Annotated in this window: 57 protein-coding genes and 4 tRNA genes (1 of these 61 cut by a window edge); 23 read left to right on the forward strand and 38 right to left on the reverse strand. The window is 33.1% G+C overall.

Going from position 1 to position 57671, the window contains the following annotated elements:
• On the reverse strand, positions 1–130 hold the 5' end (the start) of the coding sequence (locus H7355_RS12495) for a contractile injection system protein, VgrG/Pvc8 family (protein ID WP_186648044.1). It extends 2162 nt beyond the left edge of the window; the window shows 130 of its 2292 coding nt (coding positions 1–130); the start codon lies at positions 128–130; its stop codon lies beyond the left edge, outside the window.
• A 523-nt stretch (positions 131–653) separates the two neighbouring features.
• Between H7355_RS12495 and H7355_RS12500 the strand changes: the two genes are divergently transcribed.
• Positions 654–1457, forward strand: coding sequence for a sulfite exporter TauE/SafE family protein (locus H7355_RS12500; RefSeq protein WP_186648046.1), 804 nt, complete (start codon positions 654–656; stop codon positions 1455–1457).
• Positions 1458–1463: 6 nt separating this feature from the next.
• Here H7355_RS12500 and H7355_RS12505 read toward each other — a convergent pair whose 3' ends face one another.
• Positions 1464–2558 (reverse strand): FAD-dependent oxidoreductase, encoded by a 1095-nt coding sequence (locus tag H7355_RS12505; protein ID WP_186648047.1) that lies wholly within the window; start codon positions 2556–2558, stop codon positions 1464–1466.
• Between the two features lie 255 nt (positions 2559–2813).
• Between H7355_RS12505 and H7355_RS12510 the strand changes: the two genes are divergently transcribed.
• Positions 2814–4037, forward strand: coding sequence for an MFS transporter (locus tag H7355_RS12510; protein ID WP_186648048.1), 1224 nt, complete (start codon positions 2814–2816; stop codon positions 4035–4037).
• A 1-nt stretch (position 4038) separates the two neighbouring features.
• Here H7355_RS12510 and H7355_RS12515 read toward each other — a convergent pair whose 3' ends face one another.
• Positions 4039–5466 (reverse strand): S41 family peptidase, encoded by a 1428-nt coding sequence (locus H7355_RS12515; RefSeq protein WP_186648049.1) that lies wholly within the window; start codon positions 5464–5466, stop codon positions 4039–4041.
• A 1090-nt stretch (positions 5467–6556) separates the two neighbouring features.
• Here H7355_RS12515 and H7355_RS12520 point away from each other — a divergent pair.
• Positions 6557–7045, forward strand: a complete 489-nt coding sequence (locus H7355_RS12520) for an RICIN domain-containing protein (protein ID WP_186648050.1) — start codon at positions 6557–6559, stop codon at positions 7043–7045.
• A 147-nt stretch (positions 7046–7192) separates the two neighbouring features.
• Positions 7193–7912, forward strand: a complete 720-nt coding sequence (locus tag H7355_RS12525; RefSeq protein WP_186648051.1) for a hypothetical protein — start codon at positions 7193–7195, stop codon at positions 7910–7912.
• Between the two features lie 130 nt (positions 7913–8042).
• Here the strand turns inward: H7355_RS12525 and H7355_RS12530 are convergent, their stop codons facing one another.
• From H7355_RS12530 to H7355_RS12540, 3 genes are read right to left on the reverse strand one after another with little or no spacing between them, the layout of a single operon-like run.
• Positions 8043–8864 carry a succinate dehydrogenase/fumarate reductase iron-sulfur subunit gene (locus H7355_RS12530; protein ID WP_222435715.1) on the reverse strand — a complete coding sequence of 274 codons (822 nt, stop codon included), beginning with the start codon at positions 8862–8864 and terminating at the stop codon, positions 8043–8045.
• A 19-nt stretch (positions 8865–8883) separates the two neighbouring features.
• Positions 8884–10803: a fumarate reductase/succinate dehydrogenase flavoprotein subunit gene (locus H7355_RS12535; protein ID WP_186648053.1), complete on the reverse strand. Its 1920-nt coding sequence runs from the start codon at positions 10801–10803 to the stop codon at positions 8884–8886.
• A 6-nt stretch (positions 10804–10809) separates the two neighbouring features.
• A complete protein-coding gene (locus tag H7355_RS12540; protein WP_186648061.1) occupies positions 10810–11475 on the reverse strand; it encodes a succinate dehydrogenase cytochrome b subunit in 666 nt (221 codons plus the stop codon).
• Between the two features lie 488 nt (positions 11476–11963).
• Between H7355_RS12540 and H7355_RS12545 the strand changes: the two genes are divergently transcribed.
• Positions 11964–12290 carry a hypothetical protein gene (locus H7355_RS12545; protein ID WP_186648063.1) on the forward strand — a complete coding sequence of 109 codons (327 nt, stop codon included), beginning with the start codon at positions 11964–11966 and terminating at the stop codon, positions 12288–12290.
• Here the strand turns inward: H7355_RS12545 and H7355_RS12550 are convergent.
• From H7355_RS12550 to rsmA, 7 genes are all read right to left on the reverse strand, one after another.
• Positions 12287–12910 carry a LysE family translocator gene (locus H7355_RS12550; RefSeq protein WP_186648065.1) on the reverse strand — a complete coding sequence of 208 codons (624 nt, stop codon included), beginning with the start codon at positions 12908–12910 and terminating at the stop codon, positions 12287–12289. The genes H7355_RS12545 and H7355_RS12550 overlap by 4 nt on opposite strands.
• Positions 12911–12921: 11 nt before the next feature.
• Positions 12922–13689 (reverse strand): hypothetical protein, encoded by a 768-nt coding sequence (locus tag H7355_RS12555; protein WP_186648067.1) that lies wholly within the window; start codon positions 13687–13689, stop codon positions 12922–12924.
• Positions 13686–14771, reverse strand: a complete 1086-nt coding sequence (locus H7355_RS12560; protein ID WP_186648069.1) for an aminotransferase class V-fold PLP-dependent enzyme — start codon at positions 14769–14771, stop codon at positions 13686–13688. Before H7355_RS12560 ends, H7355_RS12555 begins: the two co-directional genes overlap by 4 nt.
• 14 nt (positions 14772–14785) lie before the next feature.
• Positions 14786–15712, reverse strand: a complete 927-nt coding sequence (locus tag H7355_RS12565; RefSeq protein ID WP_186648070.1) for a PLP-dependent lyase/thiolase — start codon at positions 15710–15712, stop codon at positions 14786–14788.
• A 20-nt stretch (positions 15713–15732) separates the two neighbouring features.
• The gene (locus H7355_RS12570; protein WP_186648073.1) at positions 15733–16356 is read right to left on the reverse strand and encodes a hypothetical protein; all 624 of its coding nucleotides are present in this window, start codon (positions 16354–16356) and stop codon (positions 15733–15735) included.
• 8 nt (positions 16357–16364) lie between these two features.
• Positions 16365–17237 (reverse strand): GHMP family kinase ATP-binding protein, encoded by an 873-nt coding sequence (locus H7355_RS12575; protein WP_186648075.1) that lies wholly within the window; start codon positions 17235–17237, stop codon positions 16365–16367.
• A 500-nt stretch (positions 17238–17737) separates the two neighbouring features.
• A complete protein-coding gene (gene rsmA / locus H7355_RS12580; protein WP_186648085.1) occupies positions 17738–18715 on the reverse strand; it encodes a 16S rRNA (adenine(1518)-N(6)/adenine(1519)-N(6))-dimethyltransferase RsmA in 978 nt (325 codons plus the stop codon).
• Here rsmA and H7355_RS12585 point away from each other — a divergent pair.
• From H7355_RS12585 to msrA, 3 genes are read left to right on the forward strand one after another with little or no spacing between them, the layout of a single operon-like run.
• A complete protein-coding gene (locus tag H7355_RS12585; RefSeq protein ID WP_186648087.1) occupies positions 18709–19347 on the forward strand; it encodes a glutathione S-transferase family protein in 639 nt (212 codons plus the stop codon). The two genes, rsmA and H7355_RS12585, sit on opposite strands and share 7 nt — an antisense overlap.
• 24 nt (positions 19348–19371) lie before the next feature.
• Positions 19372–19935 carry a methylated-DNA--[protein]-cysteine S-methyltransferase gene (locus H7355_RS12590; RefSeq protein WP_186648089.1) on the forward strand — a complete coding sequence of 188 codons (564 nt, stop codon included), beginning with the start codon at positions 19372–19374 and terminating at the stop codon, positions 19933–19935.
• Positions 19936–19971: 36 nt separating this feature from the next.
• Positions 19972–20442: a peptide-methionine (S)-S-oxide reductase MsrA gene (msrA, locus tag H7355_RS12595; RefSeq protein WP_186648091.1), complete on the forward strand. Its 471-nt coding sequence runs from the start codon at positions 19972–19974 to the stop codon at positions 20440–20442.
• Positions 20443–20463: 21 nt separating this feature from the next.
• Here msrA and H7355_RS16065 read toward each other — a convergent pair whose 3' ends face one another.
• Together H7355_RS16065 and hflX are read right to left on the reverse strand one after the other, a co-directional pair.
• Entirely contained in the window at positions 20464–20598 is a 135-nt protein-coding gene (locus H7355_RS16065) for a hypothetical protein (RefSeq protein WP_286190844.1), read from the reverse strand.
• 625 nt (positions 20599–21223) lie between these two features.
• Positions 21224–22645: a GTPase HflX gene (hflX, locus tag H7355_RS12600; protein WP_186648099.1), complete on the reverse strand. Its 1422-nt coding sequence runs from the start codon at positions 22643–22645 to the stop codon at positions 21224–21226.
• 516 nt (positions 22646–23161) lie between these two features.
• Here hflX and H7355_RS12605 point away from each other — a divergent pair.
• The gene (locus H7355_RS12605) at positions 23162–24508 is read left to right on the forward strand and encodes an anaerobic C4-dicarboxylate transporter (RefSeq protein ID WP_186648101.1); all 1347 of its coding nucleotides are present in this window, start codon (positions 23162–23164) and stop codon (positions 24506–24508) included.
• Between the two features lie 10 nt (positions 24509–24518).
• Here the strand turns inward: H7355_RS12605 and H7355_RS12610 are convergent.
• The 4 genes from H7355_RS12610 to H7355_RS12625 all read right to left on the reverse strand — a co-directional run bounded on the left by H7355_RS12610 (position 24519) and on the right by H7355_RS12625 (position 24952).
• A tRNA-Thr gene (locus H7355_RS12610) sits at positions 24519–24593 on the reverse strand.
• Between the two features lie 92 nt (positions 24594–24685).
• Positions 24686–24762: transfer RNA gene (locus tag H7355_RS12615), tRNA-Gly, on the reverse strand.
• Between the two features lie 20 nt (positions 24763–24782).
• Positions 24783–24868 (reverse strand) — tRNA-Tyr (locus H7355_RS12620).
• Between the two features lie 8 nt (positions 24869–24876).
• A tRNA-Thr gene (locus H7355_RS12625) sits at positions 24877–24952 on the reverse strand.
• Between the two features lie 355 nt (positions 24953–25307).
• On the opposite strand from H7355_RS12625, the gene H7355_RS12630 reads away from it, so the two are divergent.
• Both H7355_RS12630 and serC read left to right on the forward strand, forming a co-directional pair.
• Entirely contained in the window at positions 25308–25739 is a 432-nt protein-coding gene (locus H7355_RS12630; RefSeq protein ID WP_222435716.1) for a hypothetical protein, read from the forward strand.
• A gap of 104 nt (positions 25740–25843) precedes the next feature.
• Entirely contained in the window at positions 25844–26938 is a 1095-nt protein-coding gene (gene serC, locus H7355_RS12635; protein ID WP_186648105.1) for a 3-phosphoserine/phosphohydroxythreonine transaminase, read from the forward strand.
• Between the two features lie 129 nt (positions 26939–27067).
• Here the strand turns inward: serC and H7355_RS12640 are convergent, their stop codons facing one another.
• The 5 genes from H7355_RS12640 to H7355_RS12660 all read right to left on the reverse strand — a co-directional run bounded on the left by H7355_RS12640 (position 27068) and on the right by H7355_RS12660 (position 29853).
• Positions 27068–27502 (reverse strand): RrF2 family transcriptional regulator, encoded by a 435-nt coding sequence (locus tag H7355_RS12640; protein WP_186648107.1) that lies wholly within the window; start codon positions 27500–27502, stop codon positions 27068–27070.
• Positions 27503–27564: 62 nt separating this feature from the next.
• A complete protein-coding gene (locus H7355_RS12645; protein ID WP_186648110.1) occupies positions 27565–28536 on the reverse strand; it encodes an FAD-binding oxidoreductase in 972 nt (323 codons plus the stop codon).
• A gap of 15 nt (positions 28537–28551) precedes the next feature.
• On the reverse strand, positions 28552–28917 hold the full coding sequence (locus tag H7355_RS12650) for a group I truncated hemoglobin (protein WP_222435717.1): 366 nt from the start codon (positions 28915–28917) through the stop codon (positions 28552–28554).
• 141 nt (positions 28918–29058) lie between these two features.
• Positions 29059–29451, reverse strand: coding sequence for a hypothetical protein (locus H7355_RS12655; protein ID WP_186648114.1), 393 nt, complete (start codon positions 29449–29451; stop codon positions 29059–29061).
• A 39-nt stretch (positions 29452–29490) separates the two neighbouring features.
• Complete coding sequence (locus H7355_RS12660; protein WP_186648116.1) at positions 29491–29853, reverse strand: hypothetical protein; 363 nt, start codon at positions 29851–29853, stop codon at positions 29491–29493.
• Between the two features lie 314 nt (positions 29854–30167).
• On the opposite strand from H7355_RS12660, the gene H7355_RS12665 reads away from it, so the two are divergent.
• From H7355_RS12665 to H7355_RS12675, 3 genes are all read left to right on the forward strand, one after another.
• Entirely contained in the window at positions 30168–30527 is a 360-nt protein-coding gene (locus tag H7355_RS12665) for a hypothetical protein (RefSeq protein WP_186648118.1), read from the forward strand.
• A gap of 1090 nt (positions 30528–31617) precedes the next feature.
• Entirely contained in the window at positions 31618–32448 is an 831-nt protein-coding gene (locus H7355_RS12670; RefSeq protein ID WP_186648120.1) for an MFS transporter, read from the forward strand.
• Positions 32408–32851, forward strand: a complete 444-nt coding sequence (locus H7355_RS12675; protein ID WP_186648122.1) for a hypothetical protein — start codon at positions 32408–32410, stop codon at positions 32849–32851. Before H7355_RS12670 ends, H7355_RS12675 begins: the two co-directional genes overlap by 41 nt.
• A gap of 54 nt (positions 32852–32905) precedes the next feature.
• Here the strand turns inward: H7355_RS12675 and H7355_RS12680 are convergent, their stop codons facing one another.
• The 7 genes from H7355_RS12680 to H7355_RS12710 form a co-directional block, all read right to left on the reverse strand.
• Positions 32906–34120, reverse strand: a complete 1215-nt coding sequence (locus tag H7355_RS12680; RefSeq protein ID WP_186648124.1) for an ATP-grasp domain-containing protein — start codon at positions 34118–34120, stop codon at positions 32906–32908.
• 27 nt (positions 34121–34147) lie between these two features.
• Positions 34148–35230, reverse strand: a complete 1083-nt coding sequence (locus H7355_RS12685) for a cysteine synthase family protein (protein ID WP_186648126.1) — start codon at positions 35228–35230, stop codon at positions 34148–34150.
• An 11-nt stretch (positions 35231–35241) separates the two neighbouring features.
• The gene (locus tag H7355_RS12690; RefSeq protein WP_186648128.1) at positions 35242–35649 is read right to left on the reverse strand and encodes a ParB N-terminal domain-containing protein; all 408 of its coding nucleotides are present in this window, start codon (positions 35647–35649) and stop codon (positions 35242–35244) included.
• A 307-nt stretch (positions 35650–35956) separates the two neighbouring features.
• A complete protein-coding gene (locus H7355_RS12695; protein ID WP_186648138.1) occupies positions 35957–36766 on the reverse strand; it encodes an ATP-binding cassette domain-containing protein in 810 nt (269 codons plus the stop codon).
• Positions 36767–36841: 75 nt separating this feature from the next.
• Positions 36842–37993 carry a citrate/2-methylcitrate synthase gene (locus tag H7355_RS12700; RefSeq protein WP_186648140.1) on the reverse strand — a complete coding sequence of 384 codons (1152 nt, stop codon included), beginning with the start codon at positions 37991–37993 and terminating at the stop codon, positions 36842–36844.
• Between the two features lie 155 nt (positions 37994–38148).
• The gene (locus H7355_RS12705; RefSeq protein ID WP_186648141.1) at positions 38149–39132 is read right to left on the reverse strand and encodes a hypothetical protein; all 984 of its coding nucleotides are present in this window, start codon (positions 39130–39132) and stop codon (positions 38149–38151) included.
• A gap of 188 nt (positions 39133–39320) precedes the next feature.
• Positions 39321–39767 (reverse strand): DoxX family protein, encoded by a 447-nt coding sequence (locus H7355_RS12710; RefSeq protein WP_186648143.1) that lies wholly within the window; start codon positions 39765–39767, stop codon positions 39321–39323.
• Between the two features lie 187 nt (positions 39768–39954).
• On the opposite strand from H7355_RS12710, the gene H7355_RS12715 reads away from it, so the two are divergent.
• On the forward strand, positions 39955–40416 hold the full coding sequence (locus H7355_RS12715; protein WP_186648145.1) for a DUF4442 domain-containing protein: 462 nt from the start codon (positions 39955–39957) through the stop codon (positions 40414–40416).
• Positions 40417–40458: 42 nt separating this feature from the next.
• Here H7355_RS12715 and rpsT read toward each other — a convergent pair whose 3' ends face one another.
• Positions 40459–40731: a 30S ribosomal protein S20 gene (gene rpsT, locus H7355_RS12720; RefSeq protein WP_130611712.1), complete on the reverse strand. Its 273-nt coding sequence runs from the start codon at positions 40729–40731 to the stop codon at positions 40459–40461.
• A gap of 138 nt (positions 40732–40869) precedes the next feature.
• Entirely contained in the window at positions 40870–41139 is a 270-nt protein-coding gene (gene rpsP / locus H7355_RS12725; protein ID WP_186648160.1) for a 30S ribosomal protein S16, read from the reverse strand.
• Between the two features lie 266 nt (positions 41140–41405).
• Here rpsP and H7355_RS12730 point away from each other — a divergent pair, with 266 nt between their 5' ends.
• The 3 genes from H7355_RS12730 (at position 41406) to H7355_RS12740 (ending at position 43525) form a co-directional block, all read left to right on the forward strand.
• The gene (locus H7355_RS12730) at positions 41406–42095 is read left to right on the forward strand and encodes a tetratricopeptide repeat protein (protein ID WP_186648162.1); all 690 of its coding nucleotides are present in this window, start codon (positions 41406–41408) and stop codon (positions 42093–42095) included.
• A gap of 34 nt (positions 42096–42129) precedes the next feature.
• Positions 42130–43107 carry a universal stress protein gene (locus tag H7355_RS12735; RefSeq protein WP_186648164.1) on the forward strand — a complete coding sequence of 326 codons (978 nt, stop codon included), beginning with the start codon at positions 42130–42132 and terminating at the stop codon, positions 43105–43107.
• 85 nt (positions 43108–43192) lie between these two features.
• Entirely contained in the window at positions 43193–43525 is a 333-nt protein-coding gene (locus H7355_RS12740; RefSeq protein ID WP_186648166.1) for an HPF/RaiA family ribosome-associated protein, read from the forward strand.
• A 55-nt stretch (positions 43526–43580) separates the two neighbouring features.
• Here the strand turns inward: H7355_RS12740 and H7355_RS12745 are convergent, their stop codons facing one another.
• Positions 43581–44918 (reverse strand): rhomboid family intramembrane serine protease, encoded by a 1338-nt coding sequence (locus H7355_RS12745; RefSeq protein ID WP_186648168.1) that lies wholly within the window; start codon positions 44916–44918, stop codon positions 43581–43583.
• Between the two features lie 31 nt (positions 44919–44949).
• Positions 44950–45942: a hypothetical protein gene (locus H7355_RS12750; RefSeq protein ID WP_186648177.1), complete on the reverse strand. Its 993-nt coding sequence runs from the start codon at positions 45940–45942 to the stop codon at positions 44950–44952.
• A gap of 43 nt (positions 45943–45985) precedes the next feature.
• Here H7355_RS12750 and H7355_RS12755 point away from each other — a divergent pair, with 43 nt between their 5' ends.
• Together H7355_RS12755 and H7355_RS12760 are read left to right on the forward strand one after the other, a co-directional pair.
• On the forward strand, positions 45986–47053 hold the full coding sequence (locus tag H7355_RS12755; RefSeq protein ID WP_186648179.1) for a 50S ribosomal protein L11 methyltransferase: 1068 nt from the start codon (positions 45986–45988) through the stop codon (positions 47051–47053).
• Positions 47054–47125: 72 nt separating this feature from the next.
• Positions 47126–48337, forward strand: coding sequence for an FAD-binding oxidoreductase (locus tag H7355_RS12760; protein WP_186648182.1), 1212 nt, complete (start codon positions 47126–47128; stop codon positions 48335–48337).
• Positions 48338–48639: 302 nt separating this feature from the next.
• Here the strand turns inward: H7355_RS12760 and H7355_RS12765 are convergent, their stop codons facing one another.
• Positions 48640–49587, reverse strand: a complete 948-nt coding sequence (locus H7355_RS12765; protein WP_186648183.1) for a hypothetical protein — start codon at positions 49585–49587, stop codon at positions 48640–48642.
• Positions 49588–49672: 85 nt separating this feature from the next.
• On the reverse strand, positions 49673–51370 hold the full coding sequence (locus tag H7355_RS12770) for a hypothetical protein (protein ID WP_186648185.1): 1698 nt from the start codon (positions 51368–51370) through the stop codon (positions 49673–49675).
• Between the two features lie 693 nt (positions 51371–52063).
• On the opposite strand from H7355_RS12770, the gene H7355_RS12775 reads away from it, so the two are divergent.
• From H7355_RS12775 to H7355_RS12785, 3 genes are all read left to right on the forward strand, one after another.
• Entirely contained in the window at positions 52064–53674 is a 1611-nt protein-coding gene (locus H7355_RS12775; protein WP_186648187.1) for an ABC transporter substrate-binding protein, read from the forward strand.
• Entirely contained in the window at positions 53667–55286 is a 1620-nt protein-coding gene (locus tag H7355_RS12780; protein WP_186648196.1) for an ABC transporter substrate-binding protein, read from the forward strand. Before H7355_RS12775 ends, H7355_RS12780 begins: the two co-directional genes overlap by 8 nt.
• Before the next feature lie 174 nt (positions 55287–55460).
• Positions 55461–57038, forward strand: a complete 1578-nt coding sequence (locus H7355_RS12785) for an ATP-binding protein (RefSeq protein ID WP_186648198.1) — start codon at positions 55461–55463, stop codon at positions 57036–57038.
• Here H7355_RS12785 and H7355_RS12790 read toward each other — a convergent pair.
• Complete coding sequence (locus tag H7355_RS12790; protein WP_186648200.1) at positions 57035–57580, reverse strand: hypothetical protein; 546 nt, start codon at positions 57578–57580, stop codon at positions 57035–57037. The two genes, H7355_RS12785 and H7355_RS12790, sit on opposite strands and share 4 nt — an antisense overlap.
• Positions 57581–57671 lie beyond the last annotated feature (91 nt).

Here is a 57671-nt window from a genome sequence, read left to right on the forward strand (position 1 = left end):
TATCGGCAATAAACTCCACGATAAATCTATGGCCGGTGTTATTTTCAACCGCAGAAAGAACATCTAAACAGGGATAAGGCTTGATTACTAATTTCTTTGCTGCACTGACGACATTTGCTAATAAATCCATTTGACCCTCACACTAAGACAAGAATTTTTTACATAAATGGATAAATAAATATTTTAATTTACTTATTACTTATTTTTCTATTCAATTTTTATAGATATTGATTCATTATCTTTTTGTGTAAAATTAAAATAGCAAATATAACCTTGCGCTGGTATATAGATATTAATTCTGATTTTTAGAACACTCTGCTCAATGGCTGCTATTCAATTCATAATCGATAACTTTCAATACTAAAGCTTAATTTGTCGAATGGCTTGTATCATTAAAAATAAATTCCTTCAACTCTATTATTATAATTATTTTTTTTTGATATTTTTGCGTTTTTGTATGCAAAAAAAAGTTATTATAAATTCATCTCGTTGTTTTCAATAATGAGATAGAGATAGCTCACCATATTTTTTTCTAAAATGATCTTTTAAGTTTTTCGAAATTGAGATAGTCTGTCCTGCATATGACTTATATCATTTTTATCTAAAGAAGATATGAAGCACTATATATTACACATAAAACAAGAAGGAATTCCATGTCTTTTTCTCTTTGTATTATACTTTACCTCCTCACTGGTTCTATTGCTGGTATTTTAGCTGGACTTCTTGGCATTGGTGGTGGAGCAATTGTTGTTCCATCTCTTGCGTTTATCTTCCTGCATAGTGGGATGCCAAAAGAACACATTATGCATTTAGCAATTGGCACTTCGTTGACTGCCATGTTTTTTACATCCTTTTTTTCCAGTTATTCCCATCATAAGAAAGGACGAGTCGAGTGGGATATCCTGTTAAAAACAGCCCCAGGAATATGCCTAGGTGTTTTTGTGGGAGCTTTTTTTTCGGCAAGAATGAATACGGAAACACTGACGATCGTGTTTGCTATTTATTTAATTTTTATCTCAATACAAATGTTTCTTAAAAAAGATAAAGTAACAGAAAAAAAGACCCTTTTTAAAGAATCAAAATCGACATTAGCTAGTGGCGGAGTGATTATTGGTTTGCTTTCTGGGTTATTAGGTGTGGGAGGAGGAACCCTCACAGTTCCTTTTCTAACTTATCTTGGCAAAAGTGTGCACAAAGCAATAGGGACATCTGCAGCCTGTGGATTTATTATAACTATAGTTGGCACAATTTGTTTCACGTTATTAAGTGGCGAGGCTAAAAATCTTCCAGAAGGAACGATTGGATTTATTTATCTACCAGCAGCACTTGGCGTTACAGTCATGAGCTCAATTTTTGCACCCATCGGTGCAAAAATATCGGGTCAATTGTCTCCAAAAGTTTTACTCAAATGTTTTTCGATTCTATTACTTGCAGTCGCAGTAAAAATGCTCGTTTGAAATTGTTTAAAACAATTTTTCAAGCAGAGTTCCCACCATGGGGGCAAAAAGAAAACCACTTTTATGTGCGCCTGCACAAACATATCCAGTCGTATGTTCACTCTTTAAATTGAGTTTTTCGATAACTAATTCGCTATGACCATAGCCTATTCTTACGCCTGTTTTATATTCCAAATTTTTTATATTTGTCTTTGTTAAATAAGGTTCATTTGCAAAAGATTCAGAACAAAGCTTTATGAGTTCCTTATTCTTCTCGAATAGCTCAGTTTCATTGAAAATATTGATATCGTTAATCTTAAGCGTAGAAGATGAAATTGATTGATTTTCAATTGGACCACTCATTGTCACTTTCGTTTTCATATTTTCAGCAATTTTTTCCATGAGAACATAATCTTCGCTATAATTTTCAAAAATATTTTTTCCATAAAATGTTGTACCCACAGTCATTCTTTTTGTTTTTTTCATTTGTTCCGGTATAGGTATCTCTAGATCTCTTAACAAAAGCTCAGTCCAAGCACCTGTGCAAAAAATAATGTTATGCTTGTGCCCTACTTCGCTTAGTTTATCCAAATCAATTTTAGTAAATTGTTTATTTATAAAATTTACTTTACGCTTAGATAATACATCAGTTAAAAGTTGCATGAGAATAAAGGAATTCACCCAACCTTCTTGTTGATAAATTATTTTTCTTTTACCCTCTTTTAAAATAAAATCAATGGGGAGGTTTTTATTTCTCAATTCATCATCATTTTGCTTGACTCTTCTATAATGCTTATCTCTATTAAACTCACTCGTAAAAAAATCTACGCCAAGGCCTATTTTAAAAACTGTTTTTATATTTTGCTCAGATTTAACTTCTTTTAACAAATTTTCTATCCAGTTTTGATAACATTTTTTCGCATCTAACTTAACTTGAAAATGTTTATCTCTACCGTATAATTGTCCTTTAGTTGCTAGGTTTGCTGCAGCTGCATATGACCCTGCTAAAGTATTATTCGTAGATATGATTTGAATATCCGTTCCATTTTTTTTATCTCGTGAAAGATATTCTGCTATGGATAACCCTAATATTCCAGAACCAATTATAGATATTTTTTTCATTTATAGAGTCTCACTTTCAACTTACAATCATGACTTTCAGAAACCGATTGTGTTATATTGGTATACTTTAAAAATAAAAAGAATAAAATAAAATTTGGCTCATACTTCCTAATTTACCTATGCACATGGCTCATTTTTTTAGATTATAAAAATATTTTTACGAAATTTGCATTTATAATTTTATCATTATAAAAATCTAGGACCAGGCAGAAAAGCTGTTAGGTTATTTTAAAAGAAAGTGAAGAGGACAATATCTTGCAAGATAACAATCAATCCTATTTTAATAAGACATTTTTTATTTTAAGCCTCGGATATTTAATCGATTATTTTGATCTCACTCTTTTTGCCGTCATTCGGAACAGCGCACTTTCAGCAATAGGTGTGAGTGAAGCGGATATGCTTTCCACAAGTTTGCTAATGTTCAATTTACAAGCTCTTGGCTGTGTAATTGGAGGTGTTATTTTTGGTATTTGGGGAGATAAATATGGCAGAATATCAGCAGTTCGTGCTGGTATATTATTATACTCAATTGCCAATTTAGCCAATATTTTCGTAACTAATGTGCCTGCTTTTGGCTTAATGCGCTTTTTAGCAGGCGTAGGACTCGCAGCTGAATTAGCGGCATCGATCACTTTATTAAGTGAAATTTATTCCAAAGAAAAAAGAGGTATTGCGTCTGGAATTTTATATTCCTTTGGAATACTTGGTGGAATACTTGCTACATTTGTAGGGAGTCATTTACATTGGCAGCAGGTTTTTTTAATTGGTGGAATTTCAGGGATTATTCTTTTATGCTTAAGATTTGCTTTTGTAGACTCGAAAATATTTATAGATTTAACAAAAAATAAAGAAACACCTAGAGGTAGTCTTAAATTAATGTTTTTGAAGAAGGAAAGCTTTAAAAAACTTGTATGTCTCACATTAGGAGTTTTCCCATTTTGGTTTGTTGCTTTTACTGTAAATTTCTCACCTGAAATTGCTAAACGCTCTCTTTATCCTTTCACACCCAGTCAATCTATCTCTCTTGCATTCTTTTTTGTTGGCAGTTTAATCGGCGCACTCTTTTTCCCATTTCTAAGCAAATTTTTTAAAAGTCGAAAAAAATCTATTTTTATAGCTCTTTTTCTGATGCTGAGCGCATTTTCAACCTTTGCTTTGCCGAATTTTATGCAATTAGAAATCTTTTATAGCGTACTTTTTATTGGTGGTTTCACCAATGGCTACCTTGGCATTTATTTGCTTTTTTGTGCAGAAGTTTTTGGCACGAATCAGAGAGTCACTGCAACATCTCTCATTTCGAATATTTCAAGAGGTTCGCTAATATTAAGCAATTTGCTGGTGCCATTTGTTGCTACATTTTTTTATAAAATGGGAACAGGAGTTGCTCTTTGCGCAGCTTTTTTCTTTCTTCTTGGAATAATCCCCATTTTTGTTATTAAAGATACGTTTAATAAAAATATAAACTTTATCGAGAAATAAGTTATTTACCCGTATTTTCCATAGCAAATGCAAACTTTCCCATGCTCTTTAAATACATATATGCACTTTTCACCTGATAATCATCACGCAAGGAAAGCGGCCAACGATCGGTATCTTTGTCTTCTTTTTTATTTTGCAGAGCAACTGTGTTTTGATCTTTTGCCTCTATATGTTTATCTAAATCAGCTTCTCGCCGCGCTCGACCTATATTGGATTCACTTTGCACTTGCTGAACTTTGCCTAAGATGGATTGTGAAATAAGTGGTATATCGGGTGTTATTCCCTTTGCTTGAATACTCCGACCTTTCGGTGTGTAATACCGCGCAATTGTCAGTTTCAAAGCGCCACCATTTGGCAAAGGAACTATATTTTGGACGCTCCCTTTCCCAAAAGTTTGAGTTCCCATAATAATTGCTCTCTCTCTATCTTGTAATGCGCCTGCAACAATTTCACTTGCGCTTGCAGTCCCTTCATTTACGAGAACAATCATTGGAAAATACGATAAAGTATTTCTCTTAACTGCATATTCAACATCTTCAGGTTTATTTTGATCTCTTCCAATTGTTGAAACAATTATTCCTGAATCTATAAATAAATTAGTTACACGCACAGCTTGATCCAATAGTCCGCCAGGATTGTTTCTGAGATCTAAAATAAGTCCTTTTACTTTTCCGTTATTTTTTACTTCAAATTCTTTAATACTTTTTGCAAGTTGCTCAGAAGCATCTTCCTGAAATATTGTTAATTTAGTATAAATATACCCAGAACCTAATTGATGCATAACTACGCTATTGCTTCGAATAATTTCACGCTCTAAAGTAACACGTTTCGTAATTATAGTTTTAGATGATTTATCGGGTGTATAATATTCAAGCGTAATATCTGTCCCAACCGCACCACGCATTTTTGAAAGAGCTTCTTCTATATTTTTAGAATTTACAATAGTGTCATTTACATTGGTGATAAAATCACCTGCACGAATTCCTGCTCTCTCTGCAGGTGAGTTATCGATAACTTCAATGACTTCTAATTTTCCACCCGCTGGATTTACCACAACTCCTATTCCACCAAACTTTCCGCTAGTATCTGTTGAAAAGTCTGAATATTGTTTTTGTGATAAATATGTTGTGTGAGGATCTAAATCCGATGTCATGCCTTTTAAAGCTTTTTCTATTAAAACATCTGGATTGACTACACTTGGATCCACATAACTTGACTCTAAAAGGTTAAGTGCTTTTGAAAACGCTTCAAGAGCTTGATATTTTTTATTTTCAATTTCAGCTCTCTCACTTATAACATGTTCATTTGTTACAGGTGGTGGAGTGACTCCCGCAAAAGTGGAATTCGCTAAAATATTTAAATTAAATAGAAAATTTGGGAAAAATAAAAATATAATTTTATTAATTTTTTTTCTTTTTATTTTTAACATAACGATATTCCTCAATAAAAAAATTGAATATCTTTACAATAGAAGTCAATCAATATGATAGGATTAAAAGCAGACTATTGTAAGCATGCAATTAGATCCTAATTGACATCAAATAATAACTTGACTGCATAAATGAGCAAAAAAATATTTTCTTGATACCATCCTCATAAAAAAACAAAAATTAATTTGATTTTTTTCTAAATTAGACAATATAAAATTGCATATATTACGTCAATTAATTGACATTGATTCCTCATTATTTTTTGGGCACTAATAAGTACATATTTTATTGATACATAGTATAAATTTTTATTACACCAAATTTTAATTTAATTAAAATAATAAAGACATTAAGTTGTCGAAGAATTCGGCGATGGTAAATTAAATATCCATGCTAATGAAATTGGCGTCTGTGCAAATTATCCGTCCATTATTCGCTTTATTGAAAATTTTTGGAATTATAAATATTTAAGCAATTTGAACGCAGATAATATTGAACTTAAAAAAAATACGCTGTCAATTCCCTTGGACACGGTGGAGGTTTAACCGGAATTCCTAGGCACCATCACATTTTCTTCTTAGAGATTATTTAAAATACTTTGCTAAAGTATCAGAAAACTCTATAAATGCTCGCTTATTATCGATGCATTTATTAATTAAAATTAATATTTACCTTGGTATTATTAATGATGTTTAACAAGTATTTATTGAAGTTAAATACACTAAATATGACTTATTAATAAATTAAAAAAAATAATTTAAATACCTATAAATAATATTTTTTTATTTAAATAAATTCATTAAAATTTAAATCACAAATGTAAAAAAACCTTCAAAATACCAGAATTATATAATAAGGCTCAAATTGAAATCTTGTAGAGATATAAATTATAATAAAAAATTATGCATTAAAAAATTAATTAAAATCATAAAAATATATAAAAATTATTTAAACTTATACAATACGAACTAGTTTAAATATACAAATAAATAACGACAAAATATTGACATAAAAAATATAAATATAATTTTATTAATGCTATTTTTTCTTTTCTAATTAAACAAAATTATTTTTTCAGGAGATTAAAAAATGTTATTTTCTTTTATTAAAAATACATTAAAACACACAAAGAAGTTAGCTTTTTTAGGCTTTGCAACCGCTAGCTCTTTACCTGCAATTGCCAATGCGGAGGAATGCTTTTTTATGCAAGATAAAGCAACTGGCCATTATCTTGATGGTAATAATTCCTCTATTTATACACAAAATTTTAATAATGGAATGTATCAAAGATGGAGTTTAATTCACACGGGTGATGGGAAATCTGTATTTTTAGTAAATAAAGCCACAGGAAAAGCTCTTGATGGCAATGGAAAAGCTCTTTATCCACATGTCCCGAATGGTGGTGCATATCAAAAGTGGGAATTGGTTTCATCCCGTGATGGTGGAAATTTGTTTTATGTAAGACACCAAATTTCAGGGAAAGTTTTAGATAGCAACCATGCCTATAATGCTTATTTATTCGATTACAATGGTGGTGATTTTCAAATTTGGAGATTTCACTCAACAAGTTGTAATTGATAACTTTGCTCCTTGATTTAAAATTCAACTCTAAATACAATTATTTTCTAACAACTCACAAAAGGAAATGATATATGACCTGCTCTTCTGGATCAGTGTAGTCTGCAGCGGATAAAACGCTTAAAGCCAAAGAACAAATTGAAAAATATGCTTCAGGCTCAAAATGACAAGATTCAAGCAATATTTGAGCAAGCAATTGCTCAGCACTTAAAAAATGCCAAAGTTTCGGATGCAAGAGAGATTGATACGATTGCAGAAATTAAAACAGAATATATCAGTGAATTTAGCTTGGAGGTCATAGCTGGAGTTGTGACAAGAGCTTTAAAGGCTCTTGAAAAAGCAAAAGATCCTACAGTTAAAACGCCTGCAACAGATGAAGACGCCATAGAAGCATATATTGCTGTTGTAAATTCCGTTGCTGAAGCAGCAAAATCATCTGCATCATCTTCGTCTAGTCTTTCCTTCTCCATGTGCCGTTTATCTCCAGGATTATTTGCTTTCCTATATGCTGTTTCAACAAATATCAAAGATGAAGATACGTTCGGTACAGAAGCCGTGTGCTCAACGGCAATTTACTACAGTCTCATGGAAAGTATCGAAGATGTGAAAAATGAAGCAACCTTTCAAGCCTCACTCATAGATGCAAATAATCTTTTAAATATGAAAACTCTGCAAGCAGGGCTTACAGAAGATTTAAAAAATAAGAAAATTACAATTGAGACTTGGTTGACAAAGGATCAGAGTTATTCAAAAGCAATCAAGCAAATAGAGGAACGTCTTGCCAATGCTCATTTCAAACCTGAAAACTCTTTAAAAGTCTTGAAAGCAACTATTACTAATAAAATATACTTGCATATATTTATATAATTCAGACTTCTTAATAATAAATAAAAACCAAGAGCTATTAATTATTTATAAATAGCTCTTGGTTTTTATTTATTATTAACCTTACAGATCGAAAAAATATTTTTTAAACAACGTTATAAAAACTTGTTAATTAAGCTGGAGATCCTTCACTTGCTCCCCCGCCTGAACGTGGATAACTTTTGCGACCAGAAATCATTGAGCGCATAAATTCACGATTTAAACGTGCGATATTTTCAAGACTGATATCTTTTGGACATGCACCAGCACAACTGCCCATATTTGTACACGATCCAAAATCTTCTGCGTCCATTTGGTAAACCATTTTTGCAACGCGCTCAGATCGTTCAGCTTGCCCTTGAGGTAACAAAGTCAATTGAGAAACCTTAGCAGAGACAAACAACATAGCCGCTCCGTTACGACAAGCTGCAACACATGCGCCACAGCCTATACACGTTGCGGCATCGAAAGCTAAATCAGCTTTTTCTTTTGCAATTGGCAAAGCATTTCCGTCTGGTGCACTTCCAGTATTCACAGAAACATAACCACCCGCTTGTATAATACGATCAAAAGCGGATCTATCGACCACTAAGTCTTTCATAACAGGAAAAGATTTTGCTCTAAAAGGCTCGATCACAATAGTTTGTCCATCACGATAATGGCGCATATGCAATTGGCAGGCGGTAGTTGATTTTTGTGGTCCATGTGGGTTGCCATCAATCACCATTGAGCACGATCCACATATCCCTTCGCGGCAATCATGTTCAAAAGCAACGGGCTCTTCACCTTTTAAAATCAATTTTTGGTTAAGGATATCAAGCATTTCAAGAAATGACATATCTGGATTGACACCTTCGAGATCATAATCGCAGAGTTTACCTTCTGCATGCTGATCTTTTTGTCTCCAAACTTTAAGGTGTAAAGTCATATGTTTATTAGAGCTTTTATTTTTCATAAGAAATTGTCCTTCTTGTTTACTTATAACTGCGTTGGGTTGGATGACAATATTCAAATTCCAATTTTTCAACATGACGCTCAGGTTTTTTACCATCCCCTTTGTATTCCCAAGCAGCTACATGGGCAAAATTCTTATCATCACGCTTTGCTTCGTTGTCTGGAGTTTGATGTTCTTCTCTAAAATGTCCACCACAGGATTCTTCTCTTGTGAGGGCATCGAGACACATTGTTTCACCAAGTTCTATAAAGTCGGCAACTCTGCCAGCTTTCTCAAGTTCTTGATTGAGTCCTTCACCGTGACCAGTGATAGCAACATTTTGCCAAAACTCTTCGCGAATTTTTGGAATCTGTTTAAGTGCTTTTTGTAGGCCTTCTTTATTGCGCGCCATTCCACAATAATCCCACATAATATGCCCCAATTCTTTATGAAATTGATCGACAGTTTTGTTACCTTTGATTCCAAGTAACTTAGTAGTTCTTGCTTTCGCACTTGCTAAAGCTTCTTTGAAAGCAGGGTGGTCTGTTGTTACTTTAGGAAGGGTGGTCCCCCCAATATAGTTTGTCAGGGTCGTTGGGATGACAAAATATCCATCCGCAAGACCTTGCATAAGCGCAGATGCTCCTAAGCGATTCGCACCATGGTCAGAAAAGTTTGCCTCACCAAGGACATGCAAGCCTGGGATAGTCGATTGGAGATTGTAATCCACCCAAAGACCACCCATTGTATAGTGAACTGCAGGGTAAATGCGCATTGGCGATTTATAAGGATTTTCACCGGCAATTTTCTCGTACATTTGGAAGAGATTTCCATATTTTTCACGGATTTTATCTTCTCCTAAACGTTTAATTGCGTCGGCAAAATCCAGATAAACAGCTAGTTTTGATGGACCAACTCCTTGACCATTGTCACATTCGAGCTTAGCTGCACGGGATGCAACATCACGAGGAACCAAGTTACCAAAACTTGGGTAACGGCGCTCTAAATAGTAATCTCTTTCATTTTCAGGAATTTGCGCAGGTGGACGGGTGTCGCCTGCCTTTTTTGGTATCCAACAACGACCGTCATTGCGCAGAGATTCTGACATAAGAGTCAATTTCGACTGATGATCACCAGAAACTGGAATACAAGTCGGGTGAATTTGGGTGTAACAAGGGTTAGCAATCAAAGCGCCTTTTTTGTGCGCTCGCCAAATAGCAGAGGCATTCGAGGCTTTTGCATTGGTCGAAAGATAAAAAACGTTACCATATCCACCTGTCGCTAAAACGACAGCATCGGCGTGATGTGTTTCAAATTCACCCGTTGCGAGATTGCGCACAACAATTCCTCGTGCGTGCCCGTCAATGACAACAAGTTCAACCATTTCACGGCGTGGATACATGTCGACATTGCCGTCTGAGACCTGTCTCATCATGGCTTGATAAGCACCAATCAACAATTGCTGTCCCGTTTGACCGCGTGCATAAAATGTACGAGAAACCTGTGTTCCACCAAAAGATCTTGTATCTAAAAGACCACCATATTCACGTGCAAAAGGCACACCAAGTGCAACACAGTGGTCAATTATACGCACTGATGTTTCCGCTAAACGATAGACATTTGATTCTCTTGCACGGTAATCTCCACCTTTAATTGTTTCATAAAAGAGGCGATAAATGGAGTCGCCGTCATTTTTATAGTTTTTAGCTGCATTGATACCACCTTGAGCGGCAATTGAGTGCGCTCGGCGTGGAGAATCATGAATGAAAAAACTTTTCACATGATAACCCATTTCACCCAATGATGCTGCTGCCGATGCACCACCCAAACCTGTTCCTACAATTATTATGGAATGTTTTCTACGGTTTGCAGGATTTACAAGCTTTGAAGAGAAACGATGGTTCGTCCATCTGTCTTCAATTGGACCTGTTGGAGATTTGGAATCGAGGTTGATTGCCATTTGATATTACCTCGCAAAATAGACAAAAAGTGGTTGAGAAATAAAACCAGCAGCAACAACAACTGCATAGGTATAACCGAAAATTTTAAAGAATTTATTATAACGTGGATGGCTGAGACCGAGCGTTTGAAAAATAGATTGCACACCGTGATAAAGATGTAAGCCAATTAAAATCATAACAAGTGCATAACCTGCAACATAAAGTGGTTCATGAAATTTTTCGATCACCAATTTATAAATATCTCTCATTTCAATGCCATTATAAGTAACAAAATATTCTGGACCAAATTTAAAAGTAATAAGGTGCCAAATCACAAATGCAAGCGTAGCAGTTCCTGTGTAAATCATGGTTCTCGATGCAATAGAAGCTGATTTTTCACGCATAGGTGCAACGGCATAAAATTTTGGTTTTGTTCGAGAGTTTCTTACCACTAAAGTCAAACCCGTTACGGCATGAAATAATAAAACAGCCACTAAAAATGCCTCAATCAAATAGATCAATGGATTGGAAGTGAGTGCATGACTATAATTATTATATGCTTCTGCACCAACAACAATAAGCATATTTCCTATCATATGAACCATGACAAATAACGACCAAACGATAGCAGTTAATGCCATTAAGTATTTTTTACCAATGGTACTCGTTAAGAAACTAGAATTTGCTGACATAGAGCAATTCTCCTAATAAATGATCAGAAAAAACAAAACCTCTCAATACACAATTGAGCATTCACACTCAACCTGTCAAACGTATAAAGATAATATTCTCATAAGACAAATTGCAAGTTTTGCATGCGGATTACAATTTGCTTGAAAGATAATACAAATCAATAAAACACATCGGTATTATCAAGCTGCTTCTCAATTTTAACATGCAATACGGATGACATATTTTCTGCTGATTCCTGATTGATCTTATCAAATTTTGCCGCACATTTTTTGCCTGTGTTGAGTTTTTGAAATTTGCATGAAATACATTTTTGATTCGCCTTTAGATTAAACGCCAGGTATAAAATATTTCTTAAATAAAATAAAAAAATTTTATACGTTGTTTTTTCAGTCAGATAAAAACCCAGCTAAGCTAAAAATTTAAAAACTTGATCTTTTAAAATTTTATTTTAAGATTTTTTAAATATTTAATTCATGTAGGAGGATTTATGAAAATTTTAGTTTCTTTAATTATTTTTGCAGGATTTATTGTGAGTTGTGGGAAGGATAAGGGCGAAAATGTAGAGTATGCGCAGTGTAAAAAAGAAGATCCAACCAATCAAGTTTGTCAGTTTATTGGAACTATAAATAATATTAAAATCGAATTATACCCCTATGATGAATGCGAAAATGATAGACAGTTTTATTTAAAAAATAATATTATAACTCAGAATGAATACAACACACTTGTTAAGTTTAATTTTAGACCAATTATAAGCCGCTTAAAGACTCTTTCTACAGTTGTTGACTGCCACCCCAAACCTAAAGAGAATTAACCCACCTTAGACACAAGCAAGGTCACAGCAAAAAAGCACATAACGAGACCGGAAAAGATTGAAATATAGCGAGCTTTGTTTTGTAAAAATCCGGATGCTTTGCGAGCAAGTAAAAGATAAGTTAACATTGATAAACACGTAACGATAATTTGAATAATACACAACGTAATAAGTTGAGAAAATGCTTTCTCATCCTGCGTTATAAACTGTGGAATAAGGGCAACATATATAAATAATACTTTTGGGTTCGTGATACAGCATAAAAAGGCTTCACTAAAAAGAGCTTTTTTCGACCGCTCTGCAATTGATTCGGTTAAAGAAAATTTTAGATTGCCTTTGCTCATAAAAGACTTAATTCCCAAATAAAATAGATACAAAGCACCGACTATTTTTAGTCCCATAAAAAAATTGGGTGATATTTTTAAGACACCACCAACACAAAATACAGTGACTGCGGCAAAAAATAAAAGAGCAAAAGCAGTACCTGGAACCGCAAATAAAGCATTATTTAATTTATACTTTAAGCCATTGTTGATCATGAGGACAACATTTGGCCCTGGTGAATAAGCAAGTGCCAAAACTGTCCAAGTAAACAACAAATAAACATTTAAATTTTCCATATATTTCCTTATTAAACTAATTTGTCATGAAAACGATCGAGCAAAGGGGTAAAATTCATATTTTTAATTTCGAAATAAATGCGTTCAATTCCTTTTGACTTTCCTTTACGCTTGATATGAATATCACCCACATCATACAGAGCATCGAGGTGAGTTCCGCCACAAGGAATGGAAATGCCATTCATCCTCCAGATTCGGCATTCTGGCTCACCGGGAATTTCAACCATTTCAACCTTGTCTTTATTTAGAATAGACTTCTCAACGAATGACTTTATAAACTTTACATCATCTTCAAGAAATTTTTCAACTCCAACATCAAACCGGCCACCATCATTGCCAATAAGGCAGCCAAAAGTCGTTTCAGGAACTGTACTTCTGAGTTCTGTCATACCCATATACACTACATGTGATACTGTGTGACTTATGGTCAATTCACAACGGTTTTTCAGATCGATTTCGACTTCAATCTCTCCAGAATCTGGCAATAAGTCAAAATTTTCTTGCGCTAGAGTCAAGCGAACTTCTCCCTCAACATTTATCAGAGGAAAATCTTTTCTAACGACTGAGCGCCCTATTCCTACAGACTTTTGTGTGTCAATAAAAGGTAAAATTAAATCTTTATATTTAACCACTCCTTTATCTCCCAACTGACCGCCTCCTTCCGGATAGGCAATGGATCGCGCCAATGCGATTGTATTGCAGTCTCTTTTTTCAAATTGGGAGATCGCTCGTCTACTGTATGGGAATTGATAATAGAGTTTTTCTGTTTTATAAGTCATAAAATTCCTTTCAAACATGTGCGAATTCTTTGTAATAAATCTTCTAAATTCACCGTTGCATCGGGACTGAGTCGAATGCATTCATTTCTAATTTTTGCAATGACGCCGAATTCAAGCAGTTTATTATAAATTTCCAAAGTATCAATATTTTCTAAGGTAAATGACACAATACCTGAGCATTTATCTTCTTCAATTGGTGAATGAACATTTGCTCCATAACTTAATAATAGCTGAGTTATAGCAAAAGAATTTTGTTTTATTTTTTTTACGACAATATCATAGTTTTCATTTAATAATTCTGATATTGCACTCTGTAAACTTATAAATGAAACTCCACTTAAAGTTCCTAATTCAAATCTTAGCAATGTATGATCAATTTGACGATTTTTGCAATCGTACTGATTCCGATCTGAAAAACTATTGTAGCCAAAAATAGTTTGTTCTATGAGCAAATTCATTCTCTCTGAAACAAGAGCAAACGCAGCTCCCTCGAGGGCACGAAGCCATTTGTGGCCAGCAGAAATAAAAAAATCAATTTCGTGAATGTCAAAATCAATTGCGCAGGAACCAATTCCTTGCACAGCATCCACAGCAAAAATTACGTTGTTTTTTCGACACCATTGTGAAAGTTCTTTTAGATTATTTTTATAGCCATTCCAATAATTCACCCATTCTATCAACATAACATCAATTTTTACATCTTGTAAATCTTTAACTTTAATTTCACCTTTATCATTTCCAATCTCGATTACTTTATAATTATTTTTTTCAAAAGATAATTTTATACCACCAATTGTTGGAAAATATTCTTTTGGAATGGCAATAACACTTCCTTCTTTCAGTTTTAATTGTGAAAGTATGATACTCATAGCATCGGTTGTTGAAGTATAAAAAAGAACACTATTCTGCTTATTTTTTAAAAGTTCTGAAATTTTTACGCGGCACTCTTCTACTTTTTCCCAACCACTTTTATAGCCTGTTAAATAAAAATTATTTTCCTTATAAGAGTTTATAAACTCCATAACAACTGAGTGCGTTTCAGAGCGCAGTTGGCCAACAGATGCTGTATTTGCATAAATCATTTTCAATACCTATTTTAAATTTTAAGAGCACAATTGATTTCATCTGTATAGGTTTCTCCTCTATCAGGAGAAATGATTAGAACTATTTCGTTTGTATTACATTGCTTTAAAAGTTGTTTTTTAGCAATACTCAATGCTAAACATGTACTCATACCAACTGTATAAGAATTTCTGTTTGTGAATATTTTCATTTCATGCAGTGTTCTATAAATATTAGACACAAGAATTTCATCGATATATTTTGCCGCTTCTAAAAATGTCAAACATATTTCATCTTCAGAACCCACACCCCGACATGTTGATAATTTATATGTAATTGATCGTTTTGCCTGATTCACAATGCTACTCGAAATATCACAACCAACTATTTTTGTTGCAAATCCATTTTCTTTAAGTGCGAGGCTTACCCCTGCAAGCAGCCCCCCAGTACCGACAGGAGCTACAACATACTTTGGTTTGATCTGCATTGCTTTAAGATCGTTTACCAATTGCATTCCTAAAGTTTCTTTAAATGCATTTATAAGATCTAAATTATTATGTTGATCAAATGAATACCAACCTTCTTTATCAATTAGATAATTTAATTCTTCTATACGGACAGAATTATTTTTTACCATTTTAAAGCAACCATTTTTGCTCTCGACTACTTTTGCTAAATAGGGATGAGGAACTTTTGTCGTAATAAACTGAGTTTTCCCTTTTGCTAGATGTACACAATGTGATAATGCCATTGACCAAGAGCCACTGCTTCTATCTGCTACTTTAGAAAGGTCGATTTTTTTATCTAACGCCTTTTTTACTAAGTATGCTGCGGAACGAAATTTATGATTGTAATTCAGCGATCCTCCTTCTAATTTTATATAAATACGTTCGTCATCGGGAGATTGAACAAGAGGAGTCTGCAAATACATAATTCTGTTTAAACAATCTATACTGTTCATAGTTTTTCCTAAATAATATTCTAAAGACAAATAACTTCATCACAATAAAGGTGTTGTTTATTTAAATAAAATTCATTTAATTCTAATGAATCACATATTATTATATTTTGATTATTATAAGTCAAAACTTTTTCTATATATTTCTCTTGTGATTTTTCTTCGTTGTAGAGTAATACTTTTGAACAGACTTCTACACCTGTAAAATGATTAGGCAAAGCTAATAACCCTTCTTGAATATAGTACTTATCACTCTGTACATAAACATACCCACTTAGAAATGAAAGACCCAAACTTTTATTCTGCATTGTTTGAATAATATCAATTTGTAAATTTTTTACATTCGATCGATTACTTATAGCTTGTAAAAGTGACAAAATATACAAACAACATATATCGTCAGTATTGCCAATTTTATTTCTCAGATAGTTTAGTAAAATATTAAAATTTTGTGGCAATTTATCAAGCAATTCTCTTATATAAATATTTTCACTTATCAACGAACAAGAGTAGTCATAGATTTTTAAAAAATCATTATCTATCTCGACTTTGAATGAAATATTTAAATCTGAATTTGTAACTGGAATAATAACTTCTAGATCCTGACTAACTATAGGTAAATAAGTATTATAAAATTTTATTTCCATTTTATTTCTCACACATCATATGACATGATTTTTGAATAAGTACTTCTGTAAATTTCAAATGCAAAATTCTTTCTATTCAAAATATTTACAATATTACTTTTTTTAATATTATATTCAGGATCTGTTATATTTAAAATAATCCCGATAGCTGTCCCAGAGTGAGCAACACATACCCCACAAGCTCGATTCGCCAAACATATTTCTAAGATTTCGTCAAAATTCTTTTTTGGCAAATAATTCTGACTGATTTGTGCACTCATTGTAGCACATTTCCCTAAAATTTCAGTATTCCTAATCTTTAGAGCAAACTTAAGCTGCTGATAAATTATTTCAAATTTTCTTAATTCATCATTGCTGTATTTTATATTTTTTGAATTAAATTTTAAAGTATCAACCTCGCCTTCTTCCATTATACCAATTATTTCAAAAGGGATAAAACCTAGGCTTTCCTTTAGTAGGCAGTCATGATGATAATAGGCATTAAAACCAGAATACATCACACCATCCGTTGGTTCGACCTGACGGCAAATTGAGGAAATCAAATCACGCTCACTCTCTTCATCATATTTTTCATTATGCAATATAGCTTTTAAAGTAGCGACTATATCAGCTGAGCTAGAAGCTAGCCCTTTGCCACGAGTCAATTCTGAAAGAATTACAAGTGAATAATTTCCTTTTTTTCCTAATTTCTCTCTTAATATATCAGCAGCTCGATAGCTTTTTGCATAAATATCTCTGTTATCAAGAATAGTTCCTTCAAGATATTTTACGCAAGAAAATTTTTGAATTGGAAGCGTAACTAGAAAAGGTTTAGAATGAATAACTCCTTGGATAAGTTCACCAAAGGTACCGTTACAAACAGCTTGTGATTGAGTGTGCATATATGTATTAAATCTTTCTATAGAATAATAAAAAAATTCTTCAAATATCAAAAAGTGAATATTTAATCCTATAAATTACATTTCATAACAATTACATTTAATGAACTACTCTTAAAGATTTTTCAGTGCAAGATTATTTATTAAATTTTTTATTTCATATTTTTATATAGACTTCCAATTATTTTAATAGAAATTATGATATTTTTCAAATTCATAATTCCTAGATTACCATAAATAATATCTGCTTAAATTAATTTCTTAAGGCAAATAAGAAATTTGATTAAAATATAAATGTAAGTCTTTTTTATTTTATCCACGATTATTTCTAAAATAATATATATTAAGTATTATTTTATTTTTTATAAAAAAATTCTAATTTTTGAACAAGATAAATTCACCAACTCCTTCCTTAAGAGCATCTTCAATTCTTAGAATTTTGTGAAATAGAATAAAAACAGAAGCTTAATAGAAATAATGAATTTAATTATATATGTGCTATATCATTTAGAATAGAAAAATTTGTGCATTGCAAGAATTGTAGATGGAGATAATACATCAGGCCTGGTTTCTTCGCTGATACCGAGTGAGGAAGCTAATTGCCAAAATTCACTCATTTTACCCGGATTTTTTTCCTCAAGCTGCTGAAGCTGCGCATGCAAAGCTCTTCTTAGCATTTTTCGCCGCGCGCTAAATAAAACAGTTGTAAAAGAACTAAAAGCATTGTCTTCTTCTTGAGTTGGAAATGAAAAGCTCTTCGGACTAAGCAAAACAATAGCAGAATCAACTTTCGGCTGAGGAACAAAACATTTTGCAGGGACGACAAAAAGTTTTTTGACTTCAAAAAAAAGTTGAATACGTACGCTCAAGCGTCCGTAATCCTTTGTTCCTGGCTTTGCCTGAAGCCTATCTGCAACTTCATTTTGCACCATGAAAATGCCATGTGTATAAAATTTATAATATTTACAAAACCAAAAAAGAATGTCACTTGTAATATAATAAGGTAAATTTCCAACGCAAATACATTTTTGCTCTAAACTAAGAGAACGATCTTCACTTGGATCCCATTTTAAAATATCAGTCTGCACAACTTGAAATTGCTCTTTATAATCTTTTGCTAAAGTTTCATTTAACCCTTGCACTGATCGTTCGTCTTTTTCTAGTGCTGTTATTTTTATATTTTTTTGTAGAAGAGGAAGGGTCAATGCACCTGATCCTGGACCAATTTCATGCACATATTTTTGTTCTTTTTCACTAAAAAGTGTATTAATAGAACTGGCTATTTTTTCAACTACGTTTGCATCTCTTAAAAAATTCTGACCAAGGGATTTCTTTGCGTGAAGATGAAAAGCATGGTCTGCTTTCTCTTTTTTGAATTCTTTTTCTTTTTTGAATTTACTGCGCATAGCCGTCCTGCCAGTTGAAGGTTTAGAGGAGATGACTCCAGTCATTGCTTTGCAAGAAGGAGAGTTCGGTGTCAAGCAATCCTTTTAGACTTTACGAATGTCCAGCAACACGTTCCGACAGAATCAAGTTTATGCTAGAAGAGTTAAGCATCCCATATGATTTAAAATTGATTGACCTCGCAAAAGGGGATCACAAGACCAGTGAGTTTTTAAAATTAAATCCTTATGGTGCCGTTCCTGTGCTTGAAGACATAGAGAAAAAGCTTTTTATATCTGAATCAGGTGCTATCTGTGAATATATTGCAATGAACTATAAACAAAAGCTTTATTACCCCAATGAAATGAGCGATGAATTTATTCGATATAAAGAACTTATGTATTTTGCTGTCAGTTCTCTAGATCCTATCTGTTTAACTATTTTGCATCATGCAAAATCGCTTGCTCCTGAAAATCGATCGGTATATCTTCTTGAAGATGCCATTAAGAATTTCTCTTATTGTGCACAATTCTTAGAACATGCGCTAAAAGATAAAACTTATGTACTTGGCAACAGTATAAGCACACCGGATTTTATCATTGCAGCAACACTGATTTGGGTCAAAGAAGAAGTTGCAAAACACCCTATACTGCAAAAGTATATCGAAAATATTTTAAAACTGCCTTCTATGATAAAAGTACGCAATGATATTAAAAACCGACTTAAGTAGCAAAAATTAAAAAGGCCTTAATAAATGTCTCGGCAAATGAATTATATTTATAAAGCAAGAAATGAATTAGAAATTTACATAAAAAATAAACATATTCAATATGAACATGGAAATACTCCTTTTGGATATTATTTTTGTGTCTTTGAAAATCAAAATATTTTACACTTAATTTTTATTGATGAGATTGACTTAAAAAATACGATTGAAAATTACACTAAGAAATATCGTTTGGCCTTATCTTTTGCACCTTCTGCCAATTCTCATATTTTTGATAAAGATTTAAATATTTTAAAAGAAAATATGCATTTTATTTTATTTGGCACTCCCTTCCAAATAAAAGTCTGGCAATCACTTCTTTCAGTACCTTTTGGCAGTCATATGACATATAGCCAATTAGCTATGAATGCCAATTTACCTAACTCATGTCGAGCTGTCGCAAATGCAATAGGCGCGAATCCAATTGCTTATTTTATTCCATGTCACCGCATTCTGCGCAAAGATGGTGGACTTGGTGGATATCGTTGGGGAATAAATAGAAAAAAACTTATGCTCAGTTTTGAAGAAAATAAGATAATATCTTCTGTTTGAACAATGAAAAACTCTAATATTTATTAAGGAGAAAATATGGAAATTGCTACTTTCGGCGCTGGATGTTTTTGGGGAGTAGAAGCAAAATATAGAACAATTAAAGGAGTTATTTCAACCGAAGTTGGATATTTGGGGGGCACTCTTAAAAATCCAACTTATGAAGATGTCTGTACGGACAAAACGGGTCATGCTGAAGTTGTTCAAATCACTTTTGATCCTAACGTTGTTAAGTATTCTGATTTACTTGATGTATTTTGGAAATGCCACAACCCAACGACGTTAAATAGACAAGGCCCAGACATTGGCACGCAGTATCGATCAGCAATTTTCTATCACAGTGAAGAGCAAAAAATTATTGCTGAAAAGTCGAAACTCAATTTAGAAGAAAAGCATGTGTATAAAGAGAAAATTGTTACAGAAATAACCACTACCTCAACATTTTATAAGGCCGAAGAATATCATCAACAATATTTAGAAAAAAAAGGACTTGCAAACTGTCATATTTAAAACAAAAAAAGCGTTGATTTATCAACGCTTTTTTTGTTCTTTTTGGTTGGAGACGGGCTGCTGCTCAGGCTGTTTTTGACTATTGGCCTGATTCGCAGTGGCAGCTTTTTTATTCTTATCTTGCTTTGGTTTTTTCTTACCATCTTTACCTGGCATCGAAATCTCCTTTTCAAATGTTATGTTAAAGTAACTATAATAACGTAAGCGATGTCAAATTAGATTGCAATGAGGATATAAAATTTATTTTATGTCGAAAATAAAAATCAGAAGGCCTGCCGTTCGGTGCCGACCTTCTGCGTCGTTCTTCTGAGGAAGAAAAGTGGAATGTAAATGTAAGTGAGGACAATGCTAAGGCGAGAGATCAAAGGTAGGGATTTTTTTATAGGTTGGAATAGAAACCTTAATCCGAACACGTTTGTTTCTGGGTGTGTTATAAACTCAAGTAATTTTAAAATGCAAGTTCTGATTTATGACTTCACAAAAAAATAATAATTTATTTCTCAACTGCTGCATAGAAAAATGCTTTTGTTCTTAGTTTTTTCCTCTACTTGTCCCTCTGAGACCTTTTTCAAGTTGATTCTTGTCAATAAATTCAGCAATATAAATTATTTGGGATTTTTCATACTTCTAAAATAGCTGCTCGTTCGTATAACAAATAACTCGAGTTTTTATTGTTTTTAAACCAATTGGGAGGTAGAGTATCGCAGACTCTCTGTAAAATTAACACTCAGATTTCCTTCACAGAGAGATTAAAAAATTAAATATGACTGTGAAAAAAAAGTTAAAGGTTATGGAGCTTTTTTAATTTTTCAATAGTTTCTTTTTTTCCTCTTATTTTATAACTAATTCCTTCGTTTTCATATTTTTCTAATAATACACGAAATAAACTTCGGATTTCACCAATCACGCCTTGCACATTATAAGGAACAAATAAATCCACCTCAAGCATATCTTTTTCAAAAAAATCTCGAATAAAGTGATGCATAAATTCAATATCCTTTTCATTTTTAGTGGAGATGAGAAGGGCATCAGGATAGTCACTTTTTAATTGCTGAATTTCTTCTTTACTGAGTTTATCAATTTTATTTAAAATCAAACGTGCAGGCGTTTCATCAGTCACGCCTATTTCTTTCAAGACAGTTTGGGTCACTTCAAGCTGAGATTTCCATGATATATCTGAAGAATCCACAACAAATAAAAGCAAAGAAGCATTCATTGCCTCATCAAGGGTTGAGCGAAAAGAGGCGACCAAATCATGTGGGAGTTTTTTTATAAAACCAACCGTATCTGAAATTAAGATCCGCGGCTGGGTTTCAGGATAAAGGGTACGAACAGTCGTATCGAGGGTCGCAAACAATTTATCTGCGACAAGAACCTCACTGCCTGTAAGCTTTCTCATAAGTGAAGATTTACCAGCATTGGTATAGCCAACTAGCGCAACACAGGGCTGTTCCGAACGCCTTGCTCTTCTGTTACCTTGTTCTTTTTGGATAGCTGCAATTTCACGTCTTAGCTCTGCAATACGATCACGAATCCTGCGTTTATCAATTTCAACATCGGTTTCACCCGAGCCACGTGCGCCTGCTCCACTTCCCTGTCTTTCACTTTGCCCAGCTTCTCGAATTCTGGGTGAAAGATACTTCAGTTTGGCAATTTCAACCTGAAGGCGTGCTTCACGGGTCTTTGCATGACGACTGAAAATCTCAACAATAACCCCAGTTCTATCAAGCACTTCTACTCCAAAAGCACTTTGCAAATGCGTGATCTGTGAAGGAGTCAGCTCACAGTCAAAGACCACAGCCTCTGCTTTTTCTAAAATTTCATCCTGCTCTTCATTTTCTTCATCTTTATTTTCTGGAAATGCTTCCGCTGGTGCACTCTCAATTTCATCTTCTGCTGACTCCTGCTCAGCTTCTGCCTTTAATTTTGCTTTATTTTTCTTAACGGGCACAGCGGATTTCACTATTCCAGTTCCACCTGTAATTTTGGCAATTTCTTTGAGCTTACCCTCTCCTAAAGGCACAGCTCCTGACAGATTGGGACGTCTCTGCTGAGTTGAGCCGACAACCTGAAAACCCAGAGTCTGTACCAGTCTCTCAAGCTCTTTTAATGATTCTTTATTTTCAATATCGCTTGTTCCTGGTAAAGAAATACCAACAAGAATGGCTTTTAAAACCTTATTATTTTCATTTTCAAGCAGCATAAATACCTTTAATATTAAATGAACTGGTTCAACCAAATTACTGTGTAATTATGGATGGAGTTTCGTGATTCGGAGCATTGACGGCATTCCTAAGCACAAAGTCGCTCTCCGCCAGCTAGCACCAACTTTATCGTAAATATTTAAAAAACCAAGAGCATTTCTGAGTAAAGAGAGAGTGTGTACGATTTATAAAAATCCTGAATAATTGACTTGAAGAATTTTTCAAGAATTTAATCCGTCTAAAAATAGAATAAGTATTCATAATCCTCTTTATTTGACTATAAAAGTAACAACATTAAATTATGATTAAAACTTGACAACTAATTCCTTATTTGAAAACTAATAAAAGCAAAATGAAATGATTTTATTTCATTTTGCTTTTATTTTTTGCTTTTGTTTTGCTTTATTTTATTAAAAATACGTGACAATAAAATAACCAAGTCAAAAAATAGAAATGTTCTTTTAAAGAGTGACAAAATAATTGCTACTCTTTAATAAAAGGAGGATTGTTACATTATGATTTTTTTAGAGTTTACCATAATCATTGCCTGCCTATTGCTGGGCACTCGATTTGGTGGTTTAGGTCTGGGCGTTATTTCTGGAATAGGTTTGCTTTTATTAACATTTGTTTTCGGCCTTTATCCTGGAGAACCACCTGTGAATGTCATGCTGACAATCATGGCCGTGATTGCCTGTGCATCCATTCTGCAAACAGCTGGAGGACTCAATGTCTTAATGCGTTTTGCAGAAAAACTTTTACGTAAGCACCCAAAATATATTACCATTTTAGCCCCCCTTGCCACTTGGACTTTAACAGTGCTTTGCGGTACGGGCCATGTCGTTTATACGATGTTTCCTATTATTTACGATATTGCAATTAAAAAGAATATACGTCCAGAACGCCCAATGGCTGTCGCATCTGTGGCTTCACAATTAGGAATTTGTGCTTCACCTATGTCCGTCGCCGTTGTCTCTATGATATCCATTTTAGGCAGTGCACATGGATTAACGCATGTGATTAGCTTGATCGATTTATTAAAAGTTGCCATCCCTTCTTCATTTGTTGGTGTTTTAATTGCCGCAATTTGGAGCTTGCGTCGTGGCAAGAATTTAGAAGACGATAAAGAATTCCAAGAAAAAATCAAAGATCCCGAAAATGAAGCTTATATTTATGGAGGCGCTAAAAGCACTTTACTGAATGAAAAATTTTCAAAACATGCTTATCTTTCACTTATCATATTCTTTTTTGCAATTGCCATTGTTGTTCTTTTAGGGGCATTTGAATTTTTAAGACCACATATTATGGTAAATGGTAAAGAAAAAATTCTATCAATGAATTTAAGTATTCAAATGTTAATGCTTGCAGCAGGAGCATTTATATTGATGTTTTGTAAAGTTGTTCCAAGAGAAATTCCGAATAGCGCTATTTTTAAAGCAGGAATGGTTGCTGTTATTTCTGTTTTTGGCGTCGCGTGGATGGCAGATACATTTTTTCATGCACATTTTCAGTTATTAGAACACATTTTAGAGGACGTCGTTAAAACAAAACCTTGGACATATGCGATCGTTTTATTTCTAGTTTCAAAACTTGTTAACAGCCAGGCAGCTGCTATTGCCGCCATTGCACCTATGGGAATGAGTTTAGGCGTTGATCCCAAAATTATGGTAGCCTTTTTACCTGCTGCATATGGTTATTTTGTGCTCCCCACCTATCCAAGTGACTTGGCTTGTATCGGCTTCGATCGATCAGGCACAACCTCAATTGGCAAATATGTTATAAACCACAGCTTTATTATTCCAGGTTTAATTGGCGTATCTACAAGTTGTTTTATAGGATATTTCTTAGTGAAAATAGCTTTTTAAATCAAAAAAGTGGAGCCCATGTCCGGGCTTGAACCGGAGACCTCTTCCTTACCAAGGAAGTGCTCTACCGCTGAGCTACATGGGCAAAAACATTGATTTGGTCTTAGCGGATTTAAATAAACTTTTGCTTGGGGGAAAATACTCTCAACCACAAGAAAAGGGCTAAGGTCGAAGAATTGGAGCGGGTGAAGGGGCACGATCCCTCAACATTCAGCTTGGAAGGCTGACGCTCTAGCCAATTGAGCTACACCCGCAAAGGGAAACTTTGGGAAAATGGTGGGGAGGGGCAGATTCGAACTGCCGAAGTCGTAAGACAGCGGATTTACAGTCCGCCCCATTTAGCCACTCTGGAACCTCCCCGAGAAATATGGAGCTGGCTAAGGGAATTGAACCCCCAACCGCCTGATTACAAATCAGGTGCTCTACCAATTGAGCTAAGCCAGCCTACATCTCAGTGAAGATGTGGTTAAACTATGACAGCCGATCTTGTCAAGCAAACTTATAAAAAAAAATTGTCTTCCTCTCAGATCGCTTTGAAGCCGTTAAAAAAAACCTTGCAAAAAACGGAATTATTTTCCCAATTATTGTTTGACTATTATAATTCAATCTTATTTATGCAAAAATAAAATAATTGAAAACATCTCTCGCTTAGCGATATGGAGGCATTATGAAGCTCGGTGTCCGCAAGAGCCTGCAGGACAAGCTCAAAATCATTTTCCTAATCGGAGCCCACCTCATTCTGGCAGAAACTGCGCCCCTCTCATGCCACGCACAGCAGATGTACACCAGCGACGAAGACATGCATGACATTTTTCTTGCTGGCGGCTACGGAGCACTGTTTGGTGCTCTTATGGGAACAGCTATTCTTCCTTTTCTCTCAAGTTCGCCGCTCGACAACCTCAGAATTGTCGCAGGAGGCGCTTCCATAGGCTTTATGATGGGAAGTGCTTATGGTATTTACGCTGTTTCACACAACAAAAAGAATTCATACTTTAATTATGCTCCAGAACCTGAAGATAATTATTATTATAGCATGCCCCCTACTGTTCCCAATCAGGGCAACAACACAATAAAAAGCAATTCAGATAAACAAACTGCTCATACTTTACGCCCTCTCCCCAAAGCAGGCGCTCTTGTTGTTGGTGAAGGAGATCGGATTGCCTTTGCAATACCTGCATTTTGGATAGGCCAAAATCAATTTGGAATCATGCTTGCTTCGCTAAAATTTTAAATCTTCATAAAAAATTTAACCATTAAAAATCTATCTCCGACTCGCTTTTAAAATTTTATACTGATAAATAAATAAAATGTATTTTTTCATCAAATGGGGTTTTTATGAATGTACATTATTTTAGTCCTGGCCCAGCACGCTTACCTGACGAGGTTCGCAACCAAATAAAAGAAGAACTGCTCGACACCTTTGGTATAGGTGTCAGCATTATGGAAATATCGCATCGCTCAAAACAATACGAACAACTCAGTCAAGAAACACTTGCACTTGCTAGAAAAACATTCCAAGTCCCAGACACGCATTCCTTACTTTTTTCGGTCTGTGGCGCTCAACAACATTTTTCGCTGCTTACGCAACATTTATCAGCACCAGAAGATGAAATTGCATACACTAATACTGGAGTTTGGTCACATTTAGCATGCGAAGAAGCTTACGCCAGCGGACGAAAAGTACATTTAGTTTATGATGGCAGACCCAACTACTCAACCTTGGGCAATCCTAAAGATTGGAAAATTCCTAAAAAAGCTAAATACGTACATATTACAGTAAACAACACAGTGTATGGCACGGAGTACAAAGAAATCCCAACATTTGGTGACATTCCAGTCGTACTAGATATGACAAGCTCATTGGGAGCTCGTACAGATATCCCTTGGGAATCCACAGCTTTGGTCTATGCCAGTGCACAAAAAAACTTTGGAATAGCAGGCGCCTCTGTCATTATTATCCGCAATGATCTCCTAGAAAAAAGCAGAGAACTCACAAAATTTGACAAAGTAGGCAAGGCTCTTACCTATCATGCTGTATTTGATGCCAAAAGTGCATTGAACACTCCTCCCGTCTTTCCTATTTTTGCCATGAACAAAATGCTGCATTGGATTGCTTCTTGCGGTGGTATTTCTACAATGGAAAAATGGGCAAACGAAAAAGCTAAAATGGTTTACAGTGAGATTGATGCTGGCTTTTATTTATTTAATGTCGATAAAAACTATCGTTCACGACATAACTTTGTTTTTAAATTACCCTCAGCAAAGCAAGATGAACATTTTATCCAAGAAGCACAGAAAAACGGTATTCTTGAAATCAAAGGCTACAAAAGCTTAGGAGGCATACGCGCATCAATGTACAATGGAGTGAGTCTAGAATCTGCCTCTATATTTGCAGAATTTATGCGTGAATATCGTAAAAATTTTGGTTGATATGTGCCAAAAATTTTTGCCAAAAGAAAAAATTCATTTTTGAACAGAGCAAAGCCGCATTCTCGCTCCTTTAGGGGCAAAAAGTTCAACGTTATTTAATACTCAAAATTTTTTCTATCAAATAATTTGTTACTTTTTTAACAAGATTTTTTCAAGTTGTCTTGTATTTAAAATAATATCTTCTAATGTTTTTTTCTTTAACGTATTGATAAAACTCTGAGCAGCTTCTGCAATATGAGGTTTTAATAAACAAATGCTTTGAATGACGCAGCACTTTTTGCCTGGATCAAAGCACTCGACGATATAAAAATGATTTTCAATCTTCTCAATAACCTCACCTATATTTATTTTTTCCGGCGTTTGCGCAAGTAATATACCTCCACCGCGTCCACGCTGCGTATTTATATAAGCAAGCTCTCCTAATTTGTGCACGATTCTTGTCAAATGATGCGCTGATATTTGATAAGCTTCAGCAATTTCATCTATTGTACTCAGCTCATCTTTTTTCAGCGCTAAATAAATTAAAACTCTTAAAGTATAATCACTCTGCAGCGTAAGTTGCAAAATTTCTCCTAAAAAACACAAGCAATTCAATTTCTTGCCCCATAAGGAGAAGACCGTCTTGCTTAATTTAAGCTCGAAACTACAAATATATCAGAATGAATGTTTGCACCATCCGCACCAGATAAAAAAACGAGTTCTTGAGTTTTGTTAACAAAATCATTGTTCCCACAAATATATACTTTCCAATTAGTTAAGTCTGGAAAGTATTCCTCAACATAAGAACATATATCATTCGTATTCTCTGGATTATCCTCATCCTGTAAAATACACGTATGTACATTAAAATTTTTATTATTTAAACTTAATTCGCATAAAATTTGATTTGCATACAATGAATGCTTATTTAAGCCACCTTGGATCAAATGAATTTCGTTCAAATGATTTTCAAACAATGCTTGGCGAGCAATTCCAATTAAAGGTGCAAGACCCGTTCCAACACCGATTAGAAGCAATTTTTTTTCTCGAGCTTCTTTAGAGTAAAAGCACTGACCAAGCGCTTCAGAGATAAAAAGGGAATCACCAATATGAATTTCATTGAAAAGCCACTCCGTTAACTTACCCTGTTCATAAAGCTTTATATGCAGTTCAATTTCACATATTTCACTATGTAAACTCGCAATAGAATAACAACGCATTTCACCAGTAGGTTTTATTATATTAACATACTGACCTGGAAAAAAATGATAATCAAGCGGATGCTTTATTTTTAAAATAATAATACCAGTAGCTAGAATTATTTTTTCTTGAACAATGCATTCAAATTTTTTTTTGCTATCATTACAATTTTTTATAAAAATATCCTGAGTTGGTTTAGATAAACAAGGAAGAAAATGCGCCTGCATTTTCTCTGCTTCTGAAAGCCCCAGTTGACTATTTAAAGGAATATCTCCTTGCTCAATTTCCATTGTACAACTTTGACAAAGTCCACTTTTACAAAAATAAGGTATGCTTTCATTATTTTCCAACAAACAATCCAGAACTGTCTGTTGCTCCTTTAGCTGATAATTATTCCCATTATAAATGATTGCAACCATGACTATCCCTTTGCGTTATTTTCCAAGCACCAAAGCTCTTGCTGCTTCTGCCTTAGCACTCAGTGTATTTGTAATTTCATCCGGAATAGAAAGTTCAATAAAAGTACTTTGTAAATGTGATAAGACTGCATCAAAATGCGAATCGTTTAAACCGCGTTTAACGAGATGTTCATGACCCGTCTTTAAATCTTTCCCTGTATAATTATTTGGACCATCAAAAAGCAAAGTGAAAAAAGCTTTTTGCTTCTGCATCTGTTTATTCATGTCAATGTCATTAAAAAAATGTTTGATTGTTTGATCTTTTAAAACTTTGCGGTAAAAAACATTAACTGCTTTTTCCATTGCTTTTTCACCGCCCACTTGCTCATAAAAACTATTCATTTCATTCTCCGACGTAAATAAATTGGTCATTGCTGAATCTTTAGCAAATAGTTTCTAAAGATGTATTTTAAATACATCTTTAGAAACTTGATCGCAAGTCTCGCCAGAGAATTTTTCATTTGCATTAATATATATCAAAAATTAAAAATTTTTCACAAATTCGAATCCGTACCAATTTGAAGATGCCTTATCAGCAGGTTGCATAACTTCATCTTTATGACAATATCTTTGCACTCTATAATATTCAGCATAGGTAGTAACAAAAACAAAAGTAATTAGATTGAAATCAAATATATGCGAATAATTTGCAACATCACTTCGCTGCGAAGAAGCTATGTCTTTTTCTAGAACTTTTTTCCAATACCCTTTAATAGTTACATATTCATTCTTCTCATTAACCGCCCATCTCCAATGCATATTATTATTTTTGTAAGCACAGAAAATATATGTGCTCGAAATTCGTTGTTTTGCAAATAGATTAACTGAGGGTAAACAGATAATTACTGATATTATCGACATTTTAAATCGACTCATATAATTTCCCTTTTTTTAAAAAGAATATTCAATTTTTAATTATGATAGAAAGGTAACAATTCCACTAACAAAAGTATCATCATTTATAGCAAAAAGACTCCATCGTTGCAGACTCGAGTCTGCAGGCTGCGCAAAAATATAATTCGATCCGAATTCATTAACACATTTATCTCTTAAAGCTTTTACTTCATCTAGTCCTTTTGTAATAATAAAGTAATTAAAATACAATCCTCGTCTAACAGAAGCCGTGTCCCAATAGCCAGAGACAGTTATTGTTCCTCCAGATAACCAATGCCAATTTTTATTTTCATCAGCACAATAAACATAAGTTTCACCTGCACATGCTATATCGGCAATTGAAATAAGTGACGGGAATAAAATAATTAAAAATATTTTTTTCATATTCACCCGAGATAAAAATATTAAATTTTATTGATAAACTATTAAATCGAACTATTAAAACAAACTAGGGGACTAGAATAATAGATAAATTTTTTTTGTTAAAAAATCAATAGCTAAATGTAATTATTCTAAATAAAATTTTACTCTACCTATAAAATATAAAATGGATTTTTAATTCCTATTTTATAAATATAGCCTCTTAACTAATAAGCCCATCATAACCAATATTTGATTTAAATTATAATTTTATATAAGTTAAAAAAGGATATTTGTAATAGTTCAAATATCTCTAATTAATAAAAAGGAATTTTTTTATGCTTAAAAAAGTATTTATTATATTTTCTTCGATATTAGCTTTCCCAGCATTTTCCAAAGAGTCTAAAATTCCAAAAACGAATACATATGTCTTCTGTTCTCCAGTTAACGCTCGTTCTAGCTGGAGGTGGGCAGTAGATACAAACAATAATTACGTAACCGCAACAGGTTATTGGAAAACAGTCGAACGCGAAGTAAAGATAATATATGGCGTTAGTTATGATCCATTTACCTATGTTTTTGTTATTAATTCAAGTGAATATAAAAGAATAATTAGCTATTGCGAAAAAGATGAGTTTATTCAACCTGCTGATAGTTTCACATCCTCATGGTATGCATTTTCGGTAGAGTCCAATTAAAAGTAAAGCGTTTTAAAAGAAATATATATAAGCAAGTTCAGCTACAAAAATTATGAATTCTTTGATGATTCTTTTATAATCTCATGTCATTGATTGCTGGAATCAATCTCTGCTCTCAAAATATATTTAAATGATTCTTGAGACAAATTTCATCCTCCTGTCTATCCACATGTGGCTAAAAGCTTAGAGCAACCTGCACAACATTTTCCCGCGCCAGATGACTTCGCACTAATTCATTTTCAGCAACATACACTCCAGTTGCCTCCACTTATCCTGCATCACCGACAGCAGCACCAAGTTTTAAATTATTTGAGTTTAATTGCTCATTTTTGCGATGATAATTTCCTATTTTTTTTACTACGATTTTATTTGATTTATTTTTTTGATAATCTCTTCCATGCCTTTTAAATCTAACATTTAAATAATTCGATTCATTCTTAAAAATCTCCTCCCTTTCTTTTTTAAATTAAAATGAAATTCACACATAACAAATGAATTATTTATATGCTTTAATTCTTTATTTGCAATTTGATATTTTCCATCTATTGTTACAAATTTTAAACTTATACTAAATTCATTATTTTGCTCCTTTACTTTTGGTCCATCAATAGTATAGATGACAATTATAGCTTTATTTTCATTAACTTCATCGTTTTATGCTAATAGATCAATGTCAAATCTTTTAGGAAAACTAATTGTAATTAGATCTTTTGAAGCCGAGATCAATTCAACTCTTTCTGACCGATTATTCTCTTTTAAATGTATAAAATCTTTCGAGGAAGTTCTGTACCCCTTAGCAAAAACACTTGAATAAAAAGTCAACTGACTCGTAAATAAACAAAAAAACACACAAAGAATTCGCATAAAAAAGACCTTAATATTTTTAATTGTAAAAAAAATTATCATAAATGAAGGAAAATATTGATAGCAATAATTTTTAAATTAATCGACATTCTTTCTATTAAATTTAAGGATATTTTTTACTAAAATTCAATATTAAATTAAAATATCTTTACTTGCTTATAAAAATAATATATTTAAAAAAACCTTCTCCAAAAGAAAGTATCTATTTACTTGAAAGCAATATTATATGACAAAAAACTTTTATTTTCTCCTGACAGGTTACACCTTTTCGTTAACTGCTGATTGGCTCTATCGCTTAGCAGTGCCCATGCTTGTTTATAAATTAACTGCATCATCTTTTAACACGGCACTTACATATGCTTTGACAATGACTACCTATTTAATATTTAGTCCCTTTGGTGGTGCCATCGCATATAGTTTTGACAAAAGAAAAATATTAATTTTTGGTGATTTTTTTGGTTTTATTTTTTCGATTATCTTTGCAATATATATATCTTCAGGAGTGCAAAATTTCATTCTTTTTTATGTCATCATTTTTTTAATTGCATCGATTCCTCCCATGTATCATCCCACATTTCAAAGTTTTCTCCCTTCAATCGTTGAGCCCAAAGATCTCGTCAAAGCAAATTCAATGCTCTCGTCTGCAGACAATTTGATGACTGCCTATGGCCCTATTTTTAGTGGAATATTAATTGCAGCCTATCAAATAGAAGTGATTATTATGCTGACAGTCATACCATTTTTCATCCCTTTTATTTGCGTTCTATCGATTAAATATAAAAGTGAAAAGCAGAATAAAAATATGCTTGCTGTTAAAAAGATTTTCCAAAATATTGCAGATGGTTTCATATACACAACAAAAAATAAAGTCATTTTCTCTTGCTCAATCCTCTTTTTCTTTCTCAATTCCGCTATCAATTTAATCAATTGCAATCTCAGTTTTATTCTACAAAATAAATTCTCTGCCCAAGCCTTCGACTTGGGAGTTTCCTATTCCATTATCCATTATAGGTGCAATGGGAATTGCTGGTTCTTTGCTTGCACAAAAAATAATTAAAATGTTTAGCTATGGTGTCGTTCTGCTTGGTGGAAGCTTTTTCAATGGAGTTATACTCCTTGTTATTGCAAGCTTGAATTTAAAATCTATCTATGCCTTGGCCTTTCTATCGGGCACAAATGTATGCGTTATCTCTATAATAATCGTTTGTTTTTTCACGCTACGACAGAAATTAATCCCCAAATTTTATCTTGGGCGAGTGATATCTATCACACGAATGATCTCTTTCATGGCTATACTTATATCGTCTATAATTGCTGGATATTTCATGCAGATAAATTATACCTATCAAGAAATATCATTTATAAGTGCTATTATTTGTTTTACATCTGCGGTGATTGGCCTAAAGTCACCTCTTTATAATAAAGAAAAGTTAGAAATGCTACAGACTCCTTTAAAATAAAATTATTTAAATAAATATATTTATTAATTTAGATAATACATAGAAATTTTTTAATTACTTCACTACAACAACGATTGAAGTCGCAGCTGAGTGGGCAGAAATCAAAGCATTTTCTGGAGTATTTCCTGTAGCAATCACTTGGGCAACTTGCCCCATCATATCGTTTGTTTCTTTTGCGTAGTCACCTACTTTGAGCCCAGGTATCACTTGCAAAACATTTGGAAATAATGCGGCCAATTCCATTCCTTTTATACTTTCTATCACACCCGGTTTTTGTGAATAGACTGTATAGCAGGCAGCACCTTTCATATTATTATAATCTAATTCTATCTCTTTCCATTCAAATAAATTTTCAATTAACAGTTCATAGACATTTTGGTTTAAGCTATGAGACATTAACTTCCCAAGCTGTCCACCGCCTAAGCGAGCATTTATTTCTACCAAATAAACTTCGTCTTTCCCCAAAATATATTCAATATGACTGTAGCCAAATTTATACTCAGTTTTATCGAGAATAAATTTAGTATATTCTTCAAGTTTATTTTGTAAAATATTTTCGTAACGGCAAGGAAATGCATAGCCAAGTTCAACAAAATATGGCTGTGGTCCCATCAGTCTGTTTGTAACACCTAAAATATGATGTTTGCCATTATTCGTAAAACTTTCAACTGAAACAACTCGACCCAGTTTAAACTCTTCTAATAATAAATTTGCTTTTGTTTCATTATTAAAAAATTTATCCAGCATTGATAGATCTGTTTCGTTATGAATGATTATTACATCTTTACTACCCGAACCTTTTGTTGGTTTTGCTACAAAAGGGAATGCTAAAGACTTGAGTGAATGAAACAATTCTTCTTTTGTATTGATATAACAATATTTAGGAGAAGGAATCAATGTTTGTGAAAAGAAGTCTCGCATGATTTCTTTATTACGAGCAATTTTCATAGCTTTGCTAGAAGTAAAATTCAACTTCAATTCTTCTGCAACTTCTGCAACGGCTTCGACAAATGCATCTCGTTGAGTGAACAATGCGAATTTTTCTTCTTCATGCGCTAATTTTAAATACTCATCTCGCACCGATGTCTTTTGCCAGTCTACTTGAATAATATTTATTCCTTCAGCCAATTCTGCTGGGCAATTATTTTCAAACCAAGAAATTTCAGCTGTTACAAAATGAATTTTGATACCTTTGCTTTTGGCTGCTTTTATAATCTCAAGCCCAGAACCTGTATGCAAAGTTTCAAACAGAACAAGATTTTTTTTCATAGCATTACCTATTTATTTTAATATATATTAAAAATGTGTCATAGTTGTCTTAGGAACACTGAGTGAATCTATGAGATCATCGCGATAGTTTTCAACGATATTTGGACTTACCTGTGGATCTTCAATGGAACTTAGTAGCTTATAAAGCAATTCTAAATTTGAATCAAGGGGAATATCATTTTCTTTGAGCCATTCATCATTAAATAAAGTGTTTAAATATCTTTCTCCACTGTCACCAAGAATAGCTATTAAAGGTTTTTTATTTTGAATTTCTTGTGAAAGTTTGAGTGCAGTAAGTAAAACAGCCCCCGAAGATACCCCCACAAGTATTCCTTCATTTCTACAGAGTATCCGTGCAGCAATATATGAATCTTCATCACGAATCCGATAAACATAATCAATATTATTTACATTCTTAATATTTCTTGGAGTCCAGCTCAATCCAACACCAGGTATTTTATATGAATGCGACTCACCACCAAAAATAGATGACCCGTAAGCATCAACACAAGTTATATAATATTTTGTTGATTTTTCTGCAAAGTATTCTGCAATTCCTCCTATCTGCCCACCTGTACTTACAGCTGCAACCACCCCCGAAATTTCACCTTGAGTTTGTTCAAAAATTTCTTTTGCAGTTGTTTCTTTATGAGCGATTGAACTGAGAATATTAAAACATTGATCGGGTCGATAAGAGTTTTCAATTTTCCGTGCAAGTTCATTGGCAAGTTGAATTCTTGTTTTATGGTAAGATCCCGCATCATCTTTTTTATCGACTACAATAACTTCAGCTCCATAGGCTTTTATTAATCCAACATTTACATCTGTCGCTTTTGGATCGACGAGAATAATAACTTTATAACCACGAGCTGCACCTATCATAGCTAGGCTGATCCCAAAATTTCCAGATGAAGATTCTATAATTGTTCCTCTAGGTTTTAATAAATTATTTTCTTCAGCATAGTCAATTATATATTTAGCAGCTCTATCTTTTATGCTTCCAGCAGGATTTGTTTTTTCTAATTTTACTTGAACATTGGTTCCACAAAATTTATTTATTTTCTCGATATTTACAATTGGAGTATTCCCTGTGCATTCTAATATATTCATTATAATTTATCCTATATACTTAGTATATTTAAGTCTATTTTTACATTATAAAGCGGGATTAAAAACACATGCCGAGTCGTTTTAACTGGAAATTTTTTTCCAATAAGAACTGTTTCATAGATACTATTTACATCAAATTTTTCATTTGTATTCCAATTTAAAACGTCAATATATTTTTCCCCATAATTCATTACATAACACGGAATTTTTTTTACCCCCATTCTTTTAGCTGCTTCAACTCTATGATGCCCATCCATTATTATATGTGTTTTTTTATCTATAACCACAGGAGATGTCCAAATTCCATCTATTAAAATTTTAGATGATAAAAAATAAATAATATCATTATCTATGTTTTCATGTGGGATTAATTTTTCTGTTTCAATTAATTCGAGCGTGACATCTTTGGTTTGATGCATAATCTTTTTTCCTCTAATAATTAAAATTATAATATCGGAAAGAGATGATGACGTGAATCATATAATTAAAATTGTAACTCTGGTTTGTAATTACTACATAAAAAAAATTATGTCAATTTATTTTTAAAATTTTACCATCAAAAAACTGTTACTTTATTTAATTGCAAATTTTTTTCAACTAGTGTTATTCGAGTTAAATGTGTGTAAAAATAAGATTGAATTTCTATAAATATACTAAAGAAAGATATTACTAAATTATAATTTTATAAAATTATTTTTAAAAATAAAATATATTTAATGAAAAGGCTTAAACTTCATCACGTCCTGCAATAAAGTTTTCAGCATCACGAGTGGAAGGATTAGTAAAGAATTGTGCTGTTCTTGTGTACTCGACCATTGTTCCATGCCGCATAAACAGAGTCCAATCTGTTACGCGGCTTGCTTGAAAGAGATCATTTGTAGCCCAGACGAGAGTTGATTTTTCGCTCATATTTAATATTAAATTTTCTGTTTGCTTTAACAATACAGGATCCATTCTTAAAAAAGCGTCATCTAACAAAAGTATTTTAGGTTTACGAATAAGTGCTCGGATAATTGAAAGTTGCTGCAAAAAGGGCACTTCAACCTGACTTGGCAAAAGCTCAGCTAGGGAATCAATTTGTGCTTTATTATGCTGTGAAATAGGTAAATTTTCAATCAATTCGTGGAAGTCGAGAATATGCTCAGCCCCCATTAAACTCTGAGATAAAGCAAAGTTTTCTGCGATTGACACAGGAAGCCACGCACTTTTTTCAGAAACAAGCGCAACATTTGGATATATTTTTTTTAATGTATTGACAGATGGTTTATCACCACCAAGAGGTATACCCAGAATTTTTAAATGACCGCTCTGTTTTAATGAGTTTAATAAGAACTTATCATCAATTTCCCATAAAAACTGAGCTATAATGGATAAAACCATACTCTTACCTGAACCCGCTGGTCCAATGATTGCAACTGATTCACCTTCATGAATTGCAAAAGAAAGTTCACGGATAGGTGAGATAAAACCAACTGATAAAGAGTATTTATCAAAGAATATTGCTGGCTCATTCATTTTAAAATTATTATCTGACATATTTTTTCCAAAAAAAAGATTGACAGGAAAAATCCTACCAATCTTATTTTAGCAAAAGAATAAAAAACTCAATATTTATTTTCTATTTTTTATATCTTGGTACTTTGCATCAGTTGGTCCAACATATTTTGCAGATGGACGATAAATGCGGTTGTCACGCCACATTTCAATAATATGCGACGACCAACCCGCAACCCGAGACACTGCGAAAATAGGAGTAAAATCTATAGAATCAATATCCATAAGGCGATAAAGTGAACCTGACCAGAAATCTACGTTTGGCCAAATATAGTCTTTTGAAGTTTTACCTAGCTCTTCAATCATAGTGTCATGGACAATTCTAAGAGTTTCATACGTGCTTTTATCGCTTTTCGTAGCAACAAGTTTTTCAAGCATACCACGTAAAACTTTTGCACGCGGATCCATTGTACGGTATACGCGGTGACCAAATCCCATAACTTTTGCTTTTGTCGCAATCGCGTTCAATACCCATTCTTTTGCATGTTCTGGCGCACCAATTCCATCTGCCATTTCAAGAACCTTTTCATTTGCTCCGCCATGCAAAGGCCCAGAAAGAGCTCCAATGGCTGCTGAAATAGAAAGTGAAAGTTTAGCTTCAGTAGATGCAACCACACGTGCAGAGAAAGTAGAAGCATTGAAGTCATGATCAAGATGAAGGATCAAGGCAACATCAAAAATACGCGCTTCTTCTTTGTTTGGTACTTTACCATGGAGCATATACAAGAAATTTTCAGCATGAGACATTTCAGTATTTGGTGGAATATGTGAAAGCCCACGCCGATCACGCGAAATATGCGCAACAGCTGTTGCCAATTGGCTGATAATTTTGATTGCGTTGTGTATATTTGCATCTTCGTTTTTTAAGTTAACAGGTTGTTCATCAAAACCCATTGCAGCCACTGCAGCTTGCAAAACAGCCATTGGGTGAGCAGAACGCGGTGCAGCAGCTATCACAGCTTCCACAGCTTTTGGTAACACGCGATTGTGTCTTAATTCTGTATTAAACTTTGTCAATTGATTTTTAGTAGGCATTTTTCCATAAAGAGAAAAATAAACACATTCTTCATATGTTGATTTTTCAGCTAATTCTTCGATAGAAATTCCTCGATAAATAAGGCGCCCGTCTTCACCTTGAACTTGACTCACAGATGTTGCATCAGCAACCACTCCCGCAAGTCCTTTCGAAAATCCGAGATCTTCAGCCATAAAAATATCCTCCGAAATTATGAAATATAAAATACTTTAAAATAATCGTAGCGAAGCAGAAATACGAAACTCCAAAACAGAATGGCTTACGTACTCTTGATTCTCTATACTCCTGTCGGTACGCACACACAACTATCGGCTCTTCCTGGAAAGTCTTAAGCATTTTTTGCATATTTAAAATACTTAGCACTTTCTATTGCTAAATCCCGATAACTTTTTGGTTTTCCTTCTTTTAAAAGCCATTTTTCGAACCATATAAGACATTCTTTAAATCGATCTTCTGAAAGAATTCCCCTAAATTTTTGGATAGCAAGAAATACGCCGTATGAAATTAAAACATCAATTGCACAGTACTCCTCTATTTTATCTGATGCTTTATTAATGTAAAATTCCGATGCTACTTGTGAACCATCCATACCACTTAATTTTCCAGCAAGTCCCATCGATTGCGCAAGAATATCTAAGCCAATGCGTGCATTTTTATTGTCAAAGTTTGAAACAAAGCTCATAAGATCGAAGACTTTATCAGATGCATATTTATAACGATAAGAATCATTTCCAAGATTTTTTACATAATCATCAATTGGACACGTTATAAAATGAATGAGACTTCTTTGCTCTATAACCATTAAATCGAAATTAGAAATATTATATCCACAGAATGTAACAGGTAATTTTTTTAATTTGTTTCTTTGGTAATCACTCATATAACGATCATTCATGGTCTGATCGTACCAATACTTATGAAAATCTTGATGTTTTATAGAAAAAGCCCAAAACTCTTTTAGGATGTTTTTCTCTGCTTCTTTTAATTCACTATAACTCTCAACGTTTCTGATAGTTCGCTTAAATCCATCCATAATTTGATATGTTTCTGGATCGATAAAGATAGCACAAATAGAGAGCACACAATGATAAATTGTTTGAGGGAAATCAATTTTAGTCTGCGATTTTATCTCTTCAAGTTTTGCGTTATCATTCCAATGAGACTCTTCATTAAAAACAAATTTATTTTCGAGTCTGTCTTGATAATTAAGGAATAATAATGGTATATCAGGAACGGTTTCTATGTCGAAAATAAGAATAGGTGCTTGAGGTCGTTCATTTTTCAATAGATTTCGAGATACATTCATAGTCATATTTAGTTAACTCATTTTTTCATTGCGGTGATTCACAAAATCAATATGATAATATTTTAGATTAAAATAAAGTCAATAATATTTTAACAACAAGTTAAGTGGGTAGGATTTGCTTTTAATATTTATAATTGTTTAAAAGTTTTTTTTTAGAAAAAATTCAAAATCTGAAATTCTTTAAAAGTTTTTCATCAACTGAGTTTTCTGTCAATGGATAATGCTCCACCGCCTTTTAATATAAGTGCAAGCGATAAACCAATAGCAAGAATAAAGAATTCGAACCCCTCACCTGTTTTTGAGCCAGACCAATTCATAAAAAAACCATTTGAGATATGCATATACATTGCGACTGCCATCACAGAACCCACTCCAAATGCAGCCACACGTGTTACTCCCCCAAATATCAGACCTAAACCTCCTAGAAATTCTGCCAAAATGGCTAAAAAGGCGAAAAAAAGCGGAATACCTTCCACTTGGTTCATATATTCCAATGTTTTTGAAAATCCCCCTCCGCCAAATATGCCAAAGGTTTTTTGCAGACCGTGGGGTAATATCATGCAACCAAGCGCAACGCGCATAATAAGTGTTGAATACTCTGAATTCGTCTGAAAAATAAATTTACCGATACTTTTTTTCATTATCTTCCTTTTCCTTTTGATTCATAACGATTAGAACATATATGTACGCAATAACTCTTTTCTAGAAACGTGAAACAATTTAAATTACCAGTTTGCTGATAAAGATCAAATGCAAACCTAATTTAATTTTTTACTTGGAATAAATTGTTAATTTTAAAGGAATATATCATATTTAGAAAGACATAATATGAAATTACAAATGAAAACGATGCTAAAATTAATGCGCTTTTGGCCACCATATTTAGGAGCAGGAGTTTATATTAATAACATATCTGACGATATGACATCATTAAATATCGAGATGAAATTTAAATTCTGGAATAAAAATATTAAAGGAACACAGTTTGGTGGTTCTCTTTATTCAATGACAGATCCATTTTTGGTTTTGTTACTTATGCATCATCTAGGTAATGATCATATTATTTGGGATAAATCAGCGACGATTCATTTTAAAAAACCAGCGGAAACTAAAGTCTTTGCTAAAATATTAATAACCAAAGAACAAATTGATGAAATACGTAAGAAAACTGCGAATGGAAATAAAATGGAACCCATTTTTAATATTTTTATTAATGATGAAAATAACAATATAATTGCTGAAGTTGAAAAAACACTCTATATACGCAAAAAAAGCTCCCAAAACAAATAATTGTGTTGGGAGCTTTTTTAACAGGAATCACCACTCAGTTCATTATTGAGCGTTGCGAGCCTTATTTACATAAGCAGTCAAACGGCTGATACGACGAGCCATATTGTTCTTATGAATTGTACCTTTTTTGCGAGTCTTAGCAATAACAGATTGAGCTGCGCGAAGAAGTTCTGCAATATTTGAGAAATCCTTTTTTTGTACAGCTTCAATAACTTTTTTTGTTGCTGTTTTCATTGCGCTCATGTTTGCACGGTTACGAAGACGACGAACTTCGCTCTGACGAGCGCGTTTTTCGGAAGAAATATGATTAGCCATGTGAAGCTCCAATATGCTTAAATAAGTAAGTGCTGCTTGAAAAATGAATGTTGGCACACAAACTTGCTTGAACCGATTCCAACATCCAAAAACATGACTCAGGAGCTACGGAAACCTAAGTCAATAAAATATAAGAAATTAACCTTGGCTTTTTGCAAGCTCAGCAAGGTCAACTTTTTTAATTTTAAGAAGATTTGCAACAGTATTCGTTGGACGAGCGCCAACGCCATACCAGTGTGCCATTCTGTCTGTTTTAAGTTCTACAACAGAAAGCTCAGGCATAGGATTGTAATGTCCAACACGCTCAATAAAACGGCCATTACGCGCATTACGAGAGTCTGTAACAACTACGTGATAAAAAGGGCGACCTTTACAGCCAAAACGCTGAAGTCTAAACTTGAGAGCCATATTAAAAACTCCTAAATGGGCAAAGCCATCTATTGGGCACTTGCTGCTGAGTGAGGATCCACAGATACCATATCTGCGGTCGAAGCTCGCACAGGGTGCGTTGCCAGAAAAAAACCATGCAATCTTGCACAGCAACTGCCTCTGATAAATTCTTATAGAATGAAAGTCAAGAAAATAAGCACTTCACCCATGAAAAAGAAAGGACACAGCTGTGGCTTGGAAGCTACACAACGGTTTGATATAATTTCAAAAATCGAGGTGACTCCGTGAGTTTACAGACCTTAGGAAAAGCTCTTTACATTACTGACTCACCCAGCACTGAGGAGGTTGTCCGAGCGGCGCTCTGGCGCTGTGGCGCACGGGAGATCAAAAACGCCCGCACAACCGCAGAAGGCCTTGATATTATTACAAAAAAAGGATTTAAACCCCATTTTGTCGTTGAAGATCTAAAAACGATCGATAAAATCCGCTTTTTCCCCGCACGCTTTCCCGACGCGAGCCATAAATTTCTTCCTCCACCGCCGTGCCTTGCCATCTGTGACAAAGCGGATCAAGAAGAGATAAAACTTCTTAAAACAAGCCTTTACAGTAATTTTATTCTCAAGCCTTTAAATGAAAGTCTTATAGAGGAGCGCATTCGCAGCTCATACATAAAGAGTTATTCATATGCAAAAGGAGGGATGCTGAGTGAAGCGATTCAATCCCTTATTAGCAGTCATAAACTAAAAGAAGCATATAACTTGCTCGTCCCTGTGCTTGCTAAAAAGCAAAATTCAATAGAATATATCACGTTATTATCTAAAATTCTATTTGAGCTCAAAGAATTTGCTTTTGCAGAAAAAACAGTAAAACATCTTTTAGCTAGAGATAAAGAGAATTTTTCAGCAAAAAACATGCTGGCAAAAATCCTAATCGCAACAGGTAAACACAAAGAAGCCGAAAAACTTCAATTATAAAAACCTGTTTAAGATAAAATTGAATGGAGAAAATATGCAAAATATTAAAAATATACTTTGTGTTACAGATCTTTCACAAGTATCGATCAATGCGGAATTAGCAGCAATGCGTCTCACTCAGATGTTTGATGCTAGAATGACAGTGCTCAGTTGTGGCCAACATTATTTACATGAACCAAATAAATTTTTAAATGATGATGTTGTTCAACCAAAAGATAATATTGCGCAGAGTGAAGAATATAAAATTTTTTTAGAACAAAAAACATTGGAAACTCATGATCATTTTAAAAAAATTTCAGAAAGATTTCATGTGAAAATTCCTGAAAATATTGAATATAAAATTAAACTTGAAAATGAAGTCACTGCTACTATAGATATTTTGGAAGAGCAAAGCAATCACATTGATCTTATTATTGTTGGGAAACAGCAGAGTTCATTTTGGGAAAGAATATTATTTGGTTCTCCCGCAAAAGAAATCGCAATTGAATCTAAAGTTTCGACTTTAATTATGCCATCAAGTGAGGAGTGGAGCTCATGGGTTCCTATTGGGATTTTAGCCGCATCTGCTCTTAACGAAACAAGTGAGTTTGCAGAAGAAATGGCCGCATTATTTGCAGCAAAAGCAAACTGTCCACTTTTGCTATTACACGTTTTTGACTCCACAACGACCCATTTAGACATGAATATTTCCCATATTTTTCCAATTGATTATATTCCATCACAAATTCAAACAGATACGATAGATGAAATCAAATCGCAAAAAACGGAAGAAATTAAAAAAATAAAACAAAATTTACAAAATAAAACTGGTTTTATGAATATTAGCACTCAAATTGATGTCGGCAGAGTCGGTGACGATATTTTAAAACTTCTAAAAAAAGATAAAAATAAGAACTTGCTAATCATTGGAGCAAGAGGAGAAAGTGCATTGAAAAGATTTTTCTTAGGTAGTAAAACATCTTCGATTGAAGAAGCGTGTCTTGTTCCTCTTTTAGTAGCACAAAAAAATTAGATATAAAATTTCATTTTTTTTTATGGCAATTATTTTTGAAATAATATACTCTTCACATTGACTTTATTGCACAAAGGAGTGTCTTATGCCAATTCAAGTTGCAGCACATGGTTTCGAACTTACAACGCCACTAAAAGAAGCTTGTGAAGCAGAATCTAGAGACAAACTGCATTCAATTGCACTCAATCATATAAAAACTAAATGGACTTTATCTATACAGCGGGAAGAACAAATTGCCCATTTAACTTGGGTTGATGGCGCATTTAATGGAGATGTTACAGTTAAATCAACTGATATGTATAACAGCATTCACCAATGCGCAAAAAAGGCTGTGGAACAATTGAAAAAAAGCCATGCTAAGAAGCAAGATCACCATAAAGATTCCAGAAGTATTTTTTATGCACAAGATACTGAGTAATATTTCTAATATATCTTAATAATAAAAACTCAAAATATTTATTTATTTTGAGTTTTTATTTTTTCTCTGCTAAATTTAAAATTGATAATATCTGATTTATTCCTTGAGTATCATCTGCTAAATGAAATGATTCTATCCCTTTTAAAGCATATTCATCATTTGCTAAATTAAGTGAATAAGCACATTCATATAATTTACCTGAAATCTGGAAAAAGCCTAAGGTCATGTAAAGGGCAGCGGGTTTAGCACAAATTTCTGAAATATTTTTTTTACTATAACTCTTTTTATGGCCATATTTTTGCATACTTTCTGTTACTTTGCGATCCTGTTTCGCCAGTTCAATTGCGGTTTTGAGTTGTTCCTTGTTGTTAGCAGAGGAAAATTGTTCAGAACCGAAGCCTTCTTTACTTAAAGAGTATAAAACTTCATATAAATTCAATGCTGCAAAAAAATACCCATTTTCATGTAAATAAATTGCATCATTCTGCATATTTTCAGGATTGGTTTCTTCATTCTGTGAAACAAGAATATCTTCGTACTGAGGTAAATCCTCATATGACATGACCATATTTTTATTTTCTGAAGCACTCTCTATGGCTTTACCATAGATGATTTGATATTTTTTAATATTAAAAAATGCCATTAAGAACAATATATTTAATAGAATAATACCTATATAATATATTTGATGTCTTTCAAAAAAATTTTTCTTTAATTGCACTGAATTTGCTGACGACAAAATAAATTTTAAATTCCATTTATGCCTTGTCGTTAAAGCAAATCCAAAAAGAATTCCAGCAAGCGATCCGCCTAAATGAGCAGCCCAGTCAAAAATTGGAATTGAAAAACCAAAAATAATATTTAATACTAAGTTTACTAACAAAACTCTACCAAACTGCATTCCCTGAGTAGGTCGCTTAAATTGTTTTGACAGTCTTTCTTCATATTTTTGAATAATAAATAAACATAATAACAAACCAAATAAACTACCCGATGCACCAACAGATAAATGTGGCAACAAAGCAAAGCTGCAAAAATTTCCAGTTATACCTGCAACAAGATAAAGAATAAATAAATTGCGCGGTCCAGCTATCATTTCAAAAATTCGACCAATAGACCATAGGCCAAACATATTAACAAGAAGATGCACGAGATTTGCATGCATAAAAATTGGAAAAAAAAGTCTTTGTAATTGTCCAGAAGCTATCAAACCATTTTCTTTAGCTCCATAAGCAACCAACAGATCGTAGCCTGGTCCTTGAACTATTTTTGTTAAAATATTTCCAGACTGGGAGCAAATAAAAAGATAATATATGATATTAATAGCAACGATCGTAAAGCTAGCTAAACTATATTTTCTAAATAAAAACCTTCTTCTATTCTTACTTATCATAAATAACTTTCCACAGCTGATATAAAACGTATCAATAATATTCTTTTAGAATTTCATTCATAAAATGTTTTGCATTTTTATTTTTACTTTTCCTCATAACAGACTTGAGTTCAGAAACAAAGTAATCTATCGTCTGTCTATTTCCATGATACCATGCATAACTTATACTATTTATATTTGTTCCGGTCTCATGCACTGTATTCATAAATTGTTCTCGAATAAATTCATATTTTACTTCATTTTCTCTAAATAATTTACAAAAACTTTCGAGCGTTTTATCCAATTTATCTTTGGAAATTATTTTTAAAACGTTTCTATTTTCTAATAAATTTTTATTAATAATCAAACCCAATAATAGATTGGTTATAAATTTTGCTTTTTCTCTCATAAAAATTTCATTATCATAAATACATGAATAAAAAAGTTGTGGAAAAATAATATTTGAGTCAATAAATTCGTTTTTATAAGTTCCATAAAAAATTTTATTTCCACCTGTATTCTTCACTAGAGTTCCTTTCTCATCGTGAGTACGCATATATCCTGCAATTAATAAAGCTCTTATTACTTGAATCGTTATGGCTACCTTTTTACTTAATTTTAATTGAAAATTCTCGATCTTCTTCTTATCAATAAGTCCATTGTTCAAAAAAATAATTGTAATTATCTTCTCTTCAACTATTTCTTTGGATATCAATAAAATATATTCAAAAACTCGATCAGAAAACTCAGGTGGTAACGTGACGTAAAAATAAATATTCGAACTTTTTATTTTGGAAGAAACAATATGTGGGATTTCACTTAGCAACATAACTTGCAAATCTTCTTGCATTCTTGTCCCATCGACATATTCAATTGTGAGAGGATGAACTGTCCGAGATTTGCTCAGGATAAAAAGCGAATCTTGAGGAAATGCAATTTTGAGAGTGTGGGCTAAAAATAACCCTACAGCACCCGCGCCAACGACTATGCGACATTTTGAATTATGCAAATTTACAATTTCTTTCCGCTCAGTCCTCAAAAGCACTTCAATTCTCCTACAAAACAGAGTATGGCAGACTCTGATATTGATGAGGGATACGAATAATCTACACTCAAGAGCTATAACACAAAATTTTGCAAAGAATGGCTCACTTGTTCATACTTCTCCAGCGAAGTTCAGAACAAGCATAGATACACTTATCAAACCAAATGAAAGGCCTAAGATCTCAATGACTGAAAAAAACGATATTTGCTATGAGTTAAAGATAAATATCAGTGAGGAATATAAAGATATTCTTGCAGAATTATTTGCTGAGCTCGATATTCATGATTTTGTCTTAGGGACATTAGAATGCGATGTCGAAGCCGAATACAACCCACTGGACCCCAAACATGATTATTATTCCGAATTAGCTCATAATATTCCTGTTATTTTATATAACAATGATAAAGAATATCTGCTCTCTATTCAAAGCGCATTGATGCATTTATTTCCAAAGGTAAATATCCCATTCGATGAAAAGACTTTTATGATTCAAGAATTGGCGGATCAAGACTGGAAAGAAAGCTGGAAAGAATCTTTCCGCCCTATTTTTGTACAAAATATATTTGCTATCATTCCTCCTTGGGAACAAAGTAAAAGTTTCACGCAAAAACATAAAATTATCATAGATCCTGGAATGGCTTTTGGCACTGGACAACATGAAACCACTCGCTTGTGTTTAGAGACCATGCTCAATTATAAAATTCCAAAAAAAGTACTCGATGTTGGAACAGGCAGCGGTATATTGGCCATAGCAGCACAGAAGTTAGGAGCTGAATTTATTTTTGCCAATGATCTCGATCCCGATTGCATGCGCATTGCTGAAGACAATGCTCAAACAAACAATGCAGTAGGTATCCAGTTCACCAACACACCCATTGAAGATATAAAAGAAACCGATTTCGCTTTGATTATTGCCAACATTCAAAGCAGACCTTTAAAAGCTATAATGCCCTCTATTAGGGAGCATATCGCAGATAAAGGAATTGTTATTTTATCTGGTATACTTGTATCTGAGCGAGAGGACTTTCTCGCTTATCTTGCAGAGAAAAATATGAACTTCCTCGCAACCCACACTATGGGCGATTGGTGCTCAATAGTTTGCACCAAATAACTGCAAACACTGAGGATGATGTTTCATTCACAGACTGCGATGATTTTCGTCGCACAAAATAGGAAAACAGGAATGTCCGATTATCAATTCGATGTCGCTCTCATTGGTTCTGGCCCCTATGCTTGTTTCACCGCACTCTTATTAGCTGAACAAAATATGTCGGTGGGACTTATTATTCCCGAAAATTCACTCCCCATCGATTCCTTCTTATCCTCACTCAGTGCCTGTTGGCCAACTCTGAATGACCCACCCACGCGGGCGGACGTGGCGCATGGGCACGATGTTGCTCTGTATCTCAATGATTTTTGCAGCAAAGGCGTTCATTTTTTTCAAGAAAAACTGCTTCCTTTGCTGGGTGATGGAGAGAATTGGCTTGCAAGCAAATGCCTGAGAATAGGTTTGAAAGATTTTGAAAAAGAAGAGCTTGTCACAGCCCAAAAACTTGGTTTCTCTCTCCAGAAAACTGCTCAGGATGGTGTCTATCTTGAAAATGAAAAAGCACTGCTATGCAAAGATAAAAAATTATTGCAAAAAAATATTATAAGTGCTTTGAATAAATTTAAAGTAACAGTCATTCCTTCAAAAGCTATACAATTAAAAGAAACTCAAAACAAATGCATTATTGAACTCAATAATAAAAAAACAATTGAGAGCGAAGTTGTTGTTCTTGGAAATGGCTTAGAAATTGCAAAATTAATCGCTAAATTTGAAAAATATCTTATCCCTATGAGCGATTGTTTATACGAATATGAAGCAGAGACAGATAAAAAAATTCCTATTGAACCTATTTCATTTCGCGCTTCCAATGGACATATTTGCGGAACATTTATTCAAAATGAAGATAAAGTTACTTTAAGAATTTCTGGTCCTCGCTTTTTACTTCCAGGAGCAGGGGCGGGTATTAACTTAACAGAGACTAAAATTCCCGATAAAACTTTTATAAATATTGAAAAATTTCAACAGGAAATTGTTTTTCCTATTTTTGCAAAAGAACTTAGTTTTACTTCTGTAAATGATTTTCAAAATACTTTTAAATTTAACTTAACAACAAAAAAAATATTAGCTGACTGTTACCCCTGTGACGAACTTCCCTTACTGGGAGAATATGGAAAATTAGGTCGTGTTCTAGGCAACACGGGCTGGCTTGCCACAGGATTTCCTGCGGGCGCATGGGCAGCAAAAATCACCACCGATCTTATTTTAAATGAAAAAAGCCCTGACCTACATCCAAGACTGCGCCCCCGCAGATTGCAGACAGCATTTATTAAAAAGCATAATGACTAGTGTTTTCTTTACTCATACCTTTATTTGGTTTTTTAACTTCCCATATTATTTTTAATGAAGATGTGGGTTTCTATAAAATTTTAGCTACGATATTTATATTAATAGGTATTTATTTACTTGTTTTTGGAGTAAAAACAAAAGAAAAAATAGCAAAATTATTCAAACCTAAGTATTTTTAATCATAGATTATATATATTTTTTATAAGAGCTAAAGATAGACGTTTTTTTGCTCAGTATTAGCGGCATAAAATTTAGAAATTCTTTACGCATAAATATCTTAAATCATATGATAAAAATAGATTTTAAAGTTTAAATATAAAAATATCATTATAATATTTATCATTACTCCGTTTTAATTGCATAGAGTAAAATGTTTTTTGATAATTTCTTGAATTACATTTTAATAACAAAAATTTATTAGACTCAGAGCATTCATCAAATATATATTTTGAAGCCTTTATATATGGATAAACCAAAGCATCATTATCAATAATATTTATAAAATTCGTATCAAACTTTTTTGTATTTGAAATGAACTTAAAAGTGAACTCCGTTTCATTTAGGCTATTCTGATTAGATACTGTTAAATTATTAATTAAATTATAAATTAAATCTGGATTTATTGAAATAAATTCACTCTGAATAGAATCTAACCAATATTTAAGTAGTTTTGCAGAGTCTAAATTTAATTTCTGAGTTATAGATTTAAATGTTTTATCCAAGATATTTCCATACCTAACGTCATATGAAACATTTTGCAATTTATAACTTAAATATTCATTCAATCCTAAGCTAATATATAATGGATCGTTTAATAAAGGAGATTTACGACAATTTTCAAAGTTATCATTTGTATATTTATTAAAAGAATCTGACAGATTTTGTATTTGTGTATTCGTTAAATTCTTGAAGTCAGTATTACTGAAATAAGCCATAAGTGGAATTCTATTTCCAAAATCTAAGCTGTTAAACCAGTCTGTAAAACATCCCGTGGTAGTTTCATAGCTATTTTTTTTAATATCATAATAAAGATTCAAATTCTCATATCTTAAATTCTTGTCTATAGTTTTAGTTTTTAATAACAACCATGAATTAATTATTTCAATTTCATTATTAGAAAAACTACCTTCTGTAGGGCTAAATGTAAATACCCCTACTTCTTTTTGCAAAAATGTACCTTTTATACTTTCTATTTGTGCTGAAACATATTGTCCATAGAGCAATGAAAGTAGTACCAATATTTTTTTCATAATCTCCTCAAATATAAATAGATAAAAATGAAATTTATTTCATTTTTATCTTAAGTTCATTTCATTTATTATTTTTTCTTTAGTATTAGAAACTACCTGGTAAAATGTCTCCATTTTGATCCACTGGAGCTCTATCGTTCCTTCTTTCACCACATTGAACCGCATCAGACACACCTGAACAAGCAGTAGATTTTGCCGCTTGTTGTGCTGCATCGGTTAATGGAACTGCTAAGGTTTGTTGCTCTGGAGTACAAGTTTTATATGCTTTAATTTTTGTGTTCCACACATAACAAATGTCAGCTGCGATAGGAATTTCTGCTTTCGTACTTCCTGTTTCAATAATTTCTTTATGAATTTTTACATTTGATAGCATATTAACATTTTGAATATTTGTATGCCAATAAAAATTGGAAGCTGCTGAAAATGCACTGACAAATGCTCCAACCCATCCACTTCTCGTAAAGGCTGCAAATACATTTTGAAAACCTGAATTCGCTCCTGAATGTCTATTATTTTGCACATCTCTTTGCACGGACTCCCAATATGCTTTCTTATCTTCAGCAGCAAGAAGCGTTTTCTTAATTTGCAAACTTGTTAGCTCAGCATCTAACGCTTTTAGAACCCCATATGACGCTGAATTTATATCGCCACTGATAAGATTCATTTTACATCCACCCGTACTCGTATCTGTTCCGTCCATATTCATAGTGACGTCATTATTATAGACAACAAGTCCATCTCGAACATCAGCCCTACCTTTTAAAGACCATCCTGTACTAAAGTCACAATTCAAGATCGCATGAAAGGGTTCGAGTTTGAGTGAAGTTGTTGCATTTAAAGAAACAGGTAAAATAAATGGACCATTTCTTCTTGCAAAAGCTAGTGAACCAGCGACTGTTAGATCAAAATTTATGGTTGAACCTGTAAAATTTCCTCCTCCTCCCATTTTTAAATAGAGGGGAGTTCCGTTACTTAGAGTTTTTTTCCCAGAAGAGTCATAAACTAATTCAGTTAGAGGTTTGAAAGTAATTTTATCGACTGGTAATAATGATATTTTTATATTTGGCGCATATTTTGTTTTATAAATTCTAATATAATTTATTTCATCACTGGAAAACCCAGCAATAATATTTGAAGTTAAAGAACCTCCATTCGACGAAACTATTTGAGCTGTGGTTTCACGAATTCTATAATTTGTTGTTTCAATTGGCTCATTATCAGGGAGGCTAAATGGAAAGCCTGCATATGAAAATAAATCAGATATTTTATTATTCATTGTTTTAACTAATCCAACTGGTAATAAACTCGTATACTGATTATTTTTAATATTAATTGCATTCAGTTTATCTTCTGCCTCTTTCAGGTAGATTTTAAATCTATCTATTTTATCTTGATTATTTTCTCGTTTTGCTGCATCCAGTGCGAGTTGCCACTGATCTCTTGAATTTAATGCCGTAAAGTATTCATCAACTATAATGCTACTTTTCTTGTCTGATATTTCTTTTATTTGCGAATAACTTGAAACAGATTCTACATTATTTGTATAGGAAAGTGAGCCGTCTTCATAATTAACCGCTTTAAATTTTGGAACATAATAGTATTGATTCGGATCGCTTGAATCTTGATGAACCGAGAGACCTACAATAAAATTTATTGCCAATTTATCAGCCTCATCCATTTTTATATTTGTTGGCAATGGCAGTGAGGTTGTTTCGAACTTTGGTATTGCAAAAGACAAAGTCGGTATTAAAGCAAATATAGAACAAAACGTATAAAGCTTCATTCGAGGCTCTCCTATAAATTTTTAAAATAAAACTGTGAGTAGATCATGCTATTGATGAAACAAAATTTGTCAACTAAGAAGATATGATTTATATAAATAAAATGGGGAAAAAATATTTTATAATTAATATAATTTTTTTTATTTAAAATTTAATATTTTAAAACTTATTTTTAATTTATCAATGACTATATACTAGAATAGTTTTAAATAAATGTAAGTGAAGCATACTTGATATAAATGAACAGGATTAAAATCAAGACAAAGGATTATTATAGAATCTGAGTGTAAAACAATATTTTATTGTTTTACACTCAGACTCACCAAACGATTCTCCTTTAGTGAATGAGCGATAAAATCTTCTGCACCTTGTGCTTGCAAGAATAAAGCTTTGATTACATCTAAGACTGCGCCCAAGCAAATTGCAGTAAGCATTTATTAGAAAACATGAAAAGACTTAAAATATTAAATATATATGAAATTTTTAAAATTTATCCGCATTTTTATAAGTAAAAATATTTTAACTCTTTTTTTCTAAATATATATTCTGAATCATTAAAAAACATTTATCCATAACCAGAGTTTATTGCTAATAAGATAAGATAAAAATTACAAATTAAAATATTGGTGCTAAAACACAACCAATTACATATGTTGAGCAGCAACCGCTCACTATTTAGTAGAGGAAAAAAAGTCATGAAGATTAAGAAAAAACTTTATATTTTAATTTCAATCGTTTTTTTGGCTCTCATTTTTTTCACAGTTAAAACTAATTTCACTGCTAATCATAAGGATATATTAAGCATAAATATGGCCGCAGCCCCCTCTATTCCTTGGGATGAAGAAGGAGCACCTGTGCATGTGCTCGAGACATTTACCGAGGCGGTGCATGGCAACCTTATCCCCTTTGGTGATTTCAATATGGAAAATGCCGTCAATCAAAATACTTTGCTGAGTGGTTCTTTTTGTACAGAAAAAACCTGTTATGCCAACGTCAAAAAGGGAATTTATTTTCACAATGGGCGCGAGGTCTCTGCGTATGATGTTGAATTTTCTCTTATCAAAGATTTATTTGAAAAACCGGAAGCAACATTTGCATACACTTTACTGGAAGATTTAGAAGGTATAGAAGATAAAAATGGGAATGTAATGTCTCCTTTAAAAAGGAAAGAACTTGTGCAAAAAAATAGCATTCTGTACCCGACAGGACTGTTAAAAAGCATTGAAGTCATTGACAATTATAATTTAAAATTCCATCTCAAACGGAAGAATAAGTTTTTTTTCCAAAGAATTTCCTCAGCCCATTTGCCTATCGTGCCAATTGAAGAATTGACAGACGATTATAAAAAGTGGAAGAAATACCCTATTGGCTTTGGTAAATACAAAGTTGTCAATGCGATTATGGCCAACCACGAGTATTTTTTAAAAAAAGTCAATCCTAAAGAAAATATTCCTAGCAATATAAAGTTATTTTACGCTGACAATGACGTTGGCGACATAAAAATGCTCTTGGGTGGGACGCAACGAGGAACTCAAGCAAATGATAAAATCATTATTTTCCCAAATATATACTCTAATGGTGGATTTCTTTTTAATTATCAAACAAAACTTGGACAGGATCCAAACTTCCGTAAAGCCATTTCCCTCGCACTAGACAGGGAAAAAATAGCGGCTAAGGGAATACATAAGGAGCTCATACCGGAAGATCAAATGCTCCCCAATTTTGGTTGGCAAAAGAATTACCGTGCAGATATTCCAGTCCAGCAACAGGATCTTGCGCAAGCAAAGGAATTATTAAATAAAGTACCGCATGAGCTCTGGCAAAATAAAATCCTTACAATCCCCTGCTACTGGGAAGATGCAAAAGACGTCAATACCCTGCCATATATTCAAGAGATAAAAACGGAGTTAAAAGAATTGGGATTGAAGGTTGAATTTCAAAGCAACGTGGAAGGTTATGATAAATTCAAGGATGGTGATGAAAATGTCCTTTGGTTCACAGGCTTTGCCTTTGCCAGCGATGACCCAAATAAAAACTTTGCCCACTTCCTCAAAGGTTCGTACTTTGCCCATGAATACCCAACGGATCCTGAATACGAAAGACTTTTTCAGGAATCCTCTGCCAATTCTTCGAAAATATCTGAATCGACTAAAAAATTGAGCGAATATTTCACAAGAAATAATATTATGGTTATTTTATTTAACCAAAGAGTATCCTACGCCTACGATAGCAAAAAAATTGCCTCTTTAGGTGAACAGTACAGTGGAATTAAGTTTGAAATCTGGAAAGTAAAGATGAATGATTAAAATGAAATATCATTTGAAAATCCCTTTAATATTTTTTGCTCTAACATTATTTGCAGGTTTAATATATTTTATAGGTAATAATAAAAGCAAATTGTACGCAGACTTTATTCAAATAAACAATAATGAAGTGATTACAGTCAATATGTCTGAATTCCCCCAAATTCCTTGGGGAGATGACAACTCCATCACAGTGCATGTTTCAGAAACTTTTAGCACAGCTGTGCATGGGAGTTTAGCTAATATAAATCACTTGCGAAACGTAGAAAAAGCCGATGAAACAACTCTTTTAAAAGATTATATTTGTGAATCGGCTAACTGCATTGCAACTTTAAAAAAAGGTATCCGTTTTCACAATGGGCGTGAAGTGACTGCCTATGACATAGAATTTTCTTTCTTAAGACAGCCATTGATAAAAAAATTCGATTTTGCTTCTTCTATTTTAAACGATCTGATCGACATTGAAAATACAGCTAACAACAAAATAAATTATATTACAGTTAACGGAATTCGCTATCCGTCAGGTATTATAAAAGGAATAAATGTTAAAGATATCTATAATATTGTTTTTCATTTTAAAAGAGAAAATAATTTCTTTTTCCAAAAAGCCTCTGAAGGTAGAATCCCCATCGTACCCATAGAAGAATTCGATGATCAATATATTCACTGGAAAAAATATCCTGTTGGCTTTGGCAAATATAGGGTGATCAGCGCCGATTATAAGAATTTTAAATTTACCTTAGAACGTGTTCGTGCAGTAAAGAATATCCCCAAATATATAATGCTAATTTTTTCGGTGGAAGATATCGGCGATGTTAAAATGTCACTTGAAGGTCCAAAACGGGGATTATCGCCCTATGATAAAAAAATTATCTTTCCAAATATATCTTCCAATATGGGCTTTATTTTTAATTATCAATCAGAACTAGGAAGCAATCCCAACTTCCGCAAAGCTTTATCCCTTGCGCTGGACCGGGAAAAAATTGCGCGCCTTTCTCTGCATGGAGAGATGACTCCAGAAGACCAGATGCTGCCCAATTTCGGCTGGTACAAAGAGTACCGAGCAAAAATAGAAATTCAAAAACAAAATATTACTGAAGCAAAAAAATTTCTTGAAAGCGTTCCTCATCATCTGTGGAAGAATAAAAAAATAGCTATCCCAACCTTTTGGGCAAATATCAATTCCCTGGATTATATTCGTGAAGTCAAAGCACAACTTAGTAAAATTGGGCTCGAAGTCGAATTTTTGGAAACCGATCCAAACTACACCGAATTCAGAGAAAATGATCCGAACGCTATTTTCTGGTCCGGCTTTGCCTTTGCCAGCGACGATCCCAACCGCAATTTTGCCTTCTTTTATAAAAGCCCCATCTATGTGCGAGAATATCCGAACGATCGCAAATTCGATGAATTGTTCTTGGCATCCACACAATACATGAGCAATGGACCACTTTACACGCAAAAACTAAGCGAATACTTTACCAAAAATAATATTATGGTCATAGTGGCAAATACCCGTATGGTGGTTTCATACGACACACGAAAAATTGCAAGCCTAGGCTTACAACCCAATGGCTCAAAGCTATTACTTTGGGAGATAAAAGCACACGATTAATAATAAATATTTTAAGGGTATTGAAAATTTATGAAATTTAATATTTTCTATTTCATATACATATATATACCTTCTTTTGTTATCTCTATCATAATTGTGGTTATTAATATTTTTTTCACCTCCTCGCAATTAAAAGATTATTATCTCTCGACCTATGGCTACACAGAATATCTCATGCAAAACAATTACTCACTCGAAGCATATAAACGTTTAGTTGAAGTGGCTTCATCTATCAATGTTTACGAAAGAGTAGAAAAAAGTAAATATTTTGCTGCAGAAATTTGGGAGTGCGAACCTTGTGTTGCTGGGGATTTTCCTCTCTGGCATACGAATACTTCTTCTCTCTATGAAAATGTTAAATATATTTTTGATTATGATTTTAGAAAAAAATATCCATCAATGCTGATCTACAATGATTACCTAATTATATCAGTAAATTTCCCAATCTATTCATATAAAATAAATGCGGATAAGGTGAGTAAAAATAAAAAATACACCCTTAAATTTTATAAAAAAATCTTAGATTATGACTTCATAAAACATGATTCAACATTTATTGAAGCCTTTTTTATTTTAAATTTTTATGTTTATCTAATATTACTTGCTATTTTACCTATCCCTATTTTTCTTTTCAAAAGAAAAATTGAACAGAATACTGCCCGAGATCTTGCCTCACAAACGCTTGAAAATGTAAAAAATATGATTGAGCATGAACTTATCAATCAAGAAAATATCTTAAAATACCCATCGGACTTTGACACGACTCTCCAAGCTGTCTTGCATCACAATAAAGTAGCGCAAATCACTTTAAAATCTATTTTAATTGAAAGTTTAAATCCACTCGATATATTACAGGATGTTTGGAATGGTATAGGCAATAGTAAGATCAAACTTACTTGCAGTATATCCATCAGAAATAAATTACGCTTTGACAAAACCACCTTATACTTGATTTATAATACGATTTTAAAAAATGCGACCCACGATAGTCTTGGCACTAAAAAAATTCATGTTGATATTAAACAGTGCAGTTCTTTCCGCACCCATAAAAGAATTGTTTTCAAAATAAGCAATGATGGTATACCCATTGAGAAAATTAACCGCGAAAAAATATTTCAAGGATATTCTAACAAAAAAGAAGGACATGGAATTGGTCTAAAAAATCTGAAAGAAATATTAAAAAAATCAGGTAGCGATTTGATTTTGTCAAAACAAGAGAAAACCTGCTTTATATTTGAATTAAATGTTTCGGATGAAAAGTTTAATCTAATAAAGTCTATGACTATTCCATGCCTGTTTGAAAAAGAACAACCTGTCCCAAATCCACTCACTTCTGAGAACTTGCCGTGGGTGGTCGTTCTCGAAGACAACGAAATGATATGGCGTGGTTGGAAAAAGCGAATGACAGATGCAAAAATATTTCTATTTAAGACACCAGATGAATTCTTTTATTTTCTAGATGAAGAAAAAATAAATGAGCGCCCATTTCTTTCAAAAGTTAAAGCTATTGTTTCCGATTTCGATTTTGGCAACGGCGTTAATTTTATAAATTCCAATTTGATCGGCGGGCTTGAAAATGAGGAAGAAGAGTTTTCAGGAAAGCTAATATTATGCACAGGTTTTAATGAAAAAATACAAGAAAATATTCCAGTATACATGAGAGAAAAAATAGATTTATTTTTTCAGAAAAAACATATTTCATACTTTGAATTGCAAACCATGATCGATGAGAAAGAGAAAGGGATAGTCTAGAAATTATCAACTAAATTCTTAATTCGGGTAAAGTTCTCACCAAAAAAGCATTTTTTATGGATCATTTTTCGAGCAATTAAAGAAAACTTTTCCATAGGTATTTTTAGTCTTCTGATAAGTACTAAAATACGCACAAGTTCTCTGCGTGATTCAATGGATAATTCTTTATCAATTTGAATAATTTCTTTTAAAAATTCAGATGTATTTTCGTTTAAATGTAAATCCTGATTTGTCGTCATAAAAAAAATCTGAATCAATTCTGGATAAGTGATTCCAAAATATTCACTTAACCTTGTCACAAGAATATAGTCATCTAGAATTTTGATAGGATTTTCATAAATCCTTTGTAAAGTCTTTAGACTGATTCCAAGTCTATGCGCCATTTCCTCTCGAGACTCTAAAGAAAATGTCAGAAAATATTCAACTTGTGAACTTGATTCCTTTAGGGCTTTAATTTTAAATTGATTATCTGAATTGCCCGAAATAACAAGCAGCATTTGGTTTAATTTATGTACAATATTGTTAGCGACAATTATTTCCATTTTAAACTCATTTTTATAATAATATTTGAAAAACACGATTTAAAAGATGATCTTCAATCGAGAAAAAGCTTTTTTCTTTCTCGGATTAAAG

The organism is Fluviispira vulneris (assembly GCF_014281055.1).
Classification (GTDB): Bacteria; Bdellovibrionota_B; Oligoflexia; order Silvanigrellales; family Silvanigrellaceae; genus Silvanigrella; species Silvanigrella vulneris.

Coding starts and splice junctions, on each gene's coding strand:
- H7355_RS12530 (WP_222435715.1), bottom strand. CDS start 8,864: ATGAAAAATAAAAGCTCTAATAAACATATGACTTTACACCTTAAAGTT.
- H7355_RS12555 (WP_186648067.1), bottom strand. CDS start 13,689: ATGACTTATAAAACAGAAAAACTCTATTATCAATTCCCATACAGTAGA.
- hflX (WP_186648099.1), bottom strand. CDS start 22,645: ATGCTGCTTGAAAATGAAAATAATAAGGTTTTAAAAGCCATTCTTGTT.
- H7355_RS12650 (WP_222435717.1), bottom strand. CDS start 28,917: ATGAATAGTTTTTATGAGCAAGTGGGCGGTGAAAAAGCAATGGAAAAA.
- H7355_RS12670 (WP_186648120.1), top strand. CDS start 31,618: ATGACAAAAAACTTTTATTTTCTCCTGACAGGTTACACCTTTTCGTTA.
- msrA (WP_186648091.1), top strand. CDS start 19,972: ATGGAAATTGCTACTTTCGGCGCTGGATGTTTTTGGGGAGTAGAAGCA.
- H7355_RS12575 (WP_186648075.1), bottom strand. CDS start 17,237: ATGCACACTCAATCACAAGCTGTTTGTAACGGTACCTTTGGTGAACTT.
- H7355_RS12520 (WP_186648050.1), top strand. CDS start 6,557: ATGTTATTTTCTTTTATTAAAAATACATTAAAACACACAAAGAAGTTA.
- H7355_RS12680 (WP_186648124.1), bottom strand. CDS start 34,120: ATGAAAAAAAATCTTGTTCTGTTTGAAACTTTGCATACAGGTTCTGGG.
- H7355_RS12545 (WP_186648063.1), top strand. CDS start 11,964: ATGAAAATTTTAGTTTCTTTAATTATTTTTGCAGGATTTATTGTGAGT.
- H7355_RS12710 (WP_186648143.1), bottom strand. CDS start 39,767: ATGAAAAAAAGTATCGGTAAATTTATTTTTCAGACGAATTCAGAGTAT.
- H7355_RS12700 (WP_186648140.1), bottom strand. CDS start 37,993: ATGGCTGAAGATCTCGGATTTTCGAAAGGACTTGCGGGAGTGGTTGCT.
- H7355_RS12655 (WP_186648114.1), bottom strand. CDS start 29,451: ATGAGTCGATTTAAAATGTCGATAATATCAGTAATTATCTGTTTACCC.
- H7355_RS12605 (WP_186648101.1), top strand. CDS start 23,162: ATGATTTTTTTAGAGTTTACCATAATCATTGCCTGCCTATTGCTGGGC.
- H7355_RS12765 (WP_186648183.1), bottom strand. CDS start 49,587: ATGAAAAAAATATTGGTACTACTTTCATTGCTCTATGGACAATATGTT.
- H7355_RS12695 (WP_186648138.1), bottom strand. CDS start 36,766: ATGTCAGATAATAATTTTAAAATGAATGAGCCAGCAATATTCTTTGAT.
- H7355_RS12565 (WP_186648070.1), bottom strand. CDS start 15,712: ATGAACAGTATAGATTGTTTAAACAGAATTATGTATTTGCAGACTCCT.
- H7355_RS12705 (WP_186648141.1), bottom strand. CDS start 39,132: ATGACTATGAATGTATCTCGAAATCTATTGAAAAATGAACGACCTCAA.
- H7355_RS12645 (WP_186648110.1), bottom strand. CDS start 28,536: ATGGTTGCAATCATTTATAATGGGAATAATTATCAGCTAAAGGAGCAA.
- H7355_RS12590 (WP_186648089.1), top strand. CDS start 19,372: ATGTCTCGGCAAATGAATTATATTTATAAAGCAAGAAATGAATTAGAA.
- H7355_RS12560 (WP_186648069.1), bottom strand. CDS start 14,771: ATGATTTATGCAAATACAGCATCTGTTGGCCAACTGCGCTCTGAAACG.
- H7355_RS12760 (WP_186648182.1), top strand. CDS start 47,126: ATGTCCGATTATCAATTCGATGTCGCTCTCATTGGTTCTGGCCCCTAT.
- H7355_RS12675 (WP_186648122.1), top strand. CDS start 32,408: ATGGGAATTGCTGGTTCTTTGCTTGCACAAAAAATAATTAAAATGTTT.
- H7355_RS12770 (WP_186648185.1), bottom strand. CDS start 51,370: ATGAAGCTTTATACGTTTTGTTCTATATTTGCTTTAATACCGACTTTG.
- H7355_RS16065 (WP_286190844.1), bottom strand. CDS start 20,598: ATGCCAGGTAAAGATGGTAAGAAAAAACCAAAGCAAGATAAGAATAAA.
- H7355_RS12630 (WP_222435716.1), top strand. CDS start 25,308: ATGCATGACATTTTTCTTGCTGGCGGCTACGGAGCACTGTTTGGTGCT.
- H7355_RS12690 (WP_186648128.1), bottom strand. CDS start 35,649: ATGCATCAAACCAAAGATGTCACGCTCGAATTAATTGAAACAGAAAAA.
- H7355_RS12685 (WP_186648126.1), bottom strand. CDS start 35,230: ATGAATATATTAGAATGCACAGGGAATACTCCAATTGTAAATATCGAG.
- H7355_RS12665 (WP_186648118.1), top strand. CDS start 30,168: ATGCTTAAAAAAGTATTTATTATATTTTCTTCGATATTAGCTTTCCCA.
- H7355_RS12735 (WP_186648164.1), top strand. CDS start 42,130: ATGCAAAATATTAAAAATATACTTTGTGTTACAGATCTTTCACAAGTA.
- H7355_RS12505 (WP_186648047.1), bottom strand. CDS start 2,558: ATGAAAAAAATATCTATAATTGGTTCTGGAATATTAGGGTTATCCATA.
- H7355_RS12550 (WP_186648065.1), bottom strand. CDS start 12,910: ATGGAAAATTTAAATGTTTATTTGTTGTTTACTTGGACAGTTTTGGCA.
- H7355_RS12715 (WP_186648145.1), top strand. CDS start 39,955: ATGAAATTACAAATGAAAACGATGCTAAAATTAATGCGCTTTTGGCCA.
- H7355_RS12755 (WP_186648179.1), top strand. CDS start 45,986: ATGAGGGATACGAATAATCTACACTCAAGAGCTATAACACAAAATTTT.
- H7355_RS12775 (WP_186648187.1), top strand. CDS start 52,064: ATGAAGATTAAGAAAAAACTTTATATTTTAATTTCAATCGTTTTTTTG.
- H7355_RS12525 (WP_186648051.1), top strand. CDS start 7,193: ATGCTTCAGGCTCAAAATGACAAGATTCAAGCAATATTTGAGCAAGCA.
- H7355_RS12660 (WP_186648116.1), bottom strand. CDS start 29,853: ATGAAAAAAATATTTTTAATTATTTTATTCCCGTCACTTATTTCAATT.
- H7355_RS12780 (WP_186648196.1), top strand. CDS start 53,667: ATGATTAAAATGAAATATCATTTGAAAATCCCTTTAATATTTTTTGCT.
- H7355_RS12500 (WP_186648046.1), top strand. CDS start 654: ATGTCTTTTTCTCTTTGTATTATACTTTACCTCCTCACTGGTTCTATT.
- serC (WP_186648105.1), top strand. CDS start 25,844: ATGAATGTACATTATTTTAGTCCTGGCCCAGCACGCTTACCTGACGAG.
- rpsP (WP_186648160.1), bottom strand. CDS start 41,139: ATGGCTCTCAAGTTTAGACTTCAGCGTTTTGGCTGTAAAGGTCGCCCT.
- H7355_RS12790 (WP_186648200.1), bottom strand. CDS start 57,580: ATGGAAATAATTGTCGCTAACAATATTGTACATAAATTAAACCAAATG.
- H7355_RS12535 (WP_186648053.1), bottom strand. CDS start 10,803: ATGGCAATCAACCTCGATTCCAAATCTCCAACAGGTCCAATTGAAGAC.
- H7355_RS12785 (WP_186648198.1), top strand. CDS start 55,461: ATGCAAAACAATTACTCACTCGAAGCATATAAACGTTTAGTTGAAGTG.
- H7355_RS12540 (WP_186648061.1), bottom strand. CDS start 11,475: ATGTCAGCAAATTCTAGTTTCTTAACGAGTACCATTGGTAAAAAATAC.
- H7355_RS12740 (WP_186648166.1), top strand. CDS start 43,193: ATGCCAATTCAAGTTGCAGCACATGGTTTCGAACTTACAACGCCACTA.
- H7355_RS12570 (WP_186648073.1), bottom strand. CDS start 16,356: ATGGAAATAAAATTTTATAATACTTATTTACCTATAGTTAGTCAGGAT.
- rpsT (WP_130611712.1), bottom strand. CDS start 40,731: ATGGCTAATCATATTTCTTCCGAAAAACGCGCTCGTCAGAGCGAAGTT.
- H7355_RS12745 (WP_186648168.1), bottom strand. CDS start 44,918: ATGATAAGTAAGAATAGAAGAAGGTTTTTATTTAGAAAATATAGTTTA.
- H7355_RS12515 (WP_186648049.1), bottom strand. CDS start 5,466: ATGTTAAAAATAAAAAGAAAAAAAATTAATAAAATTATATTTTTATTT.